Origin of the sequence: Dactylosporangium sp. NPDC051541 (assembly GCF_044454505.1) — a bacterium.
In the GTDB taxonomy this organism is placed as follows: Bacteria; Actinomycetota; Actinomycetes; order Mycobacteriales; family Micromonosporaceae; genus Dactylosporangium.
This window is the reverse complement of sequence record NZ_JBITDU010000005.1, coordinates 57,672-115,342: the sequence shown is the minus strand read 5'-3', so window position 1 is coordinate 115,342 and position 57,671 is coordinate 57,672. Positions and strand designations below refer to the sequence as shown.

General features: G+C 73.4%; 38 protein-coding genes (2 of these 38 cut by a window edge). 24 read left to right on the top strand and 14 right to left on the bottom strand.

Annotated features, from left to right (window positions below; translation table 11 throughout):
• Window positions 1–737: the 3' end of a carbohydrate-binding protein gene (locus tag ACIA8L_RS24370; protein WP_395908245.1), read on the top strand. The gene continues 1,456 nt to the left of window position 1, outside the view; 737 of the gene's 2,193 nt are visible here — the last part of the coding sequence; its start codon lies off the left edge, out of view; the stop codon is at window positions 735–737.
• A gap of 63 nt (window positions 738–800) precedes the next feature.
• Here ACIA8L_RS24370 and ACIA8L_RS24365 read toward each other — a convergent pair whose 3' ends face one another.
• Entirely contained in the window at window positions 801–1,274 is a 474-nt protein-coding gene (locus ACIA8L_RS24365; RefSeq protein ID WP_395908243.1) for a hypothetical protein, read from the bottom strand.
• A 127-nt stretch (window positions 1,275–1,401) separates the two neighbouring features.
• Between ACIA8L_RS24365 and ACIA8L_RS24360 the strand changes: the two genes are divergently transcribed.
• Window positions 1,402–2,265, top strand: a complete 864-nt coding sequence (locus ACIA8L_RS24360; RefSeq protein ID WP_395908241.1) for a hypothetical protein — start codon at window positions 1,402–1,404, stop codon at window positions 2,263–2,265.
• A gap of 145 nt (window positions 2,266–2,410) precedes the next feature.
• Here ACIA8L_RS24360 and ACIA8L_RS24355 read toward each other — a convergent pair whose 3' ends face one another.
• Together ACIA8L_RS24355 and ACIA8L_RS24350 are read right to left on the bottom strand one after the other, a co-directional pair.
• Window positions 2,411–2,905, bottom strand: a complete 495-nt coding sequence (locus ACIA8L_RS24355) for a flavin reductase family protein (protein ID WP_395908239.1) — start codon at window positions 2,903–2,905, stop codon at window positions 2,411–2,413.
• A gap of 35 nt (window positions 2,906–2,940) precedes the next feature.
• Window positions 2,941–3,375, bottom strand: coding sequence for a hypothetical protein (locus ACIA8L_RS24350; RefSeq protein ID WP_395908237.1), 435 nt, complete (start codon window positions 3,373–3,375; stop codon window positions 2,941–2,943).
• A gap of 104 nt (window positions 3,376–3,479) precedes the next feature.
• Between ACIA8L_RS24350 and ACIA8L_RS24345 the strand changes: the two genes are divergently transcribed.
• Window positions 3,480–4,175: an SDR family NAD(P)-dependent oxidoreductase gene (locus ACIA8L_RS24345; RefSeq protein WP_395908234.1), complete on the top strand. Its 696-nt coding sequence runs from the start codon at window positions 3,480–3,482 to the stop codon at window positions 4,173–4,175.
• Between the two features lie 75 nt (window positions 4,176–4,250).
• Here the strand turns inward: ACIA8L_RS24345 and ACIA8L_RS24340 are convergent, their stop codons facing one another.
• The 3 genes from ACIA8L_RS24340 to ACIA8L_RS24330 form a co-directional block, all read right to left on the bottom strand.
• Window positions 4,251–5,321 carry a Pecanex-like protein 1 gene (locus ACIA8L_RS24340; RefSeq protein ID WP_395908233.1) on the bottom strand — a complete coding sequence of 357 codons (1,071 nt, stop codon included), beginning with the start codon at window positions 5,319–5,321 and terminating at the stop codon, window positions 4,251–4,253.
• Window positions 5,322–5,569: 248 nt separating this feature from the next.
• Complete coding sequence (locus tag ACIA8L_RS24335) at window positions 5,570–6,430, bottom strand: DUF1775 domain-containing protein (protein ID WP_395908231.1); 861 nt, start codon at window positions 6,428–6,430, stop codon at window positions 5,570–5,572.
• A gap of 58 nt (window positions 6,431–6,488) precedes the next feature.
• The gene (locus ACIA8L_RS24330) at window positions 6,489–7,199 is read right to left on the bottom strand and encodes a hypothetical protein (protein ID WP_395908229.1); all 711 of its coding nucleotides are present in this window, start codon (window positions 7,197–7,199) and stop codon (window positions 6,489–6,491) included.
• A gap of 158 nt (window positions 7,200–7,357) precedes the next feature.
• Between ACIA8L_RS24330 and ACIA8L_RS24325 the strand changes: the two genes are divergently transcribed.
• Window positions 7,358–7,951, top strand: a complete 594-nt coding sequence (locus ACIA8L_RS24325) for a YitT family protein (protein ID WP_395909035.1) — start codon at window positions 7,358–7,360, stop codon at window positions 7,949–7,951.
• Here the strand turns inward: ACIA8L_RS24325 and ACIA8L_RS24320 are convergent.
• Complete coding sequence (locus tag ACIA8L_RS24320) at window positions 7,911–8,327, bottom strand: STAS domain-containing protein (protein WP_395908227.1); 417 nt, start codon at window positions 8,325–8,327, stop codon at window positions 7,911–7,913. The genes ACIA8L_RS24325 and ACIA8L_RS24320 overlap by 41 nt on opposite strands.
• Before the next feature lie 148 nt (window positions 8,328–8,475).
• On the opposite strand from ACIA8L_RS24320, the gene ACIA8L_RS24315 reads away from it, so the two are divergent.
• The 5 genes from ACIA8L_RS24315 to ACIA8L_RS24295 all read left to right on the top strand — a co-directional run bounded on the left by ACIA8L_RS24315 (window position 8,476) and on the right by ACIA8L_RS24295 (window position 13,655).
• A complete protein-coding gene (locus tag ACIA8L_RS24315; RefSeq protein ID WP_395908224.1) occupies window positions 8,476–9,972 on the top strand; it encodes a PP2C family protein-serine/threonine phosphatase in 1,497 nt (498 codons plus the stop codon).
• A 170-nt stretch (window positions 9,973–10,142) separates the two neighbouring features.
• Window positions 10,143–11,240 carry a B12-binding domain-containing protein gene (locus ACIA8L_RS24310; protein ID WP_395908222.1) on the top strand — a complete coding sequence of 366 codons (1,098 nt, stop codon included), beginning with the start codon at window positions 10,143–10,145 and terminating at the stop codon, window positions 11,238–11,240.
• Between the two features lie 254 nt (window positions 11,241–11,494).
• Window positions 11,495–12,646: a MerR family transcriptional regulator gene (locus ACIA8L_RS24305; RefSeq protein WP_395908217.1), complete on the top strand. Its 1,152-nt coding sequence runs from the start codon at window positions 11,495–11,497 to the stop codon at window positions 12,644–12,646.
• Window positions 12,647–12,657: 11 nt separating this feature from the next.
• Window positions 12,658–13,080 (top strand): hypothetical protein, encoded by a 423-nt coding sequence (locus ACIA8L_RS24300; RefSeq protein ID WP_395909034.1) that lies wholly within the window; start codon window positions 12,658–12,660, stop codon window positions 13,078–13,080.
• 53 nt (window positions 13,081–13,133) lie between these two features.
• Window positions 13,134–13,655, top strand: a complete 522-nt coding sequence (locus ACIA8L_RS24295) for a TrmH family RNA methyltransferase (protein WP_395908214.1) — start codon at window positions 13,134–13,136, stop codon at window positions 13,653–13,655.
• Between the two features lie 41 nt (window positions 13,656–13,696).
• On the opposite strand, the gene ACIA8L_RS24290 is transcribed toward ACIA8L_RS24295, so the two are convergent.
• Window positions 13,697–14,089, bottom strand: a complete 393-nt coding sequence (locus ACIA8L_RS24290) for a nuclear transport factor 2 family protein (RefSeq protein WP_395908212.1) — start codon at window positions 14,087–14,089, stop codon at window positions 13,697–13,699.
• A gap of 88 nt (window positions 14,090–14,177) precedes the next feature.
• Here ACIA8L_RS24290 and ACIA8L_RS24285 point away from each other — a divergent pair, with 88 nt between their 5' ends.
• Window positions 14,178–14,936: a helix-turn-helix domain-containing protein gene (locus tag ACIA8L_RS24285; RefSeq protein ID WP_395908209.1), complete on the top strand. Its 759-nt coding sequence runs from the start codon at window positions 14,178–14,180 to the stop codon at window positions 14,934–14,936.
• Here ACIA8L_RS24285 and ACIA8L_RS24280 read toward each other — a convergent pair.
• The 6 genes from ACIA8L_RS24280 to ACIA8L_RS24255 form a co-directional block, all read right to left on the bottom strand.
• Entirely contained in the window at window positions 14,924–15,538 is a 615-nt protein-coding gene (locus tag ACIA8L_RS24280) for a rhomboid family intramembrane serine protease (protein ID WP_395908207.1), read from the bottom strand. The genes ACIA8L_RS24285 and ACIA8L_RS24280 overlap by 13 nt on opposite strands.
• A gap of 133 nt (window positions 15,539–15,671) precedes the next feature.
• Window positions 15,672–15,875, bottom strand: coding sequence for a cold-shock protein (locus ACIA8L_RS24275; protein WP_395908205.1), 204 nt, complete (start codon window positions 15,873–15,875; stop codon window positions 15,672–15,674).
• 153 nt (window positions 15,876–16,028) lie between these two features.
• On the bottom strand, window positions 16,029–17,048 hold the full coding sequence (locus ACIA8L_RS24270; RefSeq protein ID WP_395908203.1) for a zinc-binding dehydrogenase: 1,020 nt from the start codon (window positions 17,046–17,048) through the stop codon (window positions 16,029–16,031).
• Complete coding sequence (locus ACIA8L_RS24265; RefSeq protein ID WP_395908201.1) at window positions 17,045–17,836, bottom strand: ABC transporter ATP-binding protein; 792 nt, start codon at window positions 17,834–17,836, stop codon at window positions 17,045–17,047. The genes ACIA8L_RS24270 and ACIA8L_RS24265 overlap by 4 nt, the downstream gene beginning before the upstream one ends.
• Entirely contained in the window at window positions 17,833–18,888 is a 1,056-nt protein-coding gene (locus tag ACIA8L_RS24260; RefSeq protein ID WP_395908198.1) for a FecCD family ABC transporter permease, read from the bottom strand. Before ACIA8L_RS24260 ends, ACIA8L_RS24265 begins: the two co-directional genes overlap by 4 nt.
• The gene (locus ACIA8L_RS24255) at window positions 18,885–19,850 is read right to left on the bottom strand and encodes a FecCD family ABC transporter permease (RefSeq protein WP_395909033.1); all 966 of its coding nucleotides are present in this window, start codon (window positions 19,848–19,850) and stop codon (window positions 18,885–18,887) included. Before ACIA8L_RS24255 ends, ACIA8L_RS24260 begins: the two co-directional genes overlap by 4 nt.
• Window positions 19,851–20,027: 177 nt before the next feature.
• On the opposite strand from ACIA8L_RS24255, the gene ACIA8L_RS24250 reads away from it, so the two are divergent.
• The 14 genes from ACIA8L_RS24250 to ACIA8L_RS24185 all read left to right on the top strand — a co-directional run.
• Window positions 20,028–21,053 (top strand): iron-siderophore ABC transporter substrate-binding protein, encoded by a 1,026-nt coding sequence (locus ACIA8L_RS24250; RefSeq protein WP_395908196.1) that lies wholly within the window; start codon window positions 20,028–20,030, stop codon window positions 21,051–21,053.
• A gap of 6 nt (window positions 21,054–21,059) precedes the next feature.
• Window positions 21,060–21,632 (top strand): GNAT family N-acetyltransferase, encoded by a 573-nt coding sequence (locus ACIA8L_RS24245; RefSeq protein WP_395908194.1) that lies wholly within the window; start codon window positions 21,060–21,062, stop codon window positions 21,630–21,632.
• 71 nt (window positions 21,633–21,703) lie between these two features.
• On the top strand, window positions 21,704–21,952 hold the full coding sequence (locus ACIA8L_RS24240) for a phosphopantetheine-binding protein (RefSeq protein WP_395908192.1): 249 nt from the start codon (window positions 21,704–21,706) through the stop codon (window positions 21,950–21,952).
• Window positions 21,949–23,448 carry an FAD-dependent oxidoreductase gene (locus ACIA8L_RS24235; RefSeq protein WP_395908190.1) on the top strand — a complete coding sequence of 500 codons (1,500 nt, stop codon included), beginning with the start codon at window positions 21,949–21,951 and terminating at the stop codon, window positions 23,446–23,448. The genes ACIA8L_RS24240 and ACIA8L_RS24235 overlap by 4 nt, the downstream gene beginning before the upstream one ends.
• A gap of 93 nt (window positions 23,449–23,541) precedes the next feature.
• The gene (locus ACIA8L_RS24230; RefSeq protein WP_395908188.1) at window positions 23,542–23,748 is read left to right on the top strand and encodes an MbtH family protein; all 207 of its coding nucleotides are present in this window, start codon (window positions 23,542–23,544) and stop codon (window positions 23,746–23,748) included.
• A gap of 98 nt (window positions 23,749–23,846) precedes the next feature.
• Entirely contained in the window at window positions 23,847–38,813 is a 14,967-nt protein-coding gene (locus ACIA8L_RS24225) for an amino acid adenylation domain-containing protein (RefSeq protein WP_395908186.1), read from the top strand.
• Window positions 38,810–50,377 (top strand): amino acid adenylation domain-containing protein, encoded by an 11,568-nt coding sequence (locus tag ACIA8L_RS24220; RefSeq protein WP_395908183.1) that lies wholly within the window; start codon window positions 38,810–38,812, stop codon window positions 50,375–50,377. The genes ACIA8L_RS24225 and ACIA8L_RS24220 overlap by 4 nt, the downstream gene beginning before the upstream one ends.
• Window positions 50,374–52,035, top strand: coding sequence for an ABC transporter ATP-binding protein (locus ACIA8L_RS24215; RefSeq protein ID WP_395908181.1), 1,662 nt, complete (start codon window positions 50,374–50,376; stop codon window positions 52,033–52,035). Before ACIA8L_RS24220 ends, ACIA8L_RS24215 begins: the two co-directional genes overlap by 4 nt.
• A complete protein-coding gene (locus ACIA8L_RS24210) occupies window positions 52,028–53,746 on the top strand; it encodes an ABC transporter ATP-binding protein (protein WP_395908179.1) in 1,719 nt (572 codons plus the stop codon). Before ACIA8L_RS24215 ends, ACIA8L_RS24210 begins: the two co-directional genes overlap by 8 nt.
• The gene (locus ACIA8L_RS24205) at window positions 53,737–54,513 is read left to right on the top strand and encodes an alpha/beta fold hydrolase (protein WP_395908177.1); all 777 of its coding nucleotides are present in this window, start codon (window positions 53,737–53,739) and stop codon (window positions 54,511–54,513) included. Before ACIA8L_RS24210 ends, ACIA8L_RS24205 begins: the two co-directional genes overlap by 10 nt.
• Complete coding sequence (locus ACIA8L_RS24200; protein WP_395908175.1) at window positions 54,510–55,316, top strand: siderophore-interacting protein; 807 nt, start codon at window positions 54,510–54,512, stop codon at window positions 55,314–55,316. Before ACIA8L_RS24205 ends, ACIA8L_RS24200 begins: the two co-directional genes overlap by 4 nt.
• Window positions 55,309–56,673, top strand: a complete 1,365-nt coding sequence (locus ACIA8L_RS24195) for a cation:proton antiporter (protein WP_395908173.1) — start codon at window positions 55,309–55,311, stop codon at window positions 56,671–56,673. The genes ACIA8L_RS24200 and ACIA8L_RS24195 overlap by 8 nt, the downstream gene beginning before the upstream one ends.
• Window positions 56,674–56,703: 30 nt before the next feature.
• A complete protein-coding gene (locus ACIA8L_RS24190) occupies window positions 56,704–57,471 on the top strand; it encodes a 2,3-dihydro-2,3-dihydroxybenzoate dehydrogenase (protein WP_395908171.1) in 768 nt (255 codons plus the stop codon).
• Between the two features lie 45 nt (window positions 57,472–57,516).
• Window positions 57,517–57,671: the 5' end (the start) of an isochorismate synthase gene (locus ACIA8L_RS24185; RefSeq protein ID WP_395908168.1), read on the top strand. 1,039 nt of this gene lie beyond the right edge of the window; 155 of the gene's 1,194 nt are visible here — the first part of the coding sequence; it begins with the start codon at window positions 57,517–57,519; its stop codon lies off the right edge, out of view.

Here is a 57,671-nt window from a genome sequence, read left to right as displayed (position 1 = left end):
TTCCAGCCGGCGCGTATGCCACGCTCCGCTGGAAGGCCGATGTCCCGTCGACGCGTGGCAACCACGCACCCGTGCTCGCTACGGTGCCGGACGTCAACGCCGACCAGTACACGACGACCACGTTCAAGCTCAAGGCCACCGACCGGGACCGCGACGCCCTCGCGTACTACGCGGTCGACCTGCCCGAGGGCGTCACCGTCGACGCCGCGACCGGCGCGGTGAGCGTGCACCCGACGACGGCCGGCACCCTGAACCTCAAGTTCCGGGTGACCGACGGCGCCGCCAGCGACGAGGTGACCGTGCGCGTCAATGTCGTGCCGCACGGCGCGCCGATCGGTGAGAAGGTCGAGGCCGAGGCGTACACGGCGGAGCACGGCTGGACCGACGGCGGCGCCAACTTCGTCGAGAACAACCCTTCGGCCAGCGGCGGCAAGAACATCGGGTGGACCGCGGCCGGCAACTGGCTGCAGTACCGCCTGGACGTCGCCCAGGCCGGCCCCTACGACCTGGAGCTGCGGGTGGCCAACGGCAGCGGCGCGGCCGCACCGGGCGCGATCACCTTCCGCGGCCCGGACAACCAGGTCCTGTCGACCGTTGCAGTCCCGGACACCGGCGGCTGGGGCAGCTACCAGTCGGTGCACGCGACGGTCACGCTGCCGGCGGGCGACCAGCTCGTCACGGTGTACTGCGAGACCGGCGGCTTCAACCTGGACTACTTCCGGCTGACCACCACCTGACCCGCCTGGAAACACCCGGGGCGCGGCCGGCACTCAAAACCTGGGTGCCGGCCGCGTCGTGTCTCAGTACGGCCGGCCGCAGACCTTCCAGGTGTCGGACTCTTTCACCAGTGTGAACCCGTGCCGCTGGGTGGAGCCGTCGCCCAGCGTGAGCGTCATCACGGCCGTGGCGACGGTGCGGCCGTTCGTGGTGGTGATGTTGACGAGCGGGTCCGCGTGCGCCGTGATCTTCGGCTGCTTGGCCACGACGTCGGCGAAGGCGGCCTTCGTGAACGCGCTCCGCGTGCTGTCGCAGAGCTGCCCGTACGCGCCGTCGGTGTCGCCCTGCTCCAGACTCGCGACGAACCGGGTCGCCGCCAACTGGGCCGGCCCGATCTCCTTGACGTTGTCCTTGACGCTGTTGATCCCGATGTAGAGGGAGACACCGATCACGCCGAGGCACAGCACCGCCACCGCACCAACGGTGATCAGCACGACGCGCAACGTGTTGTTCTTCGGTGCCGGCTGCTGCGGCACCGCGTACGGGTTGTAGGCCACGGCTCACGATAAGGGGCACCGACAACTTCCGATGTCCCGCGAACGGCCCCCTCGCGGGCCGCCGCCGGCCGAAGCATTAGCATCGGTGACCGGCGCGGGGGGCCGTGCTGCTGAAAGGACCAAGCGGATGGCCGCCGCGCTGCAGGCTGACCCCGTTCGGACCCAAACCACCCGCCCCGGCTCCGGCCCGCGACGCACCGCCGCCGTGGTCGTGGCACTGACCCTGGCCGCGCTCGGCGCCGGATTCGGGGCGCTGCTCGGCTGGCTCGGCGCACCCGACCTGCCGACCGACGACGCCGCCGTGGCCATCGTCGCGCCCGCGGTCCCGGTCACGGCCGACGGTACCGCGGCCGCTGTAACAATTTCAGGCCGCCTCGGCGGGCTCTACGACTACGAGCACCCGTCCGGCGCCTGGACCTGGCTCGTCGGCGACCACGACTACGCCGCCGGGGCCGTCTGGCTCACCACTCCCGCCGGGGACGACTCCGCGAGCACGGTCCGCACCATCGGCGACGCCCTCAGCGCCCAGGGCTGGCACGTCACCGACGATCCCGGAACGGGACAGGTCAGCGCGTTCCAGAAACAATGGACGCTACGGGTGTACTCGCTCGGTGACGGCACGTCCATCGTCCTCGAGCTCGCCCGGGCCCAGCCGGGCCGGGTCTGGCCGCTGGCCGTCCTGGGCTACCTGGCGGGCCTGGCCGCGGGCTGGCGCGGCGGCCGCCGGTTCGCGGGCGGCCCGACCCCGGCCCGGGTCGCCGGCTGGGCGGGCGTCGTCCTGCTCCTGCCGGGCACTGCCCTCACCACCGCCGCCCTCGGGTACGACCTGACCGCCCTCCCGCCGGACACCACCCCGCCCGCGATTTGGGGCTCCTACCTGGCGTTCGGCGTCCGGCTGCTGTCGACGACCGGCATCGCACTGCTGGCCGGAGCCGTGGCCCTGGCCGCCTCGACGCGTGTGCGCCGCTCCGTCCGCGAACGCCGCAAGTGACGCCCGCGGCGCCGCGCGTGCGCGACGCTGACCGGTCAGCGCCGATGCCCGCGCGGGCTCGACGCGTGTGCGCCGCTCCGTCCGCAAACGCCGCAAGTGACGCCCGCGACGCCGCCTGCGGGTTCGTTGACGCGGCGGTCCGGAGTCAGGTGCGGGGTTCGGTGAGGAAGCGGCGCTCGTGGTAGATGAGGCGGGCGCCGGCAGTACCCACGAAGGCGTTTGTCACTGCGACGATGAGGACCGTTGACGCTCCGACCGGAACACGGTGCAGTGGAACACAGCGCAGCACCGCCTGGGCGTCATCGAGGGCGGGTTCGCCGGTCGGGAGGGTTGTCCAGGCCTGGTCGGCGGTGAAGCGGGGGCCGCCCGGGCGGGCGAAGTCGTGGGCCAGGCCGGCGTGTGCGGCACCGAGGAGGTTGACGACCAGGCTGCCGGCGCCGGCGATCAGGCGCGCGGACGGGGAGTCCATGACCGAGAACGACAGGGCCGGCGGGGCCAGGGACACGGAGGCGACGCTGGAGGCGGTCAGGCCGGCCGGGCCGTCGGGGCCGGCTACGGAGATGATCGCTACCCCGGTCGGGTAGCCACGGAAGGCGGCCTTGAACCCGGTGACCAGGTCGGCCTCGGTGCTGACGCTCACCTGCAGCACCCTAGAACCTCAACCAGGGTTGAGGTCTAGTCGGGCGTGAACAGGCCCTGGATGCCCACGACGATGGCGATCACCCCGAAGACGGCCAACAGCAGCGCCACCCCGGTCGGCGTGTCCGCGTTCGGCAACGGCCGGGGCGCGGTCGGGGAGTGCGGCGACGGTCCGTGCGGGGCCGATGTGATGGCCCGGCGGCCGGTGAGGCGGTCCCAGAGCAGCGCGACGCCGACCCCGATCCCGACGACCTCGAAGATGAACAGGTGCGGGCCGGTGAGGACGTGGATGAGCAGGTATGTCACGCCCATCGCGAGCGCGACGATGCCCACGATCCAGCCGAACGGCGCCACCCGGTCGGCGAAGCGCCCGAGGTCGGCGCCGATCCGGGGCAGCCGCCGCAGCAGCGCGATCGCCAGCAGGAACCCCCCGGCGATGTTGGCCAGGTCGAGCAGCAGCGCCAGAATCACGGCTCGGATGCTAGCCGCACGGCGTCGCGTCCACCGGCCGAGGCCGGCCGGAGCGCGGGATCCGGGCCGTGCGGCTGAAATTTACAAAAGCTACGTTTGCCACCATGACCACTTCAATCGTCGTCGGCGGCACCGGCTATCTGGGCCGGGCGGTCGCGGCGCACTTCGTCCAGCGCGGCGACGCCGTGTACGTCACCGGGCGCGACAAGGCCAAGGCCGAGTCCGTGGCCGCCGAGCTCGGGCCCGCGGTGCGGGGGCTGGCCGTGGACCTGGCCGAGCCGGACTCCATCGCGGCCGCCCTCGCGGACGTCACCGAGGTGGACAACCTCGTCATCACCGCCAGCGACCCGACGCCCAACACCATCGCCGACTTCAGCACCGCGCAGGCGATCCGGTCGATCACCGTGAAGCTCGTCGGGTACGCCGAGACGGTCCGCGTCCTGCATCCGCGCTTCAACCCGGGCGCGGCCGTGGTGCTCTTCGGCGGCCTGGCGAAGGAGCGGCCCTACGCGGGCTCGACCATGGTGACGACGTTCAACGGCGGGATCAGCGGCCTGGTCAAGACCCTGGCCCACGAGCTCGCCCCGCACCGCGTCAACGCGCTGCACCCGGCCATCGTCGGCGACAGCCCGAAGTGGGCCCCGGTCCCGGTCGAGCAGCAGCCGGGTGCGCTGCGCACGCCGATCGGCCGGCTCATCAACACGAGCGAGGTTGTCGGGGCCGTCGACTTCCTGCTCAGCAACGGCGGTGTCAACGCCATCGACCTGCACCTGGACGGCGGTTTCCTCATCACGAACTGAAAAGCGAGCTGAAAGCGAACTGCGACAGGAAGGGGCGGGCCGTGGCGGCCCGCCCCTTCGCGATCGTCGGTGAACCTAGTTGGTGACGGTGATCTTGACCGAGTCGAAGGCCGGGATCTCGTTGGCCTTCTGCATCATCGGGATACGGTGCGAGCCGTCACCGGCCCAGGAGGCGCACTGGGCGGTACCCGTGGTCGGCATGCCCGTCACGTTGATGGTGACGGTGTCCGGCCGGCCGCTGCCGCCCTTGTCCTCCGTCGCCACGAAGAAGGCCGGGGCCACCGTCGGGTCGGGAGCGGCGTTGGTGCTGGCCAGCATCCGGCACGCGGTGTGGAAGTGCCCGCGGGTCAGGCCGTCCGGGGTCAGGAAGGCGCTCTCCAGGTAGTAGCCGCCGGCCGCGGCGCCGAGGAACCGGTCGCGGACCAGGTTGCGGGTGCTGATCTGCAGCGTGAAGGCCTGGCCGACGCGCAGGCGCTGCGGGGCCCGCACGATGAGCAGCGTCGGGTTCTTGTCCTGGCTGCTGACCTCGCCGAACGCGGTGCTCACGCAGCGCGGGGCGTCCTGGAAGCCGTTGTGCGGCTGCAGCCGGCTCTCGCTGCAGTCGTTGCCCAGCGTGTCAAGGGTCGCGCCGTTGCTGCTGCCGGCCGACGGGACGCTCGTCGCGCCGCCGCTGCCGGTGTTGGTCGGGGCCGGGGTCGGGCAGTTCGGGTTGACCCGGCGCCACCGCGGGCGGCCCGAGACCTGGCCGTCACCGAGGTGGTTGGTGACGTTCTTGCCGTTCTGCTGGCCGCCGGCGACGTCACCGGCGGTCTGGTCGGCCTTCGGGACCTCGCCCGCGGCCGGGTCGACCGCGTCGGCGGCCGAGGCGCCCGCGGACGCCTTCGGGCTGGCCTTCTGGGAGCCGGTGGCGGCGCCGGTGGCCGGGCCCTTGGTGGTGGCGGTCGCGCACGGCGCGCTGCCGGTGTTGGGCCGCCGGCGGGTGGCCGCGTCGGAGATCTGGGTCACCGTGAGGCCCGCCACGAAGGCGAGCGCCGCGGCACCGATCGTGATGACTCGCTTGCGCCAAACGGGAGGTCGCTGGTCGTCGATCGAGCCGCCAGGCTCTTCCTCGGACCAGCCCCACCGCGGTGCTGACCTTCGCTGCATGACGAACCTCTCTCAGTTTTCTGACCGGCGCTCGGCGTCCGCCGGGATGCGGCCTGACTATGGGGGTAAACCTGATATCCGAATGTCAACCTAGAAGCGATGATTGACCATCGTCAACCGCCCCGGTAAAAGCTAAGCAACACTAAAGACGTTCTGAAAACTCAGTTATAAATTCCGGCATTTGGGCAGGCCAGAGCCAGTGTCAAAAGACATTTAACGCGCCGGAAAGGGTACTTTTAAAAAGGCGACTACGGCGTGCCGGCCAAGGTTTTCTCGGCGGCCTCGGGCTCGCTGTCGGCGGCCTCGTCCTCGGTATCCGGCTCGGGGTCGGAATCCGCCGCCGCCGCCGAATCGGCGGCCGGGGCGCGGCGGTTCTGCAGGATCACGCTGGCAATGGCGATCGCGCCGATGAACAGCAGCGCGATCAGGCTCCACATCAGGTAGGAGGGGCCGCTCGGGGCGGTGTCGTCCGCGCTGTCACCGTCGGCGACCGGAGCCGCGTCGGTGTCCGTCGCGGCGCCGCCGTTGTGCGCGGCCGCGTGCCCGCCCTGGCCGGCCGGGGCCGTCTTCAGCGTGAGCGCCGGTGCGGCCGGTTCACCGGGCTGGCCGGTCATCCGGACCTGCGTGCCGTCGGAGTTGGCGAGGATGATGCTGAACTGCAGCTTGGCCGTCGTCGGCAGCGGACCGATCGAGAGGTACAGCTCGGTGGTCGCACCCGGCGGCAGTGCCCGGCCCTCCACGGCGAACCACTTGACCGCGGTCGTGACCTCGGTGATCTGATACCCGTGCAGCGACTCGAGGGGCTTGTCGACCTTCACGTTCGTCATCGCCGGGGCCCAGTCGTCGACCGACAGCGGGTACACCTCGGCGATCGGCGTCTCGACCGGCATCTCGACGTCGATCTCGGTGATCGAGGCCGTCTTGCTGTCGTTGGTGATCCGGAACGTCACGTCGGCGCCCTCGCCCTGCACCGCCTCGGTGGGCGTGACGGCCACGTCGGCGGAAGCGGGTGCGGCTACACCGAGGAGGGCCAGAGCCCCGGCGCCGGCGATGGCGGCGCGGGCGGCCCACCGCGGTCGCCGCTGACTCTGATCCTGGTTGTACTCCACACCGGGTTGTTCGTGTCAGCCCGCCGCAGGGTTCAAAGCCGACGTCAAGATTCTTGCCTTATTTCGCGCGCTTGGCATCGACGCGGCTCAGGACGGTACCGGTGATGCGATTCCAGTCGGTGCTGAACTCCGGACCGGTGCTGTGCGCACCCACCCAATACACCGCGTAACTGGTCAGGATGATGGCGTTGCCCTGGCCGACCACCGCCACCGCGACGTCGGCCGAGCCCGGGTAGGTCGGCTCGTAGATCTTGTGGCGCTGGGCCACGAAGCCCTTCCAGCCGCCCGCGACCAGCGGGTCGATCGTGGTCGACTCGGTGTATCCGGCCTCGGAGGACTCCTTGGCCGGCCCGGCGCTGCGGGACGCGGTCGGCGGGCAGGCCTCCATCGTGTCCTGCAGTGCCGTGAACGCCTTCTCCATCGCGGCGGCGTCCTGGTACAGCAGCCCGAGCTGCTCGAACGCCTGCGCGCCCTTGTCGCCCTCGTCGGCCAGCAGGCCCGTCACCACGGTCGGTGACCCCGGGATCGGCGGCCGGGCGGCGGTGCCCGGGCACAGCTGCATGATGGTGCTCGGCGGCGGGGTCTGCTCCGGGCGCTTCCACGTCGATCCCACGTCGCCCGGCTGCAGCAGCCCGGCCTGCAGCATCGCGGTCGTATAGGTGCCGCCGCGGTTCGCGTCACCGTCATCGCCCGTGCAGCCGGCCAGGGCGAGCGTCACCGCGACGCTACCGAACGTCAGGATCCGCTGGGCTCTCGTCGCCATCGACACGCGGCCCATCCTGACAGACGCCCGGCGATGGGCGTAAGGGTCACGCACAGCCACTGCAACCGGATTGGTCGTAGGTGACCGGGCGCGGCTCGGGCAGGCTCAAGATCGTGCGTTTCTTACTGCCGCTGCCGGCCGACCGGCTGGCCCGCCGCTGGACGATGCTGCTGTCCGGGCTGGTGCTGTACGGGCTGAGCAGCGGGCTCATCATCCAGGCCGGGCTCGGCGTCGACCCGTGGGACGTGCTGCACCAGGGGCTGGCCCGCACGTTCGGTGGTCAGGTCGGCACGTGGGCGATCCTGGCCAGCGTCGCCGTCCTGGTGCTGTGGCTGCCGCTGCGGGCCCGGTTCGGGGTCGGCACGCTCGCCAACGCCCTGCTGGTCGGGCTGTGCATCAACCTCACCGTGTGGCTGGTGCCGGCGCCGCACGCGCTCGTGCCGCAGGGGGCGATGCTGGTGGCCGCGGTCGCGCTGAACGCGTTCGCGACCGGGCTCTACATCGGCGCCGGGTTCGGGCCGGGGCCGCGCGACGGCCTGACGACCGCGATCGCCGCCCGGGGGCACTCGATCCGGGCCGTCCGGACCGTCATCGAGGTGACCGTGCTGGCCGTGGGCTGGCTGCTCGGGGGCTCGGTCGGGGTCGGGACCGTCCTCTACGCGGTGGCGATCGGGCCGCTGACCCACATCACCATTCCGCTGTTCGCGCTGGAGCCGGTCAGGCCGCGCTCGCGTCGTCCCGGTCGTCCTCGATCGTGAGAACCTGGTCGAGGCCGGTCATCTCGAACTGCTCCGCGATCACCGGCGGCACCCGGCGCAACACGTAGCGCACATCGACCTGCCGGGCCCGCTGCCAGCCGCCGACGATCACGCCCATGCCGGAGCTGTCCATGAACCGCAGCCCGGCCAGGTCGAGCACGACCCGCGTCGGGCCGGGCGCGAGCGCGTCGAAGACGGCCGCGCGCAAGTCACCGGCGGTCTCGAAGTCGACTTCGCCACTGACGGTGAGCACGATGGTGTCACCGTGCGCCGCGTCGGCCGTGACGGACAGGCAGGCGACACCGGCCTCGTCGGCCGAGACGTAGCCGGCCAGCGGCGACTTCGATGGTATGTCGTGCTCGTCGCTGACGGTCATCGTGCTGGTCTCCGATCTGCGAGTGCCGCGTCGTCCCAGCGTAAAGCGGTGGTAGCCGGTGCGCACGGCGAGGTGTTCAGTTGGTTGCCCTGTGGCAACGGGCGTAGGCTCGGACTGGACCGGACCGGCCACGGATTGGATATACCCAATGCACGAGACGGCCGCACATGCCGGTACGGTGCCCGGCACCGCACTGGTCCGGCTGCTCGACCACGTCGGCGAGGGCGTGCTGCTCTGCGACGACACCGGGACCGTCCGTTACGTGAACGCCGCCGCGGCCGCGATGCTGCCGGCCGTGCGGCCGGGAGACCCGCGACCCGAAGGGCTCCGGGGCCGCGAGGTCGCGCTCGGTGACGGCCTCGTCGCGATGTACCTCGACCGGGTCGACGACACCGCCGCGTTCCTGGCCGCCACCGCGCAACGCCTCGGCGGCCAGCTCAACGCCGACCGCCTGTGCCGCGCGACGATCGAGCTCGCCGTCGGCGGACTCGCCGCGGCCGCCCTGCTCGTGCTGCCGACCCGCCGCGGCCGGGTGCGCTGCTGGCACGCGGCCGGAGCCGAGCCGGTACGGCAGCATCAGGCCGCTCTGGCGGAGCTGCCCGCGGCCGTGCGCGACACGCTCGACGGCCACCCCGTGGCCCAGCCGTTCCTCTGGCCCGGTGGCACGCCGTATCTCGGCGGCGGCGGCGACCCGAACCCGGCCGCGTGGGTGGTGCCGATCCAGGCCGCGAGCGGACGCTCGGCCGCCCTCGTCGTCACCGACCTCGGCGATCACCGGGCGGAACTGTTACAGGAGTTCGCGTCCCGCGTCGGCGCCGCGCTGGAGGCGGCGCAGCTCTACACGGCCCAGTCCCGCGTCGCCGTCACCCTGCAGGAGAGCCTGCGCCCCGAGCCGCCGGCGGCCCAGCCGGGCCTGGCCTGGGGCACCGCCTACCGCCCGGCCCGGGCCGCGATGCGCATCGGCGGCGACTTCTACGGCGCGCACCCGATGGCCGGCGGCGGCTCCGTGTTCTTCCTGGGCGACGTCTCCGGCAAGGGCGTCGACGCGGCCGTCCTGACCGGCCAGGTCCGGCACAGCCTGCGCGCGCTGCGCCGGGTCGAGGGCGACCCGCGGCGGCTGCTGCACCTGCTCAACGACATGCTCCTGGAGGGCGGCGACGACGGCCGCTTCGCCACGATGGTCCTCGGCACCGCACAGCCCCGCGCGGGTGGCGGCCTGCGGCTCACCCTGGCCGGCGGGGGTCATCTTCCACCATTGGTTTTACGCGGCGACGGTACCGTCGAATCGGTCGCCCTTCGCGGCATGCTGGTCGGCGTCACCGACGTGCCCGTCTTCGGCCAGCGCGAGGTGCTCCTGGCCCCGGGCGAGACCTGTCTGCTCTACACCGACGGCGTGACCGAGGCCCGGGGCGGCCACCGCGGCGACGAGATGTACGGGGTGCGCCGGCTCACGACCGCCCTGTCCGGCTGCCACGCCATGCCGGCCCCGGCCCTGGCCGAGCGGGTCGAGCAGGTCACCGCCGACTGGCTCGGCGGACGCGAGCACGACGACATCGCGGTCCTCGCCGTGCGGGCCGAGCCGGTCCGCACCGGGGCCCGGCACCTGCACTCGGTCCAGCGGCGGCCCGCGGCGATCGCCTCGTGACGGAGGCGGCGCCGGTCGGCGGTGATCGTCTCGTAACCGAGGCGGCGCCGGTTGGCGGTGATCGTCTCGTGACCGAGGTTTCCGTCGGGAGCGCACGTGTCGTGACGGAGGCGCCGGTGGGCGGTGATAGTCCCGCGAGGGAAGCGCCGGTCGGCGATGGCGGTCGCTTTGTGACGGAGGCGGCGCCGGTCGGCGGTGATCGTCTCGTGGCGGAGGTGTCGGTTCGGGGCGAGCGTGGCGCCGGTGGCGTCGGTGCGGGCGCGGTGGCCGTCGCGGAGGCGTACGACGCGTATGTGCGCTGCCTGGCCGACGCCGACGAGGACGGCGCGGTCGCCATCGCCGGCGGTCTGCTCCACAGTGGACACGATGCCGAGGCCGTGCTGCTCGAACTGGTCGCACCGGCGCAGCGGCAGGTCGGCGAGTGGTGGCAGCGCAACGAGTGGAGCGTCGCGCAGGAACACGCGGCAACGCACATCAGCGAGCGGGTCGTCGCCGCCCTCGGCGCGGCCGCCCCGCGCCCCGCCGCCACCCGCGGCCGCATCGTCGTGACCTGCCTCGACGGGGAGTGGCACGCGCTGCCGGCCCGGATCGTCGCCGAGGTCCTGCGGCTGCGCGGCTGGACGGTAACGTTTCTCGGTGCAAGTGTTCCAGTCCCGCACCTGATCTCCTACCTGCACCAGCAGGACGTCGACGCGGTCGCCCTGAGCTGCGCGCTGGCCACCCGGCTGCCCGCCGCGCACCAGGCCGTCCAGGCCTGCCGCCGGGCTGACGTGCCGATCATCGTCGGCGGCCGCGGCTTCGGCCCCGACGGCCGCTGGGCCCGGGCGATCGGCGCGAGCTGGGCCGCGGACGCGACCGGAGCCGCCGCCCTCCTCGACGACCCGGCGACACTGCACCGGCCCCCAGCCGCCGCGCCGCACCTGGCCGACGACGAACACACGGCCCTGGTCAAGCGCCGCGCGGACCTGGTTGACGAGGCCGCCGCCGAACTCCAGCGCCAGTTCCCGCCGATGCGCGACTACACCCCGGCCCAGCTCGACGCCACCCTCGCCGACCTGACCCACATCGTCGACTTCCTCGCCGCCGCCGTCTACGTCGACGACCCCGAGCTGTTCACCGGCTTCCTCGCCTGGACCGCGGACGTGCTCCAGAGCCGGGGCGTGCCCGCCGCCAGCCTCAGAATCCCCCTGCAGCGGTACCGCACGCTGCTCTACGACTTCCCCCGCGCCGACCAACTCCTCGCCGCCGGCCTGGCCCAGCTCGCTTGACCGCCGACCCGATCGAACGCCCCGACGACCCGAAGCGGAACTGGTCCGGGACGAGCGGATCGAAGGCCCGGACCGGCCGCGTTGCTCGGCGGCGCTGCCTGGCTGGGTCGCTTGGCCGCGTTGTTCGACGGTCGGGTTGGTCGAGGTCCGGATCGGCTGCGTGCTCGGCGGCGTTGCCCGGTCGCGTCACTTGGCTGTGTTACTTGGCCGTGGTGCTTGAGCGTCGAGCTGGTCGAAGGTTCAGGATTGGCGGCGTGGGGGACGAGGAGCGGCTGGCGATCGGGGCGTTCGCGCGGGCCGCGGGCGTGACGACGAGCGCGCTGCGGTTCTACGACGAGTGCGGGCTCGTGCGCCCGGCATTCGTGGACGCGGCCAGCGGCTACCGGTACTACCGGCCCGGCCAGGTCGACGACGTGATCCTGATCCGGCGGCTGCGCGCGGCGGGATTGCCGCTGGTCGACGTCCGGCGGGTTCTCGCCGGTCCGCTGGAGGCGGCGGAGGTACTGCTGAGCGCCCACCTCGAGGCCATGGAACAAGCGGTCAATGACGCGCGTTCCACGGTTGCGACCACCCTGGCGCTGCTCCGTGACCAGCGGCGCAGCGTCGTCACCGTCGCCGGCCGGGCGCTGGCCGACGCGATCGGGCAGGTGGCCGGCGCTGTCGACGCGACCGGTGCCGTGCCGGTGCTCGGCGGTGTCCTGCTGGAGCTGGCCGGCGGCGAACTGCGGCTCGTGGCCACCGACCGCTACCGGCTGGCGATCCGCTCGTTGCGGTATGAGTTGCGGCGCGGCGAGGACGTGTCCGCGGTGGTCACGGCCACCTCGCTGGAGGGCGCGCGGGCGTGGATCGCCGCGCAGGACAGCGTCCAGGTGCGGTCCGGCGACGGACGGGTTTCGCTCGGCGGGCCGGTGCTGCCGACGATTGCGGAGCCCTACCCGGACTACCGTGTCGTGCTCGAGCAGCTGCCCGAACCGGTCACGCGCGTGGTCGCCGCCCGTCAGCCGCTGCTGCGCGCGCTCGGCGAAGACCCCGCGGCCCGCCTGGACCTGTTCGTCGACAACGGCCTGCGGGTCCGGTCGTCCACGCCGTCGAGCGACTCGGCCACGCGGTCGAGCGCTTCGTCTGTGCGGTCGGGTGACTCGTCCACGCGGTCGAGCGCTTCGTCTGTGCGGCTGGGTGACTCGTCCACGCGGCCGGGTGATGGGGCTGTCGCGGTGCCCGCGGAGGTGTGGGGTGAGCCGCTCGTGGTCAGTTTCCGGTTCACCACGCTGTATCCGGCGGTCGCGGCCGGGGTCGGGCCGGACGTGCTGCTGCGGCTCGGGCCGCCCGGGCTGCCCGTCGTCGTGTGCTCGGCCGACGACAGCGACTTCACCACCCTCGCCATGCCCTGTAAGGAGTATCAGTGACCGACGACGACATGATGGGCCGCATCGCCGCGGCCGTGCGGCAGGGGCGGGCCGGGCGGGCGGCGCTCACCGCGCTGTGGGACGAGATCGGGGCCGGCGGTGACCCGCTGCACCGGTGCAGCCTCGCGCACCACCTCGCCGACCTGCAGGACGAACCCGAAGCGGAACTGGTCTGGGACGAGCGGGCCCTGGCCGCCGTGGCCGAGCTCACCGACGAGCGGGCCCGGCGGTATCACGCAGCGCTGCGGGTGCGGGCGTTCCTGCCGTCGCTGCATCTCAACCTGGCCGACGTCCACCACCGCCTGGACCACCCCGAACAGGCCCGCGAACACCTGGCCGCCGCCCGCGCCGCCGTGCACGAGCTGCCGGATGACGGGTACGGGCAGATGATCCGCGGCGGCATGCTCAATCTGGCGGGCAAGTTGGTACCCTGAACGCGGCCCTGTCGCCGTCGATGGCCCGCGTGCGCCGAGAAGCACGCCCCACTGTGAGCACTGCCGCCATCCGCGTGCGGACCCCGAAAGAGCTCCGATCCGCCCGCCGCCCCCGCCGGCACCGCTGCTGGGGCCACCTCCTCGCCGCACCGCTGTGGCCCATGCACGGCGCCAACCTCGGCACCCTCCTGCGTACCTGCGACGCCGTCGGCGCCTGCCTCGTCGTCCCGGCCCGGGACTGGGTCGACGAGGCGATCGCCCGCGGCAACACGCTGCGCCGGCCCGCCTGTGTCCACCGCGTCGGCGACCCGCTGCGGTGGCTCGACAGCGAACACGCCGCCGGCAGCCACATCCTCGGCGTCGAACTCGCCGACGAGGCCGTCCGCCTGGCCGACCTGCCCGCCGCCCGCAAACGCACCGTCATGGTCCTCGGCCACGAGCAGACCGGCATCCCGCCCGAGGCCCTAAACCTCCTCGACGGCGCGGTCGAGATCCCCATGGTGGGTACCGGCATGTGCCTGAACGTCGCCGTCGCCGGCTCGCTCGTGTTGTACAAACTCGCGGGGCTGCTCTGACGCCGCCGAGGAGCTGCTGAGGCCGGGCGGGGGTGGCGGTGTCACACCGGTGCGCCGATCGACCACCAGTGCCGGTCGGCGGCGGCGTTGGCGACCGGCTCGATGATCTCCCAGACCTCGGCGATCAGGCCGTCCTCGATCCGGACGATGTCGACGACGACGACCTCGGCGCCGGCGGGGAGGCGGCGGCGGGAGTGGACCATGACGTGGTCGTCGGCGGCCAGGAGGTGCAGGACCTTGACGCGCATGCCCGCGGTCGGGTCGAACGCGGCCTCGACCCGGGCCAGCCACTCGGCCTTGGTCGAGTCGTCGCCGTCGGGGCGGTGGTGGACGAAGTGCTCGCTCATGAACGGAGCCACGGAGGCCACGTCGCGGGCGTCGACGAGGCCGGCCAGGGCCCGCTGGACGAGGGTCTTGTGCTCGCTGTCGGACATGGACGCAGTGTTGCCGCGGGCCGCGGCGGTTGTCGATGAACTGCGATTTCATGGCGGGCGGCGGGCGCGCTTTGTACGCTTCGAATCCGTGTACAGCGTCGGGGAGCTCCTGCGGCAGTGGCGGCACCGGCGGGGGCTCAGCCAGCTCGATCTGGCCATCGCCGCCGACGTGTCGGCCCGGCACGTCAGCCTCGTCGAGACCGGCAAGTCCCGGCCCAGCGCGGAGATGGTGCTGCGGCTGGCGGACCAGCTGCATGTACCGCTGCGGGATCGTAATGCTCTTCTGCTGGCGGCCGGGTTCGCGCCGCGCTTTCCGGAGCGGGCCCTGGACGACGCGGGATTGTCGGCCGCCTACGACGCGGTCCGCCGGGTGCTGCACGCGCACCTGCCGTATCCGGCGCTCGTGTTCGACCGGCGGTGGAACATCCTGATGACCAACCCGGCGCTGGACCGGTTCCTGGCCGGTGTCGACCCGCAGCTGCTGACGCCGCCGGTCAACCTGGTCCGCCTGGGGCTGCACCCGCGCGGGCTGGCCGGGCTGGTCGTCAACCTGGCCGACGTGCGGGCGCTGTTCCGGCGGCGGATCGGCCGGCAGCTGGCCACCTCCCCGGACCCGGAGCTGACCGCGATCTACGAGGAGCTGCTGGCCCCGGGGCCGGCCGACCCGCCGGGGCCGCGGATCGAGTCCGACGTCGCGATCCCGATGATCCTCCGGGTCGACGGCCGGGAGCTGCGGCTGTTCTCGACGATCACGACGTTCGGCACGCCGATGGACATCACCCTCGACGAGATCGCGATCGAGTCGTACTACCCGGCGGACGCGGCGAGCGCGGCCTATTTCACCTGAGCCTGAGACCGCCTCACCTGGATCCGGTGGGCGGCGACGGCGAACAGCGCGCCGGACAGGGCGGCGCCGCCGTGGATGTCACCGAGCAGGAGCAGCGCCAGCCCGGCGGCGAGGGCGACGAAGCCCAGCGGGTGCCGGGTGGCCAGGGCGGCCGTGGTGGCGAGGGCGCCGGCGAGGCCGAAGTCGACGAGGGAGGTGCCGGCGCCGACCGGCTGCACGACCAGGCCCCAGAGGCTCCCGAGGACCTGCACGACGAGGGCGAGGGCGAGCCAGTGCCGGGTGCCCCACAGGCGCTCGGCCAGGATGCCGAGGACGGCCAGGGCGATCAGGTTGAAGATGGTGCCGGGCCAGCCGCCGTCCTGCACGACGGTGGAGGTGAGCAGGCGCCACACCTGGCCGTCGGCGATGGCGGCGCGATCTCGCCGCAGGGCCGTGAACAGGGCCGGTGCGGCCAGGAGCTGCAGGAACGAGAAGGTCGCGACGGCCGCGAAGAGGGCACAGGTCGCGATCGGCGGGTGCCGCCGCGGGCCGCGGAGCCCGGAGCCGGCCCGTCCGGCGGTGATCAGCAGGACCAGGTACAGCCCGGTCAGCAGTGCGTTCATGGGGCAGATACCCAAACGCCGGAGCGATGGACCGAAAAATACGGTTCATCGCCCCGGACGCTGAAGCTTGGGGGCTCGCGAACGCCGGAACGCCACACGGTGATGCGACGCTCAGAAGTTCGGAGCCGGTGGATCAGAGGGCGCGGACGTTCTCCGCCTGCGGACCCTTCTGGCCCTGCGTCACCTCGTACTCCACCTTCTGACCCTCCGACAGCTCCCGGTATCCGGTGCTGGCGATGGCGGAGTAGTGGACGAAGACGTCCGCGCCGCCGTCATCCTGCTGGATGAAGCCGAAGCCCTTTTCGGAGTTGAACCACTTGACAGTACCGCTGGCCACACTTTCCTCCTGAAAAGCGGAATTGAGTTCATCCAGTCCGTTTGGGATGAACCCCCGCCGAGCGAACCATACCTGGTCCGGCGGCAAATTACGCTATCGAAAAGACCCTCTGCACTCTGCGGGTCACATATATTACTCTCAGGATCCGTGTCACTACGCTCTGGTCGGTTCGATGACGACCTTCAGGCCCTGGCGGGCGTCGGCGACCGCGAACGCCTCGGCCGCCGCGCTGAGCGGGTAGCGGTGGCTCACCAGGGCCCGGACGTCGGCGCGGCCGCCGGTCACGAGGGCGATGGCCCGCGGATAGACCTCCTTCATGCGGCGCACCATCGCGAACGTCAGACCTTTGCGCCGGGCCGCCGCGGCCGGGAACGCCGACTGGTCCGTGCTCGGGATGCCGCCCAGGACGACCCGGCCGCCGGGGCGGACGACCTCCACGGCGGCGGCGATGGCGGCGTCGGTGCCGGCGATCTCGAAGGCCACGTCGGCGCCGCGGCCCTCGGTGAACGCGGCCAGCCCCGCGGTGAGGTCGCCGGCCCGCGGGTCCAGGACCACGTCCGCGCCGTAGGCGACGGCGGCGTCGCGGCGGTGCGGGAGCGGGTCGGTGGCCAGGACGCGGGCGGCGCCGGCGGCCCGGGCGACCTGGATGAGCAGCAGCCCGATCGGGCCGCAGCCGAGGACGGCGACGTCGGCGCCGAGGGGGATGTGGCCCAGGTCGGCCGCGTGCACGGCCACGCCGAGGGGCTCCAGCATGGCGCCGTCGGCGTCGGTGAGGCCTGCGGGCAGCGGGTGCAGGCGGTCGGTCGGCCACAGCAGGTACCGCTGCAGCCCTCCGTCCCTGAGACCGTGGCCGGCGAAGACGATGTCGCGGCACAGGTTGGGATGGCCGGCCCGGCACAGGTCACAGCGGTGGCAGGGGATCGCGGGGTCGACCGCGACCCGGACGCCGTCCAGCGGGCCGCCGCGGACCACGCCCGCCATCTCGTGGCCGCCGACGATCGGTTGGGCGATCCGGGCGTCGCCGATACCGCCTTCCGCGTACCAGTGCAGGTCGGACCCGCACAGCCCGACCGCGGTCACCTCGACGAGGCTCTCGCCCGGCCCGGGCACCGGCGTGGGCTCGGTGGCCAGGCGGATGTCGCGAATGCCGTGCAGGCGGGCCGTGGTGTTCATACCAGGGCCCGGGGGAGCGGGACGACCAGGGGCGTGCCGGTCGCGGGGTCGGGAACCACGAGCGCCTCCAAACCGAAGACAGCGGACAGCAGCTCCGGGGTGAACACCGAAGCCGGGTCGCCCTGGGCCACGATCTTGCCGTCGCGCATCGCCACCACGTGGTCGGCGTAGCGGGCGGCCAGGTTCAGGTCGTGCAGCACCATCACGATCGTACGGCCGCGCTCCCGATGCAGCCGCGCCACCAGCTCCAATACATCAATCTGATGGGCCAGGTCCAGGTAGGTCGTCGGCTCGTCGAGCAGCAGGATCTCGGTGCCCTGGGCCAGGGCCATGGACAGCCAGGCGCGCTGGCGCTGCCCGCCGGACAGGGCGTCGACCGGCCGGTCGGCCAGGGCGAGCATGTCGGTCCAGGTCAGGGCCTCGGTGACGATCGCCTCGTCGGCCGCCGACCACTGCCGGAACCAGTTCTGGTGCGGGTGGCGGCCGCGCATGACGAGCTCCGCGACCGTCAGGCCGTCCGGGGCCACCGGGCTCTGCGGCAGCATGCCGATGATCCGGGCCACCTCCCGCGTCGGGATCCGCTCGATCCGTTGTTCATCCAGGTGTACTGTCCCCGCCCGCGGCCGCAGCAGGCGTCCCAGGGCTCGCAGGAGGGTCGACTTGCCGCAGCCGTTCGGGCCGACGATCGCGGTGACGGCGTCGCCGGGCACGTCCAGGTCGAGGCCGTCGACGACGATGGTGTCGCCATAGGCCAGGCGCAGCCCCGTGGCCCGCAGTCGGGTCGTCATGCCGTGTTCCTCCGGTTCGTGCGCACGAGCAGCCACAGCAGGTAGGGCGCGCCGATGATCGCGGTGACCAGGCCGACCGGCAGCTCCCGGCCGGGCAGGACGGTGCGGGCGACGAGGTCGGCCCCGGCGACGAGCAGCGCGCCGAGGACGGCCGAGGTGAGCAGGGGCGGGCGGGCGCCGCCGCACAGCCGCAGCGCGATCTGGGGCACCACGAAGGCGACGAACTCGATCGGGCCGGCGGCGGACACGGCCACCGCGGCCAGGGCGACGGCGGTGAGGACGACGGCGAGCCGGGCCGCCTGCAGCCGTACCCCCAGCGAGCGCGCGACGTCGTCGTCGAACTGGATCGCCTGGAGCGTGAACCCGGTGGCGACCGCGAGGGGCACCAGCACGGCCAGGGCGACGGCGAGCGGCCGGACCTGATCCCATTCGGCGCCCGCGACCGAGCCGTTGAGCCAGACCGTGGCCCGGCGGGCGTCGAGGATCTCGGCCCGCACCAGGAACCACGACACTCCACTCTGGACGATCTCGCCGACGCCCAGGCCGACCAGCACCAGGCGGTAGCCGTCGACGCCGCGGCGCCAGGCCAGGACGTACACCAGGGTGGCCGCGAGCAGGCCGCCGGCGAGGGCGGCCAGCGGTACGAACGTGGCGCCGGCCCCGGCCAGGACGATGACCGCGACCGCGCCGAGGGAGGCCCCGTTGGTCACGCCCAGCACGTCCGGAGTCGCGAGGGGGTTGCGGGCGAACGTCTGGGTCAGCGCGCCGGACAGGGCCAGGGCCGCGCCGACGAGCACGGCGGTGAGGATCCGCGGCAGCCGCAGGTCCATGACGACGAGGCGCTGGGCGCCGGTACCACCGCCGAGGAGCACGTCCACCACGGTGCCGGGCGGAACGGCGAAGCTGCCACGGCCGATCGCGAACACCGCGACGGCGACGGTCGCCGCCAGTCCCAGCGTCGCGACGGCGGTCGCGCGCACCGGCAGTACCCCCGAAACGGCTTTGGCTCTGAGAATTTTCCGGCCGCGGGGCCGCAGCATCGTCGCCGTCACAGCCGCACCAGGCCCCGGCGGCGGCGGACCAGGGCGATGAAGAACGGGGCGCCGGCCACGGCCAGGACGATGCCGGTCGGCAGCTCGCCGGGGCTGACCACGATCCGGCCGAGCACGTCGGCGACCAGCAGCAGCGCGGCCCCCGCGAGGGCCGAGGCGGGCACCAGCCAGCGGTGGTCGGGGCCGGTGCCGGCCCGGGCGACGTGCGGGACGATCAGGCCGAGGAAGCCGATCGGGCCGCAGGCCGCGGTGGCCGCGCCGGCGAGGAGCACGATCGCGGCGATGCCGATCGCGCGGGCGGCGGAGATCCGCTGGCCGAGCGCGCGGGCGACGTCCTCGCCGAGGCCCAGCGCGTTGAGCGCGGGCGTGTTGACGAACGCGAGCAGCAGTCCGGCCGCGATGAACGGGGCGACCTGGGCGATGACGTGTGTTTCACGGCCCGCGAGGGAGCCCACGACCCAGAACCGGAACGTGTTGAGGCTGGCGTTGTCGGCCAGCAGCATCGCCTGGGTGCACGAGGCGAGCAGGGCGCTGATCGCCATGCCGGCCAGGGCGAGCGTGACCGGGGTGGGGCCGCCGCGGCGTCCGGCGGCGATGCCGAAGACGAGGACGCTGGCGAGCAGGGCGCCGGCGAAGGCGTACCAGATGTAGCCGGCCAGGGTGAGCGCGCCGAGCTGGATGCCGATGACGACGGCGAAAGACGCGCCCGCTGAAACACCGAGCAGGCCCGGGTCGGCCAGGGGGTTGCGGGTGTGGCCCTGCATGAGCGCGCCCGCGGCGCCGAGGGCGAGCCCGACGAGGATGCCGAGGAGTGTGCGGGGCAGGCGCAGATCGCGGACGATGGCGAGGGCGTCGGGGGCCGCCGTCGCGGGGGAGATGATCGCCCGCCACACGTCGACGGGGCTCAGGTTCTGCGCACCGACGGCCAGGCTGAGCAGCGCCGCGACGCCCACGGCGAGCACGAGCAGAAGCAGCGCCAAGGCCCGGTTGGTGCGGGTGACGATCACCGGCAAAATTTCCACCTCTATCGCTGAACCTCGAACGAAGGTTAGCCTTATCTCATATCGGGAGCCGTCTTGCCCTCCGCCGCAATGATCGCTTAGGTTAGCCTAACCTAACCAACGACCGTGAGGCCCGACATGACCTTTTCCCTGCGCCCCGCCCGCCGGTTCGCGGCCGCCGGCGTCGCCCTCGTCGCCGGGCTCGCGCTGCTCGGCGCGTGTGGCGACGACTCCACGAGCGAGGGCGCGGCGCCCGCCGGCTCGTCGACCGCGGCCGCCGCGAGCTACCCGGTGTCGCTGACGCACAAGCTGGGCACCGCCGAGGTCAAGGCCGAGCCGAAGCGGATCGTGGCCCTCTCCGACGCCGACCTCGACGCCCTGCTCGTGCTGGGCGTGCAGCCGGTCGGGATCGCCGAGTCGGCCGGCGAGGGCGGCGTCACGCCGTGGGCCAAGCCGAAGCTGACCGGGGCGCCGGCCGTGCTCACCGCGGGCGACACCGGCTTCGACATCGAGAAGATCGCCGCGCTGAACCCGGACCTGATCCTGGCCGGTGGCGACTACTACATCAAGGACGAGTACGACAAGCTGGCCAAGCTCGCGCCGACCACGGCGTTCGAGACCACCGGCCCGTTCGAGGACTCGTGGCAGACCACGCTGCGCCAGGTCGCCAAGGCCGTCGGCCGGGCCGCCGACGCCGAGAAGATCGTCACCGACGTCGAGGCGAAGGTCACCAAGGCCAAGTCCGACCACCCGGAGCTGGCCGGCAAGAAGTTCTCGCTGAGCCAGATGTGGGAGGCCGGCTCGATCGGCGTGCTGCGCTCCGACAAGGACGCCGGCGTGAAGATGCTCAACGACTTCGGCATGGTGCTCGCCCCCGGCGTGGCCGCCCTGCCGGGGGAGGACTTCGCGGTCCAGCTGAGCCTGGAGAAGGTGGCGGTGCTCGACACCGACGTCGTGCTCGTCTACTACGCCGAGGACGGCCTCAAGCCGCAGCTGGAGGGCAACGCGCTGTTCAAGGGCCTGACCGCGGTCAAGCGCGGGTCCTACGCGGCGCTGAGCCCGGCGCAGTTCTCGTCGCTGCGCACGCCGACGCCCCTGGCCGTGCAGTACATCATCGAGAACGTCCTGCCCACGATCTCGACCGCGGCCAAGGCCACCGGCTGAGCCGTCGTGTCGACCCGAGAAGTCACGGCCGGTCTCGCCGCCGCGGTCGTTGCGGCGGGGCCACCGCCCGCCCCGGTACTGCACCCGCCGTGGTCGCTGGGGGGCGCCGACGCCGAGCTGGTCAGCCGCTGGATGTGCGAGCCGCACGTCGAGGCGTTCTGGCAGGCGGCCTGGCCCGCCCCGCGGTGGGCCGCGGAGCTGCGCGCGCAGCTGGCCGGGGCGCACTCCCGGCCGTATCTCGTGTCCTATCGCGGTGAACCGCTGTCCTACCTGGAGATCTACCGCACGCCGCGGGACGTGGTCGGCCGGCAGTACGACGCCGACCCCTACGACCTGGGGCTGCACCTGGCGATCGGGGACGTCGGGCGGACCGGGCGGGGGCTGGGCCGGGCCATGGTGCGCGCGGTCGCCGAGGGCCTGTTCGAGGCGGACCCGCGCTGCCGGCGGGTGTTCGCCGACCCCGACGAGCGGCACGTGATCGCCCGGCGGATGTTCGCGCGGGCCGGATTCCAATCGATCGGCCTGCACGACCTCGGCCACAAGCGGGCCGAACTGCTCGTTTACCAACAACCCGCGTGAATGAACGCGCAGTGCCCTTTACTCGCACGAAATAGTTAGGTTAGCCTCAGCTAACTAGAGAGGCGTTGGTCATGGACATCGCTCGGATGCGCAGCGACGTCGCGGAGGCGCTGGCCGAAGTCACCGAGGAGCCCGCCGCGTTCGCCGACTCGGACAACCTCGTCGACCTCGGTCTCGACTCCATCCGGCTGATGAGCCTGGCGACCCGCTGGCGGGCGGCCGGCTTCGAGGCCGCCTACCTGGACCTGGCGATGGAGCCGACGGTCGCCGCCTGGGCCCGCCGATTGGACGCCTCGAACCGGCTTGAGGAGCAGCGTTGAGCCCCATCATCGAAGACACCGACGTCGTGGTCGTCGGCGGCGGACCCGGCGGGTCGACCACCGCCACGCTGCTGGCCAAGCGCGGGCACCGGGTGGTGCTGCTGGAGAAGGAGACGTTCCCGCGGTACCAGATCGGCGAGTCGCTGCTGCCCTCGACCGTCCACGGCATCGGCCGGATGCTCGGCGTCACCGAGGACCTGGAGCGGGCCGCGTTCACCGTCAAGCGCGGCGGCAGCTTCCGCTGGGGCACCAACCCGGTGCCGTGGAACTTCCTCTTCGCCGTGGCCCCGGAGCTGTCCGGCCCGACCTCGACCGCGTATCAGGTCGAGCGGATGAAGTTCGACGACATCCTGCTGCGCAACGCCCAGCGCCACGGTGTCGACGTGCGCGAGAACAGCGCTGTAACAGACGTCATCGGCGACACCGAGCGGGTGCGCGGGGTCCGGTACACCGACCCGCTGGGCAACGACCGCGAGATCCGCGCGACCTTCGTCGTGGACGCCTCCGGCAACCGCAGCCGCGTCCACCAGCACGTCGGCGGGGAGCGGCTCTACTCCGAGTTCTTCAGGAACATCGCGCTGTTCGGGTACTTCGAAGGCGGCGGACGGCTCCCACAACCGGACTCCGGCAACATTCTCTGTGCCGCGTTCGACGAGGGCTGGATGTGGTACATCCCGCTGTCCGAAACGCTCACGAGCGTCGGCGCCGTCATCAGCCGTGAGCACGCGGCCCGGCTGCAGGGCGACCAGGAACAGGCGCTGCGCGGATTCATCGACCGCTGCGAGATCGTCAAGGACATGCTCGCGGACGCGACCCGGGTCACCGAGGGCGTCTACGGCGAGCTGCGGACGCGCAAGGACTACTCGTACACGAACAGCACGTTCCACCGCCCCGGCATGGTCCTGGTCGGCGATGCCGCGTGTTTCATCGACCCGGTCTTCTCCACCGGCGTCCACCTGGCCACGTACTCCGGTCTGCTCGCCGCCCGCTCCATCAACAGCGTCCTCGCCGGCGACCTGCCCGAGGACCGCGTGTTCGAGGAGTTCGAGGGCCGGTACCGCCGCGAGTACCGGGTCTTCTACGAGTTCCTGTCCGCGTTCTACGACATGCAGACGAACGAGGAGTCGTACTTCTGGAAGGCCCGCAAGGTCACCAACCTCGACCGCACCGACCTCGAGGCATTCGTGAGCCTGGTCGCGGGGGCGCACTCCGGCGAGCGGGCCCTCACCGATCCGTCCGTCCGCTCGTTCCAGGCGGCCTCGGACGACCTCGCCGGCGCGGTCGAGCGGACCGGCAGCATGCAGACGCCGTCCGGGGAGCGCATGCACCACCTCTTCGGCACGCCCGTCGTCCGCGAGGTGATGGCCGAGATGAACAACATCCAGGTCCGCGGCGTGCGGGGCGCGTCCGCGCGGGAGCTGCCGCTGCTCGACGGCGGTCTCGTCCCCGCGCCGGACGGCCTGTCGTGGGCGGTCGCCGAGGAGGCCGCGCGATGACTGCTTTCTGGACCCGCTGGGGAAGCCCGATGACTGTTTCTGGACCCGCTGGGGGAGCGCGATGACTGTTTTTGGACCCGCTGGGGGAGCGCGATGACGACCAACCCGTTCGAGGACGCCGAGGGCCGCTACTTCGTCCTGGTCAACGACGAGAACCAGCACTCGCTGTGGCCGACGTTCGCCGAGGTGCCGGCCGGCTGGCGGATCGTGTTCGGCGAGGACGGCCGCGACGCGTGCCTGGAGTACGTCGAACGGCACTGGACGGACATGCGCCCGGCCAGCCTCATCGCCCTGTCCTGACCGGGTTCCGGCTCGCCCGGCCCACCACTGGATCCACACCGCATCCGCCGCGCCCGACCGGTGCGGCGGGCCCTGCGCTGCTCAAGGAGAGCCGTCACGTGATCGACCGTCTTGAACTTACGGGGGCACAGGCGGGCGTCTGGTACGCCCAGCAGCTCGACCCCGGACCCGCGTTCACCACGGCCGCATGTGTCGACATCGACGGCGACGTCGATCCGGCCCGCTTCGAGCGGGCGCTGCGTCAGGTCATCGACGAGGCCGACGCGTTGCGGGTTCGCATCATCGAGGGTCCGCGGCAGGAGATCGGCTCGCCGGACTGGACGCTCGCGGTCGTCCTCACGGCGGCCGACCCGGACGCGTTCACGTCGGCCGCCCTGGCCGAGCCCATCGACCTCGAGCGGGGTCCGGTCTTCGCGCAGACGCTGATCCGGCGGGGACCCGGGCGGTGGACGTGGTTCCAGCGCTGCCATCACGTCGTGATGGACGCCTACACGTTCGCGCTCGTCGCCCAGCGGCTGTCCATCGTGTACACCGCGCTGGCGGCCGGGGCGGCGCCCGGGCCGTCGCCGTTCGGCCGCCTGGCCGACGTGGTCGCCGAGGATATCGCCTACCGGGAGTCGGCGAAGTTCGCGGCCGACCGCGAGTTCTGGCGTGCGCACCTGGCCGGTCTCGAGGTTCCTGACCTCTCGTCCGGCCCGGCCCGGCCCAGCCCGGCGTTCCTGCGCCGCCGTGTCACCGTTTCGGCGCCTTCGGCTCGCGTGGAGGCGGTGCTGGCCGTTGTCGCGCTCTACGTGTCGCGGCTGACCGGGTCCGGCGAGGTGGTGCTCGGGCTGCCGATGATGGGCCGGCTCGGCTCGGTCGCGGCCCGGGTGCCGGTCAACGCCGTCAACGTGCTGCCGCTGCGGGTGGCCGTCGCGCCGGCGGACACCGTGTCGTCGCTGGTGCGGCGGGTCGCGGACGAGCTCCGGGCGATCCGGCCGCATCAGCGGTACCGGGGCGAGGACATCCGCCGGGACCTCGGGCTCGTCGGCGGGGAGCGGCGGCTGGTCGGGCCGTGGGTGAACATCAAGCCGTTCGGGGCCGTGCTGTCGTTCGCCGGTGCGCCGGGCACGCCCCGGTACCTGTCCGCGGGGCCGGTCGACGACCTGTCCATCACCGTCGACGACCGCGGCGGCGACGAGCTCGAGGTGGTCCTCGACGCCAACCCGGCGCGGTACACCGAGGCGCGGCTGGCGGCCCACACGGATCGGCTGGCCGCGCTCTTCACGGCCTTCGCGCAGGCGCCCGCGGACATGTTCCTGGGGCGGCTCGGCCTGGTCGCCGCGCCGGTGGTGCCGGACACCGCCCGGGCCCTGCCGGCCGCCGGCCTGGCGGACCTGGTGCGCGGCGATCGCGACGGCGTTGCGGTGTTCACGGCAACGGAAACAGTGACATACGGGGAGCTCGCCGACCGGGTGGAGGCCCTGGCGGCGGTACTGCACGCACGCGGGGTGGCCGGCGGCAGTGTCGTGGCCGTCGGGCTGCCGCGCACCGCCGACCTGCTCGTCACGCTGCTGGCCGTGCAGCGGACCGGGGCCGCGTATCTGCCGCTGGACCTCGACTTCCCGGCCGACCGGCTCGCGTGGATGCTGGAAGACAGCGCACCGGCTCTGCTGATCACCGCCGGAGCGCGGCCCGGTGCCTGGGCCGCGGCGCCGGCAGTACCAATGCTGCGTCTGGATCGTGCTCTGCCCGCCGCGGAGCGGCCCTGTCCGCCACTCGTGCACCGGCCGGACGACGCCGCCTATGTGCTCTACACCTCCGGGTCCACCGGCCGCCCCAAGGGCGTCGTGGTCACCCGCGAGAACCTCGTCAACTTCCTGCTCGCCATGCGGGAGGAGATCCGGCTGGCGCCGTCGGACCGCCTGGTCGCCGTCACCACGGTGAGCTTCGACATCAGCGGGCTGGAACTGTTTCTGCCGCTGCTCAGCGGCGCCGCCGTCGTCCTCGCGGCCAAGGAGACCGTCCAGGACCCCGAGGCCCTGGCCGCGCTCGTGCACCGGACCGGGGCCACCGTCGTGCAGGCCACCCCGACCCTGTGGCGGGCCCTGCTCGAGGCCCCCGGCGGTGCGGCCGCCCTGTCCGGCCTGCGGGTCCTCGTCGGCGGGGAGGCGCTGCCCCCGGACCTCGCGGCGCGGCTGCGCAAGCACGCGGCCGAGGTGACGAACCTGTACGGCCCGACCGAGACGACCATCTGGTCGACCGCGTACCGGCTCACCGACGACACCGTCAGCGTCGGCACGCCGATCTGGAACACCCGCGCCTACGTCCTCGACGCCGCGCTGCGCCCGGTCCCGGACGGCTACCCGGGCGAGCTGTACCTGGGCGGGGCCGGGGTCGCGCGCGGCTACCTGAACCGGCCGGGGCTGACCGCGTCCCGGTTCGTCGCCGACCCGTACGCGGCCGGCGAGCGCATGTACCGCACCGGCGACCTGGCCGTGCGCCGGCCCGACGGGACCTTCGACGTGCGGGGCCGCGTCGACCATCAGGTGAAGCTGCGCGGCTTCCGGATCGAGCTGGGCGAGGTGGAGGCGGTCCTGGCCGCCGCGCCGTCCGTGCTGCGGGCGGTCGCGGTGATTCGCGAGGACCGTCCGGGGGACCGCCGCCTGGTCGCGTACGTCGTGCCCGCCGGTGTTGTGTCCGCCGGTGCCGTGCCCGGCGGTGTTGTGTCCGGCGGCGTCGTTGACGTGCCGGCGCTGCGCCGTGCGGTCGCGGAGGCTTTGCCCGACTACATGGTGCCGGCCGCGATCGTGGTCCTCGAGGCGCTGCCCACCACCCCGAACGGCAAGCTGGACCGCAACGCCCTGCCCGCCGCTGAATATGTTTCTGCAACAGCCGGCATTGTCCGGACCGCTCAGGAGGAGCTGCTCGCCGGCATCTTCGCCGACGTCCTGGGCGTGGCCGAAGTCGGCCCGCGCGACGACTTCTTCGCCCTCGGCGGCCACTCGCTCCTCGCCGCCCGCGTCGCGACCCGGGCCCGCACCGTCTTCGGCGCCGACCTCACGCTGCCCGACGTGTTCGACGCGCCCACGGTCGCCGCCCTCGCCGCCCGCATCACGGCCGCGACCACCGCCCGCGTCGCGGTCGCCGGCACCGTCCGCGGGCCGATCCGTCCGGGCGCCGCCGCCGGCGAGGTGCTCTCACCGGCCCAGCGCCGCCTGTGGTTCCTGGAGCGCCTGGCGGGCCCGAGCGCGACCTACAACCTGCCGCTCGCGCTGGACCTCGACGGCCCGCTCGACGTGGCCGCCCTCCGCGCCGCGTTGCACGACCTGGTCCTCCGCCACGAGCCCTTGCGCACCATCTTTCCCGATCGATCCGGTGAACCGGCCCCGCGGCTTCGCGAACCATCCGTCGACCTCGCCTTCGCGTCCACTGTGGACATCGCGGCGGCGGTGCGGGTCCCCTTCGACATCACGGTCGAGACCCCACTGCGGGCGACGCTGTTCACCCACGGCACTGATCGGCACGTCCTGCTGCTCGTCGTGCACCACATCGCCGGCGACGAGTGGTCGCTGACCCCGATGCTCGACGACCTCGCCACCGCCTACACCGCGCGGGTCGAGGGCCGCACCCCGGCCTTCGCGCCGCTGCCGATCCGCTACGCCGACTACGCCGTGTGGCAGGCCGAGCAGCCCCTCGACGAGCACCTCGACTTCTGGCGCGAGACCCTGGCCGGCGCCCCCGAGACGCTCCGGCTGCCCTGGGACCGCCCGCGCACCCCGGACGTGACCGCCGCCGGTGCCACGATCGCCTTCCCGATCCCGGCCGAGCTCGAACGGGGCCTGCGGGCCCTGGCCCGGCAGCACGGCGTCACCCTGTTCATGACCGTCCAGGCGGCGGTGGCCGCGCTGCTGTCCCGCCTCGGCGCCGGCACCGACATCCCCCTCGGCACCCCCGTCGCGGGCCGCGGCGACGACGCCGTCGAACGCCTCGTCGGGTTCTTCGTCAACACCGTCGTCCTGCGCACCGACGTCTCCGGCGACCCGAGCTTCACCGACCTGCTGGCCCGCGTCCGCGCCGCCGACCTGGCCGCCCTCGCCCACCAGGACCTGCCGTTCGACCGCCTGGTCGAGGCGCTCAACCCGCACCGGTCCCTGGCCTACAGCCCGCTGTTCTCGGTGATGGTGTCGTATCAGGCGCGCCTGCCCGCCGTCGCCGGCTTCCCCGCCGTCCGGGTCACGCCGCGGCTGGTGGAGACCGGCACCGCGAAGTTCGATCTCACCTTCGACGTCGCCGAGCGCGACGGCGGCGGCCTGGCCGGGAGCCTCGAGTTTCGCACCGACCTGTTCGACCGCGGGACCGCCGCCGCCATTGCCGCGCGTTTCATCCGCCTCCTCGCAGCGGTGACCGCCGCCCCCGACCGCCCGATCGGTGCGGCCGACCTCCTGGACGCGGCCGAGCACGAGGCGCTGACCGGGGCGTGGCAGGGGCAGCGGCGCCCGATCGCCCAGCGCACGCTGCCCGAGCTGTTCGCCGCCCAGGTCGCCGCCCACCCGGACGCCGTGGCCATCGAGGACGGCGGCCGGACGCTGACGTACGCGGCGGTTGACGTTCTTTCCAACCGCGTAGCGCACACGCTGATCGCCGCGGGCGCCGCCCCCGAGCGCATCGTCGCCGTGCGGATGCCCCGGTCGGCCGACCAGATCGTGGCCCTCCTGGCGGTGGCCAAGTCCGGCGCCGCCTACCTGCCCCTCGACATCACCCACCCACCGGCCCGGGTGGAGGCGCAGCTCCGCGCGGCCGACCCGGTCCTCGTGCTGACCGAACTTCCGGCGCTCGCCGACGACGACACGCCACCGGCGGTGCACCGGCAGCCGGAACACGCGGCATACATCATCTACACGTCCGGCTCGACCGGCCGCCCGAAGGGCGTGGTCGTCCCGCACGCCGGCCTGGCCGCGTTCGTGGAGAGCGTCCGCACGGTCTTCGGCACCGGACCGGGCACCCGCGCCGCCCAGTTCGTCTCGCCCGCCGTCGACGTGGCCCTCAGCGAGCTGGCCGCGTCGATCCTGTCCGGCGGCACCCTGGTGGTCGTCCCCGACGAGGCCCGGCTCGGCCCGGACCTCGGCCCGTGCATCGCGGCGTCGCGCATCACCCACGTCGACCTGCCGCCGGCGCTGCTGGCCGCCCTGCCGGAGACCGCGCTCCCGGCCGGCCTGACGGTGACCATCGGCGGCGAGGCCACCCCGCCCGATGTCGTGCGCCGATGGTCCCGCGCGCACCGCCTCATCAACGCCTACGGCCCGACCGAAACGACGGTCACCGCCACCACGTGGATCGCGAACCCGGGCCCGGTACTCATCGGCCGCCCCGAGCTCAACCGCACCGCCCACGTCCTCGACGACCGCCTGCGCCCGGTCCCGCCGAACACGCCCGGCGAGCTCTACCTGGGCGGCGAGGGCCTGGCCCGCGGCTACCTCGGTGCCCCCGCCCAGACCGCTGAGCGTTTCGTGGCCGACCCCGGCAACCCCGGCCGCCGCATGTACCGCACCGGCGACCTCGTCCGCCGCACCCCCGACGGCCGCCTCGAGTTCCTGGGCCGCACCGACGACCAGGTCCAGATCCGCGGCTTCCGCGTGGAGCCGGCCGAGGTCGAGGCCGTCCTGACGAGCCACCCGGCCGTCGCCCGGGCCGTCGTCGTCCCGCTCGGCCAGCGCCTGATCGCCTACGTCGTCGTCACCTCCACCCACCGTGGCGACGACCTGCGGCACTGGTGCGCCGCCCGGCTCCCCGAGCACCTCGTCCCAGCCGCGGTGGTGGAGCTCGACGCGATCCCGCTCACCGCCGCCGGCAAGGCCGACAAGCGGGCGCTGCCGGCCCCGGACCGGGCCGCCGACGAGCACGCCGCCGCCGGACCCGAGCCGAGCACGCCCGAGGAGGCGACCCTGGCCGCCCTCTTCGCCGAGCTGCTGGGCCGTCCCACGGTTGGCGTGGACGCCGGCTTCTTCGCTCTCGGCGGCGACAGCATCCTGTCCATCCAGCTCGTCTCCCGCGCCCGCGCGGCCGGCCTGCACATCGCCCCGCGCCAGGTCTTCGAGCACCAGACCGTCGTCGCCCTGGCCCGTGTCGCCACGCCGGCCACCGCCCCCGCGGCCGCGCCGCCGAGCGCCGGAGTTGTTCCGGAAACACCGATCATCGCCTGGCTGCGCGGCCTGCACGCGGACATCGACCGCTACTCGCAGGCCCTGCTGCTGTACACCCCGGCCGGTCTCACCCACGGGGACGTGGCCCGGATTCTGCGCACCGGCCTGGCCCCGCACGCGATCCTGGCCGCCCGGCTCGAAACCGGCGGCGACCGCTGGCAGCTGCACGTCCCCGAGACGCCACTCGACCCGCCGCTGCGCGTGGTGCCGGCGACCGGTCAGAGCGCGTACGAGCTGGCCGCGCTGGTGGCGGCCGAACGCGAGGCCGCCGCCGACCGGCTCGACCCGGCGACCGGCGCGATGGTGCGGACGGTGTGGTTCGACCGCGGCACCGAGCCCGGCCGGCTCCTGCTCGTCGTGCACCACCTGGTCGTCGACGGCGTGTCGTGGCGCATCATCGCCGAGGACCTGGCGTCCGCGGCCCGGGGCGAGCGGCCGGCCACCGTCGGCACACCGTTCCGGGCCTGGGCGGCAGGGCTGTCCGAAGTCTCCACCGCACCGTGGCCCGACCTGGCCGATGCCACCGCCACCCGCCTCAGCTCCCTCCCGCTCGACCCGGCTCGCGATACCGCCGCGACACTGCGCTCGGTCGCGGTGACGGCCGACCCCTCCGTGGCCGCGCCGCTGCTGACCTCGGTCCCCGACACGTTCCGGGCCGGCGTCCAGGACGTCCTGCTCGCAGCCCTGGTCCTGGCCCTGTCCCGGCGCACCGGCTCCGCCGCCGAGCCGCTCATCGCCCTCGAGGGCCACGGTCGCGAGGAGGCGCTGGTCCCCGGGGCCGACCTGGTGCGCACGGTCGGCTGGTTCACCAGCGAGTACCCGGTCCGCCTGCCCGCCGCCGCGGCCGGCCCGGCCGCCGTGGTCCGCGAGGTGAAGGAGCGCCTGCGCGCCATCAAGGACGGCGGCATCGGGTACGGCCTGCGCCGTTACGTGACCGGCGAGCTGGCCGACGACGGCCCCGAGCCGGAGATCCTCTTCAACTACCTGGGCCGCTTCACCGCTGCTGCTGGTGCCACCACTGCTGCTGCCACCGCCGCTGGTGCGGGTGCGATTCGCGTGGAGGCCGGCCGGACCGCGAACGCGTGGGGGATCGCACCCGAGCTCCCGGCCGCGCACACCACCGCCGCCCCCGGTATGCCGATCCGCCACCGCCTGGCCATCAACGCCTCCACGCTGGACAGCGCCGACGGCCCGGTCCTGCGCGCCGAGTTCACCTACCCGGCCGCCGCCCTCGCCGACGCCGACGCGCGCCGGATCGCCGACGACTGGTTCGCCGCCCTGGTCGCGATCAGCGCCGCCGTCCACGAGCCCGGCGCGGGCGCGCTCACCCCCTCCGACGTACCCCTGGCCGGCGTCGACCGCGCCGACCTGGCCGAACTCACCGCCGCCTGGCCCGGCCTGGTCGATGTGCTGCCGCTGTCGCCACTGCAAGAAGGCCTGCTGTACCTCGCTGGAACAGACGACAGCCGAGACGTTTACACGGTCCAGCAGATCTACACGCTCACCGGCGACGTCGACCCGGCCCGCCTGCGGTCCGCGGCCGCGGCGCTCCTGGACCGCTACCCGAACCTGCGCGGCGGCTTCACCCGCACCGCCTCCGGCCGCGCGGTCCAGGTCATCCCGGCCACGGCCGAGGTGCCGTTCACCGAGCTGGACCTGACCGCGTCCGCCGACCCCGAGGCGGCCCTCGCCGACCTGGCCGCGGCCGAGCGCATCCGCCCGTTCGACCTGGCCGCACCGCCGCTGCTGCGGTTCGTCCTGGCCCGGTTCGCCGCCGACGGGTACCGCCTCCTGCTCACCCAGCACCACCTGCTCATGGACGGCTGGTCCGGCCCCCTCGCCATGCGCGACCTCTTCGCCCGCTACGCCGGCCGCTCCACGCCGTCCCCGCGCCCGTATCGCGACTATCTGACCTGGCTCGCCGCCCAGGACCGCGGCACCGCCGAGCGGGCCTGGCGCGCGGCCCTGGCCGGCCTGGACGAGCCCACCCTGGTCGCTCCGGGCGCACCCGCGGCGTCGGTACTCCCACAGGTCGCCGAGATCCTCCTGCCCTCCGAGCCGATCGCCGAGACCGCCCGCGCACACGGCCTCACCTTGAACACCCTGGTCCAGGGCGCCTGGGCGCTGACCCTGGTCGAGCTGACGGGCCGGACCGACGTCGTCTTCGGCGCCACGGTCGCGGGCCGCCCGGCCGGACTTCCCGGCGTCGACGACATGGTCGGGCTGTTCATCAACACGATCCCGGTCCGGGCCCGCCCGCGCCCCGGCGACACGTGGGCCGGTTTCCTGGCCCGGCTGCAGTCCGAGCAGGCCGAACTCCTCGACCACCAGTACCTGGGCCTGGCCGACCTGCAGCGCCTGGCCGGCGTCGGCGAGCTGTTCGACACGCTGACCGTGTTCGAGAGCTACCCGACCGCCGCGGCGACCGCCGACGTGCCGGGCCTGCGGATCGGCGGCGGCATCCCGGTCGACGCCACCCACTACCCGTTGAGCCTGGTCGTGGTCCCGGGCGAGCAACTCCGCCTACGCCTGGAACACCGCCCGGATGTGTACCCGCCAGCCGAAGCCGAGCACATCCTGACCCGCTTCGCCGAACTCCTCCAGACTGCCCCGGCCACGCTGCTGTCGCGCGTGTCCACTGTGGATCAAGTTTGGTACGACACGGCGATGCCGGTCCCTGCCGGCACGGTCCTGGACGAGTTCGCGGCGACGGTGTCCCGCACTCCGGACGCGATTGCCTTGTGTTTCATTGCCGAGCAGTTGACGTTTGCAGAGCTCGATGCGCGTGTCACGAGGCTGGCAAGGGTCCTCGTGGAACACGGGGCAGTCCCGGACCGCCCGGTCGCGGTGTTACTCCCCCGCAGCGTCGACGCGGTCGTGGCGTGGCTGGCGGTGATGCGCGCGGGCGGCATCTATCTCCCGATCGACGCGGACTATCCCGCCGAGCGTATCGACTACATCCTGGAAGACGCCCGCCCGGCCGTGGTGGTGACGCTGGATCTGTTGGCGAAGGCCGCCGGCCCGGGTGTCGAGCTGCCGGTGATGCATCCGCGTTCGGGCGCGTATCTGATTTACACGTCGGGTTCGACGGGCCGGCCGAAGGGTGTCGTGGTTGAGCACAACAGTCTGATGAATCTGTTCCATCACCACCGCGAGCACGTGATGCCGCAACAGAGGATCAGGGCAGGGTTGTCGGCGGCGACGGTGTTCGACACGTCGTGGGAGGGTGTCCTGTTCCTGGTCGCCGGCCACGAGCTGCACGTGCTCGACGATGAGACCCGCCGCGACCCGGATCTGTTTGTCTCCTACGTGCGCGAGCACAGTCTCGACTTCCTGGATGTAACCCCGTCACTCGCGGGCCCGCTGGTTTCGAGTGGTCTGCTGCAACATCCGCCGAAACTCGTGGCATTGGGTGGTGAGGCCGCCGATCCCGGCATCTGGACCGCGCTGCGCGAAGCGACCATCGCGATCAACTTGTACGGGCCGACCGAGTGCACGGTCGACACGCTCATGGCCCGCATCAATGACACCGAGACGCCGTCGGTTGGCCGGCCGATCGCCAATACCCGGGCTTACATCCTTGATTCGTGGCTGCGGCCGGCGAAGCAGGGTGAGCTCTATCTGGCTGGCGCTCAGCTCGGCCGGGGCTACCTGAACCAGCCGGGGCTGACCTCGGCCCGGTTCGTCGCGGACCCGTTCGTGGCGGGGGAGCGCATGTATCGGACCGGGGACGTGGTCCGCCTGGCTGCCGATGGGTCCCTCGAGTTCGTCGGGCGGGCCGACGAGCAGGTGAAGATCCGCGGGTTCCGGGTCGAGCCGGGTGAGGTCGCGGCCGTCCTGGCTGAGCATCCTGACGTGGCCCAGGCCGTCGTGGTCGCCGTTGACGGGCGGCTGGTGGCGTACGTCGTCGGGTCCGCGGGTGAGTTGCGGGCGTGGGCGGGCAGTCGGCTGCCTGAGTACCTTGTTCCCGCCGCGTTCGTGGAACTTGAGCGGATTCCGGTCACCGTCGCCGGGAAAGTCGACAAGCGGGCGCTGCCGGCCCCCGACTTCACGGCGATCGCGGGCGCCGGCGTTCCTCGCAGCCCGGCCGAGGAGATCCTCGCCGGGCTGTTCGCTGAGGTGCTCGGGCTGGCCGGGGTCGGGACCGGTGACGACTTCTTCGCGCTCGGCGGGCACTCGCTCACCGCGACCGCGCTCGCCGCCCGGGTCCGGGCCGTGTTCGGGGCCGCGCTGCCGGTGCGGGCCGTGTTCGACGCGCCCACCGTCGCCGCGTTGGCGGCGCGGCTGGAACTGTTCCAGGGCGGCGACGGTGGGCCGGTGCTCATCGGCGGGGCTGAGCGGCCCGAGCACCTGCCGGTGTCGCCGGCGCAGCACCGGCTCTGGCTGCACCACCAGCTCAACGGGGCGGGCCCGACCTACAACGTGGCGTTCGCGCTGCGGCTCACCGGGGCGCTCGACGCCGACGCACTGCGGCTGGCGCTCGTCGACGTCCTCGACCGGCACGAGAGCCTGCGCACCGTGTTCCCGAGCGTCGACGGGCGGGCGGTGCAGCGGGTCCTGCCGGCAGTACACCCGGAATGGCATGTCATCGCCTGCACCGAGGCCGAGCTCCCCGGGCGGCTCGCCGACGCGGCCCGGCACGGCTTCGACCTCACCGCCGAGCCGTTGATCCGGCCGCACCTCTTCGCAGTTGGAACACACAGCAATGTGCTGTTGTTGCTGCTGCACCACATCGTCACCGACGAGTGGTCGGAAGGGCGGATCGTCGCCGACCTCGGCACCGCCTACGCCGCCCGCACCCGCGATCGGGCCCCGGACTGGGCGCCACTGCCCGTGCAGTACGCCGACTACGCCCTCTGGCAGCGCGAACTCCTCGGCGACGCGGACGATCCGGCGAGCCTGCAGGCGCGGCAGCTGGCGTTCTGGCGGGAGGCGCTCGCCGGTGCGCCGACCGAGCTGACGCTGCCGACCGACCGGCCACGCCCGGCTCAGCCGTCCCACGCCGGTGGGATCGTGCCGTTCGACGTGCCGGCCGACACGCACCGGCGGGTCCGGGAACTGGCCCGGCGCACGGGCGCGACCGCGTTCATGGTTGTGCAGGCGGCCCTCGCCGCGCTGCTGCACCGTCTCGGGGCCGGCACCGACATCCCGCTCGGCAGCCCCGTCGCCGGCCGCGCCGACCAGCGCCTCGACGAGCTCGCCGGGTTCTTCGTCAACACCCTCGTGCTGCGGGCCGACCTGACCGGCGACCCGACGTTCGCCGAGCTCGTCGCCCGCGTCCGCGCCGCCGACCTGGCCGCGTTCGGCCACGCCGACGTGCCGTTCGACCGGGTCGTCGAGGCGCTGAACCCGGAGCGCTCCCTCGCCCGCAACCCGCTGTTCCAGGTGATGGTCGCATTCCAGCACGTCCCGGCCGCGCTGCCGGGACTGCCGGGCCTGGTCACCGAGCCCGTCCCGATCGACACCGGCGTGGCCCAGTTCGACCTCGGTGTCGTCGTCACCGAACACGACGGGGAGGACGGCCTGCGCGGCGTCATCGAGTACAGCGCCGACCTGTTCGACCGGGCGACGGTCACCGCCCTCGCCGACCGGCTCGTGCGGCTTGTTACAGCTGCGGTGACCGTACCGAACGGCCGCGTCAGCGACCTCGACGTGCTCACCGCGGCCGAGCGGCGCGCCATCGCCACCGACTGGCAGGGCCCGGTCGCCGGCACCGCTGCGGCGACGCTGCCGCAGCTGTTCGCGGAGCAGGTCGCCCGCCGCCCCGGCGCGGTCGCGATCGAGGACGGCCCGCTGTCGCTGACGTACGCGGAGCTCGACGCCCGCACCGACCGCCTCGCCCGCCGCCTGGCGCGCCTCGGAGCCGGTCCGGAGCGGATCGTCATGGTGCTGCTGCCGCGCTCGGCCGACCTGTTCGTCGCCGAGCTGGCGGTCGCGAAGGCGGGCGCGGCCTACCTGCCCGTCGACCCGTCCTATCCGGCCGAGCGGGTCGCCCTGCTCGCCGCCGACGCCAGCCCGGTCCTGGTCATCGCCCACGCCGACGCTCCGACGCTTCCCGCGGGTGTCCCGCACGTCAGCCCGGTCGAAGCGCACGTGGAAACAGCGCCGGCTGGAACAGCGGGCGTTGAGACAGCGGGCGTTGGAACAGCGGGCGTTGGAACAGCGCTCACGCCGCCCACACCGTGGAACGCCGCGTACGTCATCTACACCTCCGGCTCCACCGGCCGGCCCAAGGGCGTCGTCATCCCGCACGCCGGCCTGGCCGACCTCGCCGGCACGTTCGCCGAGCTGTGGAAGGCCGGTCCGGGTTCGCGGATCGCCCAGTTCGCCTCGCCGAGCTTCGACGTGACCGTGGCCGAGCTCGCGATCAGCCTGCTGCGCGGCGGCACGCTCGTCATCGTGCCGGAGGAGCACCGCCTCGGCACCGCGTTCGCCGAGTATGTCCGCGACCACGGCGTCACCCACTTCGCACTACCCCCGGCCGCACTCGCGGCCCTCCCCGACGGCGTCCTGCCGCGGGACGTCACCGTCGTCACCGGCGCCGACCGCTGCCCGCCCGACCTCGTCACCCGCTGGACGGCGACGCACCGGATGCTCAACGCCTACGGCCCGACCGAGGCGACCGTCAACTCCACCTACTGGGTCTGCGAACCGGGAAGCCCGGTCCTGATCGGCCGGCCCGACCGCAACAAGCGCGCCCACATCCTGGACGCCGGGCTGCGCCCTGTTCCACCCGGTGTCCCCGGCGAGCTGTACCTGGCCGGCGCCGGCCTCGCCCGCGGCTACCTGAACCGCTCGGCCCTGACCGCCGAGCGTTTCGTCGCCGACCCCTACGGCCCGCCCGGCACCGTCATGTACCGCACGGGCGACCTGGCCCGCTGGAACAGTTCCGGGCTGATCGAGTTTCTGGGCCGCACCGACGACCAGGTGAAGATCCGCGGCTTCCGGATCGAGCCGGGCGAGGTCGAGGCCGCGCTGGCGGAGCACCCGGCCGTACGCCAGGTCGTCGTGATCGCCCGCGACAGCCGCCTCATCGCCTACGTGGTCGCCGCGGCGGCCGGGGCCGACCTGCGGGAGTGGGCCGCGGCGCGGCTGCCGGACCACCTCGTGCCGGCCGCGTTCGTCGAGCTCGACCGCATCCCGGTCACCATCGCCGGCAAGGTCGACCGCAAGGCCCTGCCCGAGCCGGTGCTCGAACGCCGCACCGCGAGGCCCGCGACCGTCGGCCAGGAGCTGTTCGCGACCCTGTTCGCCGAGCTGCTCGGCCTCGACGAGGTCGGCGCCGACGAGGGCTTCTTCGCCCTCGGCGGGGACAGCATCGTGGCCCTGCAGCTGGTCGCCCGCGCCCGCGCCGCCGGGCTCGAGCTCTCACCGCGCCAGGTCTTCGAGCACCAGACGGTGGCCGCGCTCGCCGCCGTCGCCGTGCCGTCCACGGTCGACACGCCGACCGGCCGACCGGCGCGCGAGCCGGCCGCGGCCGCCTACGGTGACGTGCCCCTCACCCCGATCGTCGCGTGGCTCAGCGGCCTCGACGCCCCGATCGACACCTTCGCCCAGGCCATCGTGCTGCGCGTCCCGGCCGAGCTCACCCACGACGGCCTCACCGCGATCCTGCGGGCCGTCGTCGACCGCCACGACGCGCTGCGGGCCCGCTGGACCGGCACCGGCCTGGTGATCCCGCCGCCTGGAAACCACGTCATCGATCTGCGTTTCGCAAACACGTCACTGGGGCGGGAGCACACCGCGGCGGTCCGGCGGCTCGACCCGGCCGGCGGCCGGATGCTCCAGGCGGTGTGGTACCCCTCTCAGCGCCGACTGCTCCTCGTCGCCCACCATCTGGTCGTCGACGGCGTGTCGTGGCGCATCATCGCGGGCGACCTGGCCACCGCATGGGCGCAGGTCGCCCGGGGCGAGCGGCCGGAGCTGCCCCCGGCCGGCACCTCGTTCCGCACCTGGGCTCGCGGCCTCACCTCCGTCGAACCGGACCGCTCGTACTGGCTGTCCACCGCGGATCCGGCCGTCGCGCCGATCGGTCAGCGCTCGCCCGATCCGGCCGTCGCGGCGATCGGTCGGCGCCCGCTCGACCCGGCTGTTGACAACGTCGGTGCGCAGCGGGAGCTGATGCTGCGGTGGCCGGCCGACGAGACCCGGCCGCTGCTCACCACCGTCCCCGACGCGTTCCACGCCGGAGTGCAGGACGTGCTCCTGGCCGGCCTCGCCCTGGCCGTGCGGCAGTGGCGCCCCGCGACCGCCGCCTCCGGGCTGCTGCTGCGCCTGGAGGGCCACGGCCGCGAGGAGCAGCTCGTCCCCGGCAGTGACCTGTCCCGCACCGTCGGCTGGTTCACCGTCGAGTACCCGGTCCGCCTCCACACCGGCGGCGACGACCCGGCCGCGGCGCTGAAACACGTCAAGGAGCAGCTGCGGGCCGTCCCCGGCGGCGGCACCGGCTACGGCCTCCTGCGCTACCTGAACCCGGACACCGCCGCGGAACTGGCCGCCCGGCCCGGCCCGGAGATCCTGTTCAACTACCTCGGCCGCCTGACCTCGGGCAGCGGCGACGACGGCCCGGACTGGGTCGCCGCCGCCGAGAGCGACGAGCTCGGCGACGGCCTCGACCCGGCGTTCCCGGCCGGCCACGCGCTGGAGATCAACGCGGCCACGCTCGACCGGCCGACCGGCCCCGAGCTTGACGTGCGTTTCACGTACGTCGGCGGCGTCCTCGACGCGGCCGACGTGGCCCGCCTCGGCGAGCTGTGGCGCACGGCCCTGACCGGCCTGCGGGCCGCCGCCGACGACGGCGGCTTCTCCCCATCCGACCTGAGCCTGGTGACGCTGAGCCAGGGCGAGATCGACGAGTTCGAAGACGAGTGGAGGCTCTTGTGACCAGCCCGGGCGGACTGCAGGACATCCTGCCGCTGTCGCCGCTGCAGGAGGGTCTGTACTTCCTCTCCTCATACGCCGACGGCGACCCGGACGTGTACGTCGTCCAGCAGGTCCTCACGCTCGACGGCCCGCTCGACGCCGACCGCCTGCGTGCCGCCGCCCAGGCCGTCCAGGACCGCCACGCCAACCTGCGGGCCGCGTTCCGCCCGCGCAAGGCCGGCCAGCCGGTGCAGCTGATCCCCGCGGTCGTCCCGGTTGCCTGGACCGTTACTGCAACAGCCGCCGTTGCAACAGTTGCGGAAGACGAACGCCGCCGCCCCTTCGACCTGGCCAAGCCGCCGCTGCTGCGGTGGCACCTGGTCCGGATCGCGGCCGAGCGCCATCACCTGATCCTGACCGCGCACCACATCCTGCTCGACGGCTGGTCGACGCCGCTGCTCGTGCGTGACCTGCTCACCTTGTACGCGGGTGCGGAGCCGCCCCGGGCCCGCCCCTACAAGGAGTATCTGGCCTGGGTGGCACGCCAGGACCGCGGCACCGCCGAGCAGGCTTGGCGCACGGCCTTGGAGGGCCTGGAGGAGCCGACCCTGATCCGCCCGGACGCCGGCCCGGTGGCGGCCGCGCCCGAGATCGTCGAGCACCCCGTGGACGCGACGGCACTGGCCGCCCGCGCCCGCGACCTGGGCGTGACCGTGAACACCGTCGTGCAGGGCGCCTTCGCATTGGTACTGTCCGAGCTCACCGACCGCACCGACGTGGTCTTCGGCGCCACCGTGTCCGGCCGCCCCGCGGGACTGCCCGGCGTCGAGGACATGATCGGCCTGTTCATCAACACGGTCCCGGTCCGGGCCCGCCCTCGACCCACCGACACCTGGGCGGGTTTCCTGACCCGCCTGCAGTCCGAGCAGGCCCAGCTCCTGGACCACCAGCACACGGGCCTGGCCGGCATCCAGCGCCAGGCCGGCCTGGGCCCGCTCTTCGACACGCTGCTGGTCTTCGAGAGCTACCCCCTGGACGAGGAGGGCGTCCGCGAGCTGGAACGCGCCGCCGGCCTGCGCCTGGCCGCCGTGACCGGCAGCGACGCCACCCACTATCCGCTCACCGTGACGGTCGTTCCGGGTGAAACGATGGCCCTGGGCGCCGAGTACCGCCCGGACGTCATCACCCGCGACACGGCCGAACAGATCCTGGCCCGCCTGGCCGACCTCCTGCAATCCTTCGCCACCAACCCGAACACCGCCCTGGCCGGCCTATCCACTGTGGACCTCCCGCAGTACGGCACGGCGATGCCGGTCCCTGCCGGCACGATTCTGGACGAGTTCGCGGCGACGGTGTCCCGCACTCCGGACGCGATTGCCGTGTGTTGCAACGCCGAGCAGTTGACCTTCGCCGAGCTGGACGAGCGTGTCACGAGGCTGGCAAGGATTCTCGTGGAACACGGGGCCGTCCCGGACCGGCCGGTCGCGGTGTTGCTGCCTCGGAGTGTGGACGCGGTCGTGGCGTGGCTGGCGGCGATGCGCGCGGGCGGCATCTATCTCCCCATCGACGTGGACTATCCGGCCGAGCGCATCGACTACATCCTGGAAGACGCCCGTCCGGCCGTGGTGGTGACGCTGGATCTGCTGGCCAAGGCCGCCGATTCGGATGTCGAGCTACCCGCGATTCATCCACGTTCGGGCGCCTACCTGATCTACACGTCAGGTTCCACGGGCCGGCCGAAGGGTGTCGTGGTTGAACACGGCAGTCTGATGAATCTGTTCCATCACCACCGCGAACACGTCATGCCGCAACACAAGATCAGGGCCGGGCTGTCCGCGGCGACGGTGTTCGACACCTCGTGGGAAGGTGTCCTGTTCCTGGTCGCCGGCCACGAACTGCACGTCCTCGACGATGAGACCCGCCGCGACCCGGACCTGTTCGTAGCCTACGTGCGTGAACACGGCCTCGACTTCCTGGATGTAACGCCGTCACTCGCCGGCCCGCTGCTATCGAGTGGTCTGCTGAAACACCCGCCGAGACTCGTGGCATTGGGTGGTGAGGCCGCTGATTCCGGGATTTGGACGGCGCTGCGTGAGGCGACTTCGGCGATCAACCTGTATGGGCCGACGGAGTGCGCGGTCGACACGCTCATGGCCCGCCTGACGGACACCGAGAACCCGTCGGTCGGCCGTCCGATCGCCAATACCCGGGCTTACATCCTTGATTCGTGGCTGCGGCCGGCGAAGCACGGGGAGCTCTATCTGGCTGGGGCGCAGCTCGGCCGGGGTTACCTGAACCGGCCGGGGTTGAGCGCGGTCCGGTTCGTCGCGGACCCGTTCGTGGCGGGGGAGCGCATGTATCGGACCGGGGACGTGGTTCGCCTCGCCGGTGACGGGTCCCTTGAGTTCGTCGGACGGGCTGATGACCAGGTGAAGATCCGCGGGTTCCGGGTCGAGCCGGGTGAGGTCGCGGCCGTCCTGGCTGAGCATCCTGACGTTGCCCAGGCCGTCGTGGTCGCCGTCGACGGGCGGCTCGTCGCCTACGTCGTCGGTGGAGGCGTGGGTGAGCCGACTGAGCTGCGGGACTGGGCCAGCACGCGGCTGCCGGAGCACCTTGTTCCAGCTGCGTTCGTGAGACTCGAGCGGATCCCGGTCACCGTCGCCGGGAAAGTCGACAAGCGGGCGCTGCCGGCCCCCGACTTCGCGGCGCTCACGGGGGATGCGGCACCCCGTACCGCGACTGAGGAGATCCTCGGCGGGCTGTTCGCCGAGGTGCTCGGGCTGCCTTCGGTCGGCGTCGACGACGGGTTCTTCACCCTCGGCGGGGACAGCATCGTCAGCATCCAGCTGGTCGCCCGGGCTCGGGCCGCCGGGCTGCGGATCACGCCGCGGCAGGTGTTCGAGCTGCGTACCGTGGCCGCGCTGGCCGCCGTCGCCGCGCCGGTGGAGGAGCGGCAGACGCAGCACCTCACGGCGGCCGCGATCGGGGACGTGCCGCTGACGCCGGCGCTCCGGTGGCTGCGCACGGCCGGGCCGATCGACCGGTACAGCCAGTCGATGCGGCTGCGGGCCCCGAAACAGCTCACCGACGCCGACCTCGTCCGGCGCATCCAGGCCCTGATCGACCGGCACGACGTGCTCCGGGCCCGCTGGACCGGGGACGGGCTGCACGTGCCCCCGCCCGGGACCGTCGACGCCGCCACGCTCGTCGGCGCGGCCGACCTCGACCCGGCGCGCGGGCGCATGCTGCGGGCCGTCCGATCCGGTGACGAGGTGCTGCTGGAAATCCACCACAGCGTCGTCGACGGCGTGTCGTGGCGGATCATCGTCCCGGACCTGGCGGCGGGCGGGGACCTCGCGCCGGTCGGCACCTCGTTCCGCGAATGGGCGCTCGGGCTCGCGGCCGCGGATGGAACACGCGACTTCTGGGAACACGTCGTCGACGCCGAGCCCGAGCCGCTCCTCGGCGACCGGGCGGTCGATCCGGCCCGGGACACGGTGGCGACGGCCCGCACGGTGACCGTGGAGCTCGACCGCGGCCGGACCGCGGCGCTGCTCGAAGCACCGGGCCGCGTCCGCGCCGGGATGCCGGACGTGCTGCTGGCCGGGCTGGCCCTCGCCGTCACCCGGCGTACCGGGCGGCCCGACCTGCTGGTCGAGCTGGAGGGGCACGGCCGCGAGGAGCATCTCGTGCCCGGCGCCGACCTGTCCCGCACGGTCGGCTGGTTCACCACCGAGTACCCGGTACGGCTCACTCCCGGGCCGGCCGCCGGGGCCCTCACGCGGGTCAAGGAGCAGCTGCGCGCCGTCCCCGACAACGGCGCCGGGTTCGGCCTGCTCAAGGACGCGCCTTCCACGAACGGCCCGCAGATCACCTTCAACTACCTGGGGCGGTTCGGCGGCGCCGACGAGGACTCGAGCGACTGGGCGCCCATCGGCGGGCTCGGCGGCTCGGCCGACCCGGACATGCCGCTCGCCCGCGTCCTGGAGATCAATGTAACGGTTACCGATGGAACGCTGCGTGCCGCGTTGACGTACCCGGCCGGGGTCATCGGCGAGGAGACCGTCCGGGCCATCGCCGGTGACTGGTTCGCGGCCCTGGCCGAGCTGGCCGCCACCGACGCTGGGCTCACCCCGTCCGACCTGCTGCAGCCGGGCCTCGGTCAGGACGAGATCGAAGCCTTGGAACGGCGTCCCGGCGGGCTCACCGACGTGTGGCCGCTCAGCCCGCTGCAGGAGGGCCTCGTCTTCCTGGCGGCGATGGCTGCGGACGCGAACGTGGACCCGAGCGTGGACGCGAACGCGGACCCGAGCGTGGTGCGGCAGGTCGTCGACCCGTACGTGGTGCAGCAGGTCCTCGACCTCGACGGGCCGGTCGACCCGCCTCGGCTCCGCGCCGCCGGGCAGGCTCTGCTGGACCGGCACCCGAGCCTGCGGGTCGCGTTCCTGGCCGGGCCTGGAGGCGTGCTCCGGCAGGTCGTCGCCGCTCGTACCACCCTGCCGTGGACGGAGACGGACCTCAGCGCGGAGGCCGACCCGGCCGCCGCGTTCGAGCGTCTCGCGGCCGCGGACCGGGGCCGGGCGTTCGACCTGACCCGGGCCCCGCTGCTGCGGCTCGACCTGGTCAAAGTTTCTGCAACACAGCACAAGCTCGTGCTCACCAACCACCATGTGCTGCTCGACGGCTGGTCGACGCCGCTCGCCGTCCGTGACCTGTTCGACCTGTACGCCGGCCGGGAACTGCCGCGGCCGCGGGCGTACGAGGACTACCTGCGCTGGCTGCGGCGGGCCGACAATGCCGCGGCGGAGCAGGCGTGGCGGGAGGCGCTCGCCGGCATCGAGGAGCCGACGCTCGTCGCGCCGGACGCCGGGCTCGTCCTCGACGCCCGCCCGGTTCAGCTCGAACGGGAACTGCCGGCCGAGGTGACCGCGCGGCTCACCGCCCTCGCCCGGGACCGCCAGGTCACCCTCAACACCGTCGTCCAGGCCGCCTGGGCCGTGCTGCTCGTCCAGCTCACCGGCCGCACCGACGTCGTCTTCGGCACCACCGTCTCCGGCCGCCCGGCCCAGCTCCCCGGCGTCGAAGACATGATCGGCTTCTTCATCAACACCCTGCCGGTCCGAGTCCCGCTCGACCCCGCCGAACCCTGGTCCGCCCTCCTCGACCGCCTCCAGTCCACCCAGGCCGCGCTCCTGGAACACCAACACCTGCCGCTGGCCGACATCCAGCGCCTGGCCGGCCTCGACGAAACCGACCCCGCCGCATCCCCAGCCGCCGCCCGCGTCGCCGGAGACGCAGCCGGGGGGCGGCGGCTTCGTGAGCTGTTCGACACGCTCACCATCTTCGAGAGCTACCCGCTCGACGGGGCCGCACTGCAGGACGCGACCAGCGCCGGCGGGCTGCGGATGACCGGTGTCACGGGCGATGACGCGCCGCATTACCCGCTCACCCTGGCCGTCGCGCCCGGGGAGCGGCTTCGGCTCGGGCTGGCCTACCGCGGTGACGTGTTCAGCGCGGCCGCGGCGGAGGACATCCTCGACCGGTACGGCGCGCTGCTCGCCACCCTCGCCGAACGTCCGGACGCACCGGTCGGCCGCGCCTTGAACGACTTTGCTGAAACGTACGTCAGCGGGGCCGTGGTCCCGGTTGCGGCGACGACGCTGCCGGAACTGTTTCAGGCGGCCGCGCGGGCCACCCCCGACGCCGTGGCGCTGCGGTTCGAGGATGCCGCCCTGACCTACGCCGAGCTCGACGCCCGCGTCGGCCGGCTCGCGGCCTGGCTGCGGGAGCAGGGCGTGGGGGCGGAAGCCGTCGTCGCGGTGGCGCTGCCGCGCTCGGTGGAACTGGTTGTCGCGCTCCACGCCGTGCAGCGGGCCGGGGCCGCCTACCTGCCCATCGACCCGGCCCACCCCCGCGAGCGCAACGAGCAGCTCATCGCCGATGCCGGGGCTCAAGTGGTACTGACGCCGGAAAACGTGCACCGGCAAGCGGAACCACTGGAACAGCGGGCAAGGGTCGCGCCGGACTCGGCGGCGTACGTCATCTACACGTCCGGCTCGACCGGGCGGCCCAAGGGTGTCACCGTCTCGCACCGCGCGATCGTCAACCGGCTCCTGTGGATGCGGGCCGAGTTCCAGCTGCGGCCCGGCGAGCCCGTGCTGCACAAGACGCCGGCCGGGTTCGACGTGTCGGTCTGGGAGTTCTTCTGGCCGCTGATCTGCGGTGCCACCCTGGTCGTGGCCCGGCCCGACGGCCACCGCGACCCCGCCTACCTCGCCGAGCTCATCCGGCGGCACGAGATTACGACCGTCCATTTTGTACCGTCGATGCTGCGCGCCTTCCTCACCGAGCCCGCGGCGGCCGGCGTCCCGCTGCGGCGCGTCATCTGCAGCGGCGAGGCACTGCCCGCCGACGTCGCCCGCCGGTTCGGTGCGGTGCTGCCCGGTGTGGAGCTGCACAACCTGTACGGCCCGACCGAGGCCGCCGTCGACGTCACCCGTCACCGGGTGGAAACCGCGGCTGATGGAACAGTTCCAATCGGGCGCCCGGTGTGGAACACCCGCACGCTCGTCCTCGACCCGTGGCTGCGTCCCGTGCCATCGGGCGTCACCGGTGAGCTGTACCTCGGCGGCGTCCAGCTGGCCCGCGGCTACCTGCACCGGGCCGGCCTCACCGCCACCCGGTTCGTGGCCGACCCGTTCGTTCCCGGTGAGCGGATGTACCGGACCGGCGACCTGGCCCGCGTCACCGCCGAGGGCGTCATCGAGTATGCCGGGCGCACCGACGACCAGGTGAAGATCCGCGGCCAGCGCGTCGAGCCGGGCGAGGTCGCCGCGGTGCTGTCCGAGCACCCGGCCGTGGCCGAGGCCGTCGTGGTGGCCCGCGACGGCCGCCTGATCGCCTACCTCGTGGGCGCGACGCACAAGGCCCCAGACATCCGGCCCGGCGCGGCACCAGAGACACGAGACATCAGGAACTGGGTGGCTGAGCGGCTGCCTGAGCATCTGGTCCCGGCCGCGTTCATCGAGCTCGCCGCGCTCCCCGTCACCGCCAACGGCAAGCTCGACCGCAACCGGCTGCCGGCCCCCGACTTCGCGGCCGAAGCCGGCGATGACCAGCCGCGCACCGAAGCCGAGGCCGTCCTGGCCCGCCTCGTCGCCGATGTCCTCGGCCTGCCCCGGGCCGGTGTCCGCGACGGCTTCTTCGCGCTCGGCGGCGACAGCATCCTCGCGCTGCAGCTGACCGCCCGGGCCCGGGAGGCCGGCTGGCGCATCACCGCCCGTGACGTCTTCGCCCGGCCGACCGTCGAGGGCCTCGCCGCCGTGGCCGTGCCGGCGGCGTCGGTGGCCGGGGAGAGCCGGGACAAGACCGGCGGCTGGGGTGACATCCCGCCCACCCCGATCATGCGGGAACCGGGTGCGGCCGACCCGCGGCTGAGCCAGTCGATGCGGCTGCGGGCCCCGGACGACCTGACCGACGCCGAGCTGATCCGCCGCGTCCAGCGGCTGATCGACCGGCACGACGTGCTCCGGTCCCGCTGGACGGGTGCCGGGCTCCATGTACCCCCGCCGGGGTCGGTCGACGCGGCGGGACTGATAGGCGCCGAGGACCTCGACCCGGCGGCCGGCCGGATGCTGCGGGCGGTGCGGGCCGACGCGTCGGTGCTCCTGGAGATCCATCACCTGGCCGTGGACGCGGTGTCCTGGCCGATCATCGTCGCCGACCTGGCAAACGCGTCATTGAGCGAGCCCGGCACCTCGTTCCGCGAGTGGTCCGAGGCCCTCGCGGCGGTCGACCGGTCGCACGAGCTGCCCTACTGGCGATCCATTGTGGACGGCCAAGGTGAACCACCCGCCCTCGACCCGGAGCGCGACACGCTCGGCACCCTCGACCAGGTGACCGCGCGCGTCCCGGCGGTCGCGCTGCCCGGCTTCCGCGTCAACCAGCAGGACATCCTGCTGACCGCCCTCGCCCTGGTCAAGCACGACGTCGTGGTCGAACTGGAGGGCCACGGCCGCGAGGAGGCGCTGCTGGCGGGCGCCGACCTGTCGCGCACCGTCGGCTGGTTCACCACGACCCACCCGGTGCGGCTCACGGCCGAGCCCAATGACGTGGAACAAGCCCTGAAACACGTCAAGGAGCAGCTCCGCGCCGCCCCCGACGGCGGTATCGGCTTCGGCCTGCTCCGCGACCGCCGGCCGAACCGGCCACCGGCGTTCCTCGTCAACTATCTGGGCCAGCAGAGCGCAACGCCCGCGCCCGCAAGCCAGCCGAGCGCGACGCCCGGCGACGAGCGCCCCTGGGCTCCGATCGGCGGCCTCCGCGGCGACGCCGCCGACCACCTCCCGGCCCGGCACGCCTTCTCGGTCGAGGCGGCGATCGTCGACGGCGACCTCAACCTGTCGATCGCCTACCCGAGGCACGCCGTACCACAGCGGGAAGCGCAAGACCTGCTCACCGCCTGGACCGAGGCACTGCGACGACTGGCTGCCCTCGCCGAACGGCCCGGTGCCCTCACCCCCTCAGACGTCCTGGCCCCCGTCGACCAGGCCGAGCTCGACGAGCTGAGCAGCCGGTACCCCGCGATGACCGACGTCCTGCCCCTCACCCCGCTCCAGGAGGGCCTCTTCTACCTGCACCAGCTCGACAACAGTGGCTACGCGGTCCAGCAGTCCCTCGAGCTCGAAGGCCCCCTCGACCCCGACCGCCTCCGCCGAGCCGCCCAGCTCCTCCTGGAGCGCCATCCCAACCTCCGCGCCGCGTTCACCACCACGGAGCAGGGCCGCCCGGTCCAGGTCATCCCCCCGGTGCCGCACGTGCCGTGGCGGTACGGCACGGAGGCCGACGCCGACGACGAGCGAGCCCGCCCTTTCGACGTGGAAACGGCGCCCTTGGTACGGGTACTGCTCCAGCGGCACAGCGAAGAACGCCACACCCTGGTCCTGACCCAGCACCACCTCCTCGTGGACGGCTGGTCCGGCCCGCTCGTGGCCAGGGAGCTCTTCGCGGCCTACGCCGGCGCCCTGCCGCCACCCGCCCGCCCGTACCGCGACTTCCTCGCCTGGCTGGCCGCGGCCGACACCGACGCCGCCGAAGCGGCCTGGCGAACGGCCCTGGCCGGCGTGACGGAGCCGACGCTGGTCGCCCCGGGCGCGACCGGCCGCCCCGCCGGCCTGCCGGGGGAGCTGAACGCCGAGCTGCCCAAGGCCGCCGCCGAGCACGCGAAACAGCGCGGCATCACGCTCAACACCCTGGTCCAGGCCCTGTGGGCGGTCCTGCTCGGCCGTCTCACCGGCCGCGACGACGTCGTCTTCGGCGCCACCGTCTCCGGCCGCCCGCCCGAGCTCCCCGGCGTCGAGGACATGATCGGCCTGTTCATCAACACCGTCCCCGTCCGCGTGCGGCTGGCCCCCGGCGAGTCCTGGGACGCGTTCCTGACGCGCCTGCAGCACCAGCAGTCGCGGCTGCTGGAGCACCAGCACCTGGGCCTGCCCAGGATCCAGAAGCTGGCCGAGCCGCGACACGGGTCAGGTGAGCTGTTCGACACCCTGCTCGTCTTCGAGAGCTACCCCGTCGACACGGCCCGGCTCGACGACAGCCAGCGCGCCGCCGGCCTGCGGCTCGCCGACGTGCGGGCCCGCGACGCCACCCACTACCCGCTCACCCTGGTGGCCGCCGACGACGACGGCCTGCACCTCACCCTCGAGTACCGCCGGGACGTCTTCGACGAGGCCACCGCCCGCCTGCTCCTGGACCGCCTGATCGCCCTGGCGACCGAGGTCACCGGCCACGGGAACAATGTCGAGCGCGCCGACGCCCTCACCGCCGAAGAGCGCCACCGCATCCTCGTCGACTGGAACGCCGGAGCTGTTCCGGTGACACCGGCCACCCTGCCGGACCTGGTGACGCACTGGGCGGTGACAACGCCGGACAACACGGCCCTCGTCGTCGGCCGGCGGCGCTGGACCTACGCGCAGCTGGCCGCCGAGGCCGCCACCCTCGCCGGTGTCCTCGCCGCGGCCGGAGCCGGACCGGGCCGGATCGTCGCGCTCGTCCTGCCCCGCGGCGAGCACATCGTGCCGGCGATCCTCGGGGCGATGGGCTCCAGCTCCGCGTACCTCCCGATCGACCCCGACTATCCACCGGCCCGGATCGCGGCGATGCTCGAGGACGCCGAGCCGGTCGTCACCCTCACCGTCAAGTCCACAGTGGACCTGCTGGCCCCCGGCGTCCGGACCATCGTGCTCGACGGCCACCCCCGCGACGAGACGCCGGCGAGCGCCGTCCCGGAGCCGATCACGCCCGACCACCCGGCGTACGTCATCTACACTTCCGGCTCCACCGGCCGGCCCAAGGGCGTGCTCGTCCCGCACCGCACCGTCGTCAACCTGCACGCCAGCCACCGCCACCGGATCCTCGGTCCGGCGGCCGAGCGGCTCGGCCGGCCGCTGCGGGTCGCCCACAACTGGTCGTTCGCGTTCGACGCGTCCTGGCAGCCGCTCCTGGCCCTGCTCGGCGGCGACGAGCTGCACCTGGTCACCGACGAGCCCCGGCGCGACCCGCGGCTGCTGGCGGCGCTGCTGCGCGACAACGGCATCGACGTCATCGAGGTCGCGCCGTCGCACCTGGAGCAGCTGCTCGCGGCCGGCTTCGACGCGGCCGGCCTGGCCGTGCTCGGCGTCGGCGGCGAGGCGGTGCCGGACCCGCTGTGGGCGGCCATGGCGGCCCTGCCGGCGACCGAGTCGTACAACTTCTACGGGCCCACCGAGTGCACCGTCGACGCGGTTGTCCAGCGCGTCAAGGAGGTGCCCCGGGCCCTCATCGGCCGCCCGGTCGCCAACCTCACCCTCTACGTCCTCGACGCCCGCCTGCGCCCGGTCCCGCCCGGCGTCGCCGGCGAGCTGTACATCGGCGGCGCCCAGCTGGCCCTGGGCTACCTCGGCCGCCGGGCCCTCACCGCGGAGCGCTTCGTGGCCGATCCGTTCATACAGACGAAGGGCGCGCGGATGTACCGCACCGGCGACGTCGCCCGCTGGACCGCCGACGGCCGCATCGACTACCTGGGCCGCGCCGACGACCAGGTGAAGATCCGCGGCCACCGGGTCGAGCCGGGCGAGGTCGCCGCCGCCCTGGCCGAGCACCCCGACGTCGGCCAGTGCGTGGTGGTAGCGGAAAACGGCCGGCTGATCGCCTATGCGGTAACCCCCGACAACAATCACAAGGCTCTCAAACGCTGGGCCGAGCAGAGGCTCCCGGCCTACCTCGTGCCCGCCGCGATCGTGCCCGTCGACGCGATCCCGCTCACCGGCAACGGCAAGCTCGACCGGGCCGCCCTGCCCCGCCCCGCGCACGCCACCACCGGCCGCGCGCCGGAAGGCCAGGCCGAGCAGCGCCTGGCCGCGCTGTTCGCCGAAGTGCTCGGCCTCGAGGAGGTCGGCGCCGAGGAGAGCTTCTTCGACCTCGGCGGCGACAGCATCGCCGCGATGCGGCTCGTCAGCGCGGCCAGGAGCGCGGGCCTGCACCTGTCCATCCGCGACCTGATCGACCTGCGCACGGTCGCCGCGCTGCGAGGGGTGATCGCGTGAAGCCCGCGGTACTGCTGCGCTGGTGCCTGCGCGACGCCCGTCGGGGCGTGGCCGCGTCCTGGATCGGCGGCCTGGCCTACCAGGGCGGCCTGATCCTGCTGCCGTGGTGCCTCGGCCGCGCCCTCGACGACGGCATCACCGGCGGCGACCGGCCCGCGCTGCTGCGGTGGGCGGCGATGACCTTCGCCGTCTCGGCCGCGCTGACCGGGGCCGAGTTCGCGATGCGCTGGTGGGCCGCGCTCGCGGGGGTGCGGACCGGCAACGCCCTGCTGCTGCGCCTGGCCGGCCGGGTGCTCGGCTGGGACACCGCGGCCGCGAACCGGTTCTCGGCCGGTGACCTGGTCACCCGGGGGACCCGGGACGTCGAGACGATCACCGTGTGGATCGCGACGGTACCGTCACTGGTCAGCGGCGTCCTCGGCTTCATCGCGGTGATCGTCGTCGTCGCCACGCTCGGCCCGGCCCTCGCGGCGATCGGGCTGGCGACCGTGCCGCTGCTGATCGCGGTCAACCTGTGGTACCCGCGCCGGTACGAGCGGGCCAACAGCGCCCTGTCCGCCGCGCACAGCGACCGCGCCGACGCCGTCGAGGACCTGCTGTCGGCCAGCACCGCGGTCCGCGGCCTCGGCGGTGAGGCCGAGCTCGTCCGGCGCCACCACGCGGCCAGCGACACCGTCCGCGAGCGCACCCTGGCCCTGGCCCGGGTCGCCGCCGCCTGGGCCGCGCACGCGCCGTTCGTGCCGTGGCTGGCGACCGCGGCCGGCGTCGGCGTCGGCGGCCTGCTCGTCCTCGACGGCCGGTTCTCCATCGGCGGCCTGGTCGCGTTCGCCAGCTGGATGACGCTGCTCGGCCGCCAGGTGATGATGCTGACGTTCCGGTTCGGCCAGCTCGGCGACGCCTGGACCGCGGCCGGGCGGATCGGCGCGGTCCTGGACACCGGCGTGGAACACGCGGCGATGACCGGCCACGTCACCGCGGGCGACCTGCGGGCCGAGGGCCTCGTCGTCGAGCGGCCGGGCCGCGCGCCGCTGCGGCTCCCGGACCTGACAATCCACAGTGGAGAGTTCGTGGCGATCGTCGGCGGCGTCGGCACCGGCAAGACGACGCTGCTGCGCCTGCTCGCCGGCCTGGAGGAGCCGGACGCCGGCGGGGTCACCTACGGCGGCACGGACCTGCGCGAAGCCGGCCGGGACGAGCGCGGCGCCGCGATCACCTTCGTCGGCCAGCGCCCCCTGCTGCTGTCCGGCACCATCGCCGGCAACCTGCGCCTGGGCCGCGACGGCCTCAGTGACGACGACCTTCGAGCCGCCTGTCGTACCGCCGCCATCGACACGTTCATCGCCGAGCAGCCCGACGGCCTGGCGACCGAGGTGGGGGAGCGCGGCAGCTCGGTCTCCGGCGGCCAGCTCCAGCGCCTGGCCCTGGCCCGCGGCCTGCTGCGCGGGGCCGGCGTCCTGCTGCTCGACGACGTCACCTCGGCCGTCGACGCCACCACCGAGCAGCGCATCCTGCAGGGCCTGCGGGCGCTCGGCCGGACGGTCGTCATCGCCACCTCCCGCCCGGCCGTCGCGGAACAGGCCGACCGGGTGCTCGACCTCGGCCCGGCCCGGACCGGCGTGGAGCCGGCGAACACCGAGGAGCTGGTGCACCATGGCTGACGTCCGCCGGCTGGCCGAGGAGCCGGACCTGCGCCGGGTCCTCCGGCGCGCCTGGCCGCACCTGAAAGACCACCGCGGCATCGTCGCCGCCGGGGTCGCCGTCAACCTGCTCTCCACCCTGGCCCTGACGCTCGTCCCGGTGCTCATCGGCCGCGCCGTCGACCGGCTGGTCGAGCACGACCGGCGGGGGCTGCTCGTCACGGCCGGGGTCGTGCTCGGGCTCGTCGTCGCCCGGATGCTGCTGCTGCGCTGGTCGGAGCTGCTGCTGACGCGGGCCGGGGAGCGGGTCGTGCAGGGCCTGCGGGACCTGGTCGTGGCCCGGCTCGGCGCCACGCCGCTGCGGTTCCTGGAGGCCCACCGCGGCGGCGATCTGCTGCGCCGGGCCACCGTCGAGATCGCCGAGCTGGCCACGTTCGTGCGCAGCCAGCTGCCGGACCTCATCTCGCTCGGCGGCTACCTGGTGTTCACGGCCGTGGTCCTGCTGAGCTCCTCCTGGTCGCTGTCGCTGGTCCTGCTCGTCGTGTTCGGACCGCCGATGTGGTACATCACCCGCCGTTTCCGCAATGCCGCGGAGCGGGCCTACCCGGCCGAGGCGGCCGCGCAGGCGACGCTGTCGGCGACGTTCACGGAGAGCCTCCAGGCCCGCGAGCAGCTGCAGATCGACGGCGCGACGGGCACCTGGCTGGCCCGGATGCGCGCCGACGCCGACGGCTACCTCGGCACCGCCCGGGCCGCCCAGCGCGCCGCCACCTGGATCGACGTCACCTGGGTCATCCAGGGCCTGACCAGTGCCGCCCTGCTCGTCGCGGGCGGGCTGCTGGCCGGGGCCGACGTCGTCACCGTCGGCGTCGTCGTCACGTTCGTGCTGGCCAGCCGGGACCTGTTCAGCTCGGTCGACGACTTCACCCTGGTGGCGGGCGAGATGCTGGAGTCCCGCGTCGGCCTGGCCCGGCTCCTCGACCTCCTGGAGTCGGCCGAGCCCCGGCCGCGGGCGACGACCGGCCAAGACCTCCGGCCGTCCGAGAGCCCGGCCGCCGGAGGGCTCACCGCGACCGGCGTCACCTACGCCTACCGCGACGGCGAGCCGGTCCTGCACGGCATCACCCTCGAGTTCGGGCCGGGCGAGCACGCGGGCCTGGTCGGCGAGACCGGCTCCGGCAAGACGACCCTCGCGAAGCTGCTCTGCGGCCTCTACCACCCCGACGGCGGCACGGTCCGCCACGGCGGCGACGACCTCACCGACCTCGACCCGGCCGAGCTGCGGCGGCGGCTCGTCCTGATCCCGCAGCAGGTCCACGTCATCGCCGGCACCCTCGCCGACAACCTGGCCCTCACCCCGGGCCGGCCCGCGCGGGCCGACTTCCGGGCGGCGGCCGACCGGCTCGGGCTCACCGGCTGGGTCGAGGACCTGCCCGGCGGCCTGGACGCCCCCCTCGGCCGGCGCGGCGAACGGTTCTCGGCCGGCGAGCGGCAGCTGGTCGGCCTGATCCGGGCCGCGATGATCGACCCCGACGTGCTGATCCTCGACGAGGCCACCGCCGACCTCGACCCGCGTACCGCGCACCGCATCGAGGCGGCCCTGGCCGAGCTGCGCCACGACCGCACGGTCCTGGTCATCGCCCACCGGAGCACCACCATCGAGCGCCTGCCCCGGATCGTCCGCCTCCACGCGGGCCGCGTCGCCGAGGCCCGGGAGGAAGCATGCCGCTGATCGACGTCAACGGGGTCCGGCTCAACGTCCAGGTGACCGGAGCCGGCCCGGCCGTCCTGATGCTGGCCGGCACCGGCGCCCGCGGCCGGACCTGGCACCTGTACCAGGTCCCGGCGCTGGTCAAGGCCGGCTATCGGGTCATCACGTACGACACCCGCGGCCTGCCGCCCAGCAGCGCGCCGGAGCTGGTCACCCTCGCCGACCTGGTGGCCGACGCGACCGCCCTGGCCGAGCGGTACGGCCCGGTCACCCTCATCGGTTCGTCGATGGGGGCACGGGTCGCGGCCGAGGTGTGCTTGCGCCGCCCCGGCCTGGTCGACCGGGCCGTGCTCATGGCCACCTTCGGCCGGCCGGGCGCGTTCCTGACCGCCCTGACCGCCGCCGGCCCGGCCGTGTCGCGGCACGCGGTCGTCCGGGCCGCGTGCAACCTCTCGCCCCGCACCCTCGCCGACGACCGGCTCGCCCAGGACTGGCTCGACGTGTTCAGCGTCCCCCCGGCCGGAGCCGACGACGAGAGCCGCACCGAGCCGGCGTCCGATGTGGACCGGCTCGACGCGTACGGGGCCATCACGGTGCCGTGCCTGGTGATCGGGTTCGCCGACGACCTCATCGCCCCCGCCCGGGGCAACCGCGAGGTGGCCAAGGCGATCCCCGGGGCCCGCTACGCCGAGATCGCGGACGCCGGCCACTACGGCTACCTCGAACAGCCGGAGCCGCTCAACGCCGAGCTGCTGCAGTTCCTGCACACGCCCAAGGAGAGCGCATGACCACGGTCCGCGATGTCGAGCTCGTCTGGCACGACCTGACCCCGAGGCTGCTCGAGGTGGTCCGGGTCCGGCGCCTGACCCCCGGCATGGTCCGCGTGACCTTCGGCGGCGAGCAGCTGGACGGCTTCCGCTACGCCGCGCCCGACGACCACGTGAAGGTCTTCTTCCCGGCGCCCGGGGCCGACCGGCCGGTCATGCCGACCCTCGGCGAGGACGGCCTCGAGCCGCCGCCGCCCGGTGCGCCGCGGCCGATCTACCGCGACTACACGGTCCGATACGTGCGCCCCGAGCAGCGCGAGCTCGACATCGACTTCGCCCTGCACGGCCACGGGCCCGGCGGCAGCTGGGCGGCCCAGGCGGCACCGGGGCAGCGGCTGGGGATCCTCGGCCCGCGCGGGTCCAATCTCGTGCCGCTGACGTTCGACTGGTACCTCCTCGGAGCCGACGAGACCGCGCTGCCCGCCCTCGCCGCCTGGCTGGAGCACCTCCCCGCGGCCGCCCGGGTCATCGCCCGCATCGAAGTGGCCGGCGCCGCGGAGGAGCAGCCGCTGGCCGTCCGGGCCGATGCGGACGTGCGCTGGCTGCACCGGGACCGTGGCGAGTCCCTGGAACTGGCGATCGGCGGCCTCACCCTGCCACCCGGCGACGGGTACGTCTGGATCGCCGGTGAGGCCTCCGGTCTGAAGCCCGTCCGGCGGTATATCCGCAGCCAGGGGCAGCCGCGCGAGTGGACCGAGGTCGATGGCTATTGGAAGCGTGGGGTCGTGAACCTCGACCACCACGAAGGGGAAGACAGTGACTAGTCCGCTGCCCGGCCTCCCGGCGCACGTCCTGCTCGTGTTCCTCGTGCAGGTGTCGCTGCTCCTGCTGGTCGCGCTGGTCCTCGGCCGGCTCGCGGTCAGATGCAAGCTGCCCGCGCTCGTCGGTGAGCTGCTCACCGGCGTGATCCTGGGCCCGTCCCTGCTCGGCAACGTCGCGCCGGGCGCGCTGCGGTGGGTGTTCCCCGCCGACGCCGCCCAGCTGCACCTCGTCGACGCCGTCGGCCAGGTCGGCGTGCTGCTGCTCGTCGGCGTCACCGGCGCGCAGCTCGACGCCGCGATGATCCGGCGGCGGGGCCTCACCGGCCTGCGGGTCAGCCTCTCCGGGCTGCTGCTGCCGCTCGCACTGGGCCTCGCGGCCGGGTTCGTCGTGCCGGCCGCGCTGCTGACCGGCACGACCGACCGCTGGGTCTTCGCGCTGTTCCTCGGCGTCGCGATGTGCGTGACCGCGATCCCGGTCATCGCCAAGACCCTGGCCGACATGAACCTGCTGCACCGCGACATCGGCCAGCTCACCCTGGCCGCCGGCTCATTCGACGACGCCATCGGCTGGTTCCTGCTCTCGATCGTCGCGGCCGCCGCCACCACCGGCGTCAGCGGGGGATCGGTGGCGCTGTCCGTGGTGTACCTGCTGGGCTTCCTCGCCGCCGCGCTGCTCGTCGGCCGCCCGCTGGTCCGCTACGCCATGCGGGTCGCGGCCCGCTCCGGCGACGGCGGCGTGCGGGTCACGGTCTGCGTCGTGCTGATCCTGGCCGGTGCGGCCGCGACACAGGCGATGGGCATGGAGGCGCTCTTCGGGGCCTTCATCGCCGGCATCCTCATCGGGCGGACCCGGGAGAAGCCCGGCGAGCTCGACCAGAACCCGGGTCGTCCCCTGTGGGCCGACCTGGGCCCGCTGCGGACGGTCGTGCTGTCGGTGCTCGCACCGATCTTCCTGGCCACCGCCGGCCTGCGCGTCGACCTGACGGCCCTGGCCGACCCGAAGGTCCTCGTCGCCGGCCTGTCGCTGCTGGCCGTCGCCATCATCGGCAAGTTCGTCGGCGCCTACGTCGGTGCGCGCGGCAGTGGGCTGTCGCACTGGGAGTCCATCGCCCTCGGCGCCGGGATGAACTCCCGCGGCGTGGTCGAGGTCGTCGTCGCCACCACGGGCCTGCGGCTGGGGGTGCTCTCCATCGCGACCTACACCGTGGTGGTCCTCATCGCCGTCGTCACCTCCGTGATGGGCCCGCCGATCCTCCGGGCCGCGATGAGCCGGGTCGAGTACACCAAGGCCGAGCGCGAGCGGGCGGAGGCGCTCGCGGCGGCACCGCCGAAGGCACCCGAACCCGCCGACCTGCACTAGGTACGGCTCGACAAGCAATGAAGGAGTGATATGGACGGGATCGCGTTGGTGACCGGCGCCGCGCAGGGCATCGGCCGCGCCGTCGCGCTCGCCTTCGCCGCCGGGGGCACCCCGGTCGCGGCGGTGGACCGCGACGGCGACGGCCTGGCCGAGCTCGCCGCGGCGCACTGCGGGATCTCGGCCCACGTCGCGGACGTCGCCTCGGCCGGGCAGGCCGAGGCGGTCGTCGCGGCGGCCGAGGCCATCGGCCCGATCGCCGCACTGGTGAACGTGGCCGGCATCCTGCGCACCGGCGAGGTGCTCGGCTACTCCGACACCGACTGGGCCGACACGTTCGCGGTCAACACCACGGGCGTGTTCCACATGAGCCGGGCCGCGGCCCGCCGGATGGTCCCGCGGCGCGGCGGCGTCATCGTCACCGTCTCGTCCAACGCGGCCGGGGTGCCGCGGGCCGGGATGGCCGCCTACGCCGCGTCGAAGGCGGCCGCGACCCACTTCACGAAAAGCCTCGGACTGGAGCTCGCCCGGTACGGCATCCGCTGCAACGTCGTCGCCCCCGGCTCGACCGACACGCCGATGCAGCGGGCCATGTGGGCCGGACACCCCGGCGGGCCCGCAGCGGGGGCGGCGGCGGTCGTCGCCGGCGACCCGGAGGCCTTCCGGACCGGCATCCCCCTTGGGCGCATCGCCGAGCCCGAGGACGTCGCCGACGCCGTGCTCTTCCTCGCCTCGGAGCGCGCCCGGCACATCACCATGCACGACCTGTACGTCGACGGCGGCGCCACGCTGCGCGCCTGAGCGCGACCCGGCGCACACCGCTGCCGGCCGAAGGGAGAACCACCCGTGACCACCGTCTCCACCGAGACCAGCACCGAATCCGCCGCCGACCTCATCGCCGGCTACCGGCCCGGCTCGTCCTCGCTGTTCGCGTCCCCGCGGGGCACGCTGCTGGCCGAGGGCACCTACTTCGCGGTCCCCCCGTCGGGCCGCCGCGACGC

Bases quoted from the DNA above. Each gene is read 5' to 3' on its own strand.
- ACIA8L_RS24360 (WP_395908241.1), top strand. From the start codon at position 1,402: ATGGCCGCCGCGCTGCAGGCTGACCCCGTTCGGACCCAAACCACCCGC.
- ACIA8L_RS24345 (WP_395908234.1), top strand. From the start codon at position 3,480: ATGACCACTTCAATCGTCGTCGGCGGCACCGGCTATCTGGGCCGGGCG.
- ACIA8L_RS24340 (WP_395908233.1), bottom strand. From the start codon at position 5,321: ATGCAGCGAAGGTCAGCACCGCGGTGGGGCTGGTCCGAGGAAGAGCCT.
- ACIA8L_RS24325 (WP_395909035.1), top strand. From the start codon at position 7,358: ATGCTGCTGTCCGGGCTGGTGCTGTACGGGCTGAGCAGCGGGCTCATC.
- ACIA8L_RS24320 (WP_395908227.1), bottom strand. From the start codon at position 8,327: ATGACCGTCAGCGACGAGCACGACATACCATCGAAGTCGCCGCTGGCC.
- ACIA8L_RS24315 (WP_395908224.1), top strand. From the start codon at position 8,476: ATGCACGAGACGGCCGCACATGCCGGTACGGTGCCCGGCACCGCACTG.
- ACIA8L_RS24300 (WP_395909034.1), top strand. From the start codon at position 12,658: ATGATGGGCCGCATCGCCGCGGCCGTGCGGCAGGGGCGGGCCGGGCGG.
- ACIA8L_RS24290 (WP_395908212.1), bottom strand. From the start codon at position 14,089: ATGTCCGACAGCGAGCACAAGACCCTCGTCCAGCGGGCCCTGGCCGGC.
- ACIA8L_RS24280 (WP_395908207.1), bottom strand. From the start codon at position 15,538: ATGAACGCACTGCTGACCGGGCTGTACCTGGTCCTGCTGATCACCGCC.
- ACIA8L_RS24270 (WP_395908203.1), bottom strand. From the start codon at position 17,048: ATGAACACCACGGCCCGCCTGCACGGCATTCGCGACATCCGCCTGGCC.
- ACIA8L_RS24265 (WP_395908201.1), bottom strand. From the start codon at position 17,836: ATGACGACCCGACTGCGGGCCACGGGGCTGCGCCTGGCCTATGGCGAC.
- ACIA8L_RS24250 (WP_395908196.1), top strand. From the start codon at position 20,028: ATGACCTTTTCCCTGCGCCCCGCCCGCCGGTTCGCGGCCGCCGGCGTC.
- ACIA8L_RS24240 (WP_395908192.1), top strand. From the start codon at position 21,704: ATGGACATCGCTCGGATGCGCAGCGACGTCGCGGAGGCGCTGGCCGAA.
- ACIA8L_RS24230 (WP_395908188.1), top strand. From the start codon at position 23,542: ATGACGACCAACCCGTTCGAGGACGCCGAGGGCCGCTACTTCGTCCTG.
- ACIA8L_RS24210 (WP_395908179.1), top strand. From the start codon at position 52,028: ATGGCTGACGTCCGCCGGCTGGCCGAGGAGCCGGACCTGCGCCGGGTC.
- ACIA8L_RS24205 (WP_395908177.1), top strand. From the start codon at position 53,737: ATGCCGCTGATCGACGTCAACGGGGTCCGGCTCAACGTCCAGGTGACC.
- ACIA8L_RS24200 (WP_395908175.1), top strand. From the start codon at position 54,510: ATGACCACGGTCCGCGATGTCGAGCTCGTCTGGCACGACCTGACCCCG.
- ACIA8L_RS24190 (WP_395908171.1), top strand. From the start codon at position 56,704: ATGGACGGGATCGCGTTGGTGACCGGCGCCGCGCAGGGCATCGGCCGC.